Source organism: Stenotrophomonas sp. STEN147 (assembly GCF_056757995.1).
The window spans coordinates 55,558-99,864 of record NZ_JBRRCG010000015.1; the positions used below are offsets into that span (position 1 = coordinate 55,558).

Genomic DNA, 44,307 nt, shown 5'->3' on the forward strand with positions numbered 1-44,307 from the left:
TCGAGCACCTGTCCACTGTCGGCGGAGACGTAGACGGTGGTGTCCTGCGCATCGCCGAAGTCCACCCGCCACACCGCGTCGGGATGGCCGCGCGTCTCCAGACTGTGCGCCAGATGCACCGGCGCTGCGGGCACGCCCTGGCCACGGTAGGCGGCCTGCGCGACGCGCAGCGCGATCACTGGATCGATGGTGATGCGCCTGCCATCACGCGCATCGATCACCTCGGTGCCTTCCGCTGACTGCAGTCGATACACCGGCGTCTGCAGCAGCCAGCCGCTGTCCAGGGTCGCGGCCGGCCGCCGCGCAGCACGCAGTGCATCGGCCGGTGAGACGGCATCTGCCGGCCATGCCAGGGGCGCCGCGGGCGCAGCCCGCTGCGAAGTGCCAGCGATCCGGTCCGGGTCAAGCAGGCTCATGCCCAGTCCACTGCCGAGCCAGACCAGGAACTGCAGTCCCACCAGCACCCCGATCCACCTGTGCAGCCGGCGCAGCCACGGCGTCATGCGCGCCTCCTCTGGCCGAAGCTGTAGAACAGCAGCCACACGCCACTGAGGCCGAATGCCAGCCCGATCACCGATGCGACGCGCAGCAGGCCATTGTTGACGTCGGTGCGCTGCTCGTAGTCCATGATGTGGAACATCCACAGGAAATCGAACCAGCGCCACAGGCTGTGCCGGCGCGCCAGCAGTTCACCGCTGTCCGGTGACAGGTACAGCGTGGTGCTTCCGCGGTCAGCGAAATGGACGGCCCACATCGGCACCGGTCGCGTCTTCACTTCCGACGGCGCACGGGTCACCCATTCCACCCGCGCGACCTCGCCTGCGCCCTGGTACAGCGCTGTGGCCAGCGCGATGGCGCCCTCCCGGTCCAGCCGCGGCAGGCGCTCTCCACTGCGGGCATCGACCAGGAAGCGTTCCGGTCCGCGCTGCACGTCGTAGACCTCACGCTCCAGCAGCCGCTTGAGGCGGAACGACTGCAGGCCGGGATAACGCGCGGCCAGCACATCGACACCGACCCGATCATGCACCGGCGCCAGCGGTTCGCCACGGACATGCGCCAGGTGGTCGCCATGGATCACCTGCAGCGGCACCACGGTCATGTAGACCCCGCTGAGCATCCACAACAGCGCCTGCACACCGATCACCAGTCCGATCCATTTATGGGCGCGGCGCGCCCAGAATGCGGGTTTCATCTACCTTGTCTCCCTTGCGGAGCACCCCCGCCGCAGGCGACGGGGGCACGTGCGATCACCAGCGGTAGCCGATGCGTGCATACCAGCGACGACCGAGCAGGTCGTAGGTCATGGTGTCGGTGTTGGCGTCGGTATAGCTCTGGATGAACGGCGCCGAGCGATCAAAGACGTTGTCCACGCCCAGCGCCACATCCAGCGCCTTGCTGACCGCGTACCTCAGCTGGAGATTGTGATAGAACACCGAGGGCGCATGATCACCGATGTCGCCACGCGCGGCATTGATGTCGTCGGCCCGGCCGATGTACTGGGTGGTCCAGGTACCAGACCATGGCCCACGGGACGCGTTCATCGACATCAGTCCACGCCACTTGGCATAGCTGCCACGGCCGCCGGTGATCCTGCCGGCATACGTGATCACCTCTGCTCCGGCATACGGGCGCACGTCATAACGCTGAAGGTAGGAGATGTCGGCACTGATGCTGGCGTCCATGCCCCACGGCTTGAACTCGTAGAGTGCGCCCAGGTCGTAGCCACTGACCTGTTCATCGGCCGTGTTCACCGGCTGCGACGACAGGTAGTTCACTTCACCGGTGCGCGGGTCGCGGGTGAAGTTGCTGGCGTCGCAGAACGGATGCGCCAGCGAGGGAGTGTTGTAGCAGATGGCCAGCTTGGTGGAACCGGCGATGCGCTGGATCGCGTTCTCGATGCGGATGCGGTAGTAGTCCAGGGTGAGCGTCAGCCCGGGTGCGAACGTGGGTGTCCACACCACCCCGGCGGTGAAGGAGGTCGCATCTTCCGGCTCGAGATCCGCATTGCCGCCGGACGTGGTCAGGATGGTGTTGCCCGGCTGCACGTAGCCGGCCGGCACGCCATCGGCCTGGCAGTTCGCACGCACGATCGAGCTGGCCGGCAGTCCGCTCCAGCCACTGCAGGGGTCGGTGGTGGTGAGGTTGCCCTCGGATACGCCACCGAACAGTTCGGGAATGTTGGGAATGCGGAATGCCGTGGCATAGGTGCTGCGCAGCTTCAGCGAAGGGCTGACCTGCCAGTCCAGCCCGGCCTTGTAGTTGAAGTCGCGCCCGAACAGGTCGTAGTCGGACACGCGGCCGGCCAGGTTGAGGTACAGCGAATCTGCGATGACCGCGTCCTGCAGCAGCGGTACCGCCAGCTCCATGTACGCTTCCTTGGCCGTATATCGCCCGGCGATCGGGTCCTGCTGGTTGGTGTTGCCGATGCCGAGCACGGTCAACGGATCCGGATCACGCCAACCGCGCTCCCTGCGCACCTCCACGCCCGCGGCGAATCCCACCCAGCCTGCCGGCAACTCGAAGATCTGCCCGCTGAGATTGGCGGTGAAGCTCTTCTGCTCGTTGCCGCCGGTATCGCGCGAGGTGTACAGGATGTAATCCAGCACGTCGCGGCTCAGGTCCCCGTAGCCGAGATAGTCGCCGCAGGGAATCGCTGCGCCAGGCGCGGTACTGCACAGGGACCGGTCCAGCGTCTGGTCGACGCGATCGAGGTTGGCGACGTTGTCCGAACCATCCACGCCGGTGTTGCGCCCCCAGTTGAAGGCCACCGACCAGTCCCAGCTGGTGCCGAACTGGCCTTTCAGGCCTGCTACCACGCGGTAGGTGTCGGTCTCTTGGAAGAAGTGGCGGGGACCGGCCTCTTCCAGGCGCCGGCGCTGCAGCAGCAGATCCTGCCCGGTGGGATTGGTCGGATGATCGGCGGCGATGTTGATCGGCCGGTAGACGCCCAGTCCACCCGAGGTCGCCAGCTGCCTGGACTGGCGGTTGGTGTACATCGCTTCGATGAACGCGCGTGTGCTGTCATTCAACTGGCTGTCGCCGAACACGCTCAGGCTGAGCCGCTCGATCGGATTGACCGCGTTGAGCGTGGGATTGCCGTTGTAGTTGTGCTTGGCCGCCGAATAGGGCTCGTAGAAATCGCCGTCGCCCCCCGGCACCTGGTTGAAGTTGACCCGTCGGCCATCTGCCAGCAGCGCGCGGCCGCCGATGGTGGACGAACTGCCGGAGCAGACCAGCCGGCCATCGGATTCGATCAGGCCGCAGGGCGCGCGCGAGGCCATGTTGACCGCGCCGCTGTCGAAGTAGCTGACCGCAGCCATCAGCGAGCCGCGTTCGCTGCTGACGCCCCAGCTGACGTCGACCGAGGTTTCCTCGCCGTCGCCCTGGCTGGTCTGGCCATAGCGCACCACCGCTTCGGCACCCTCGAATCCCTGCTTGGTGATGATGTTGACCACGCCAGCCACCGCATCGGCGCCATAGATTGCCGAGGCACCGTCCTTGAGCACCTCCACGCGCTCGATCAGCGAGACCGGAATGACATTGAGGTCGACCGAACTGTTGGCGCCGGTGCCGCCATTCACGATGCGCCGACCGTTGAGCAGGACCAGGGTCCGGTTGATGCCGAGACCGCGCAGATTGACCTGGGTGGTGCCGTAGCCGTTCTCGGCCCAGTACGCATTGCTCTGGCTGCCCGCGAACCCTGCCGAGGCCGGCAGGCGCTGCAGCAGGGTTTCCACCGAGGTGGCGCCGGAACGTTCGATGGCCTCGGCATCGACCACGCTCACCGGGCCGACGCCTGACAGCTGCGCGCGCTTGATGTGGCTGCCGGTCACCTGCACGGTATCCAGCGTGCGTGCCTTCGCATCGGGCGACTGCGCGTCCTGCGCGGCGACGGAGTGGACAACGCAGACGCACAGCAGACTGCCGATGGCCGCAGCCATGGCATTGGACTTCAGATACATGTTCTCTCTCCCGCAGGAATACTGTCTCTGGGTGCCCCCGCCGCGATTCGGGCAAAGGGACACGACGGCGTCATGTCGACGCGGGGACAGCCGCTCAGGCGATGGGAGGTCGGAATACGCGGGAGAGTTTGCTGGCAGGCAGGATCAGTGCCGGCAGCGCAATGTCCAGCGCGATGCGCGGATGGGCGCTGGGCAGCAGCAGCGATGGCATCGGAGGGTAGAGACTCAACAGGCAGCGGCAGTCGCAGCCGGCCGCGTCGACACAGCTGCAGTGATCCTTGTGCACATCGCCGGCGGCCACCGGCGCCTGATCATGGCGGGTGTGGCCCGACGCCGGTGCCGCGCTGCGCGGTGTTGCCTGGCAGCCCGCAATCGCCCGGCCCGCGGAGCCTGCAGCGTCCCCGCCAGGCAGCGCCATGCGCGTCCCCGCCCACGCTCCGAAGACACCTTCGAAGAGGAGCACGGCCATCAGCAGCAGCGGCAGCCATCGGCGGTAAGGCATGGGACCCCTGAAGACCCTCGGTTATTTGTATATACATACCATCATTAGCGCGGCAGGCAACGGGCTGTCAACCGCCCGCGACGATGCGCGGGCGTCTCGCCATCCCTGCCGGATTCCCCTGCGTCCCACTGCCGCGCCGTACTGCTCTGGTTGCAGGCATTTCACCCGGCGTTGCGGAAGCGCTCATCCCATTGCGGACGCACACCGATTATCCTGCGCTGCAACATGACCCGACGATCCCAGATCGACAACGAGGATGCAAGCGAAGTGCGGGCTCCGGCAACTGCCGGTTTCAGATGCAACTTCCAGGCACTCTCCGCGGGTCGTTCCCCTCCATTGCTGACAGGACGCGAATCATGAGCCTTTCTTCCCTCCAACAGGTCCCCGGCGTCGCCGCCCAGACCCCGGCCGAAACCACCGGCTTCGTGTTCAACCACACCATGCTGCGGGTGAAGGACATCACCGCCTCGCTGGACTTCTACACCCGCGTGCTGGGCTACCGGCTGATCGACAAGCGTGACTTCGCCGAAGCGCAGTTCAGCCTGTATTTCCTGGCCTACGTGCCGTCCGGTGCCGTGGTGCCGGAAGACGATGCCGAGCGCCGGCTGTGGATGGCCGGCCTGCCAGGCGTGCTGGAGCTGACCCACAACCACGGTACTGAAGCCGAGGACGGTCCGGTCTACCACGACGGCAACAGCGATCCGCGCGGCTTCGGCCACATCTGCGTATCGGTGCCCGAGCTGGAAGCTGCCTGCCAGCGCTTCGAAGATCTGGGCGTGCCGTTCCAGAAGCGCCTGACCGACGGTCGCATGAAGAACATCGCCTTCATCAAGGACCCTGACGGCTACTGGGTGGAAATCATCGCCAACGCCTGATCCGGAAAGGGGCACAATTCCGGTAGCGCCGGGCCATGCCCGGCGGCCTTGAGCAGGCCGCGCTGCGCGCTCGCCGGGCATGGCCCGGCGCTACCGACTCCGTCCCCTTTTTTTGCGAGGTTCGTATGGAAACGATGGAACTGCACCGTGGTCGCCTGATCGACCACATCCAGCTGGTGGTGCGTGATCTGGCCGCCAGCCGCCGCTTCTACCAGGCGGTGTTCGACACCATCGGCATCCCGATCGCCGGCGAAGGCGATGACTTCTTCTGGGCCGACGAGCTGTTCATTTCCAGCGCCAGCAGCGAGGCTGCGGCCGGCCAGTTGACCGGTCGCCACCACCTGGCCTTCCAGGCCCGCGATGCCGCCACCGTGGATGCCTTCCACACCGCCGCGATCGCCGCCGGCGGCACCGACAACGGCGCGCCGGGCGAGCGTCCCTACCATCCGGGCTACTACGGGGCGTTCGTGCTGGACCCGGATGGCAACAACATCGAGGTGGTTTACCACGGCCCGGCGAACTACAGCGCGGAATCGGTCAAGGTGACGTTCTAGGCCCTGGTTGCGATCGGAGCTACCCGGTGCCGACGCGGTGTCCGCTTGGATGCGCGCGGCGCCCTCAGATCCCCAATGCGCGCATATGCACACGGCCGGCCACCAGCTCCATCGAACTGGTGACCGCCAATGGTGCCCACGCGGCCTGTCCGGCTCCCGCATAGATGCCGTGTTCGGACAGCAACGTCTGCACCACATCCATTGGATTGGCGACGCTCAGTGGTGAAGCAGCGCGCCGAAGGACCTCCGGCTCCCCAGGCCTTCTGACAGTGACGGCCGCGTCATCCAGTAGATTCCGCAGCGTGCGCCAGTCATAAAGCGCGATACCATCGTGGGTCACCTGCAGGTCAACATGCGCGATGTTGTGGACCAGCAGGAAACTGCTGTTGGCGGCGGTCACGCCCGACAACCCGCGTGACCCCCACAGGGGCTCCAGCCGGCCATCTTCCAGGCAGGCCTTGGCCCCTCGCAGCTGCCGCAGGCCATCGCTGAGATCCTTCTGCAGCGCCGCTACCACGCTGTCCAGATACCCCACCTCGCCCCTGGCGGCGTGCTTGGCCTGAATGAAGTAGTGATGCTGCAACAGCGAGTCGTGAAGGATGTATTCCACATCCAGATCGGCTGGCGGATCCTTCACTACATGGTGCTTCTGGATTCCCTCGTGGACGGAATAGCGCTGCGGCTGGATCAGCTGGCGTTCCAGGCGGCTTCGGATGTAGTTCCGTTCGAATCCATCACCGCCGATCAGCCTGCGCAGCAGCTCGGTCTCACCGGTCGACTGCGCGAACTGCACCAGCATACAGCGCAGCGCCTTGTCCCAGCCACCGGCCAGCATGTAGCCCGTCGGCCCCGGCACCACCATCCAATCGGTTCTCAATCCTTTTGACTGCCACGCCAGGATGGTCTGCAGGACATCATCCAGATCCGCTTCGCGCATCTGTGCTCGTTCAATGAACATCTCTCCTGCTCCATGGCGGGAAAGCATGAAAACGACCAGACGAGCAGCGTCATGGGCAAAGGCCATGCTTCTGTTCGAGGTGGCATCCGATTCCAGAAACGCCCAGGTGACGGTCAGTGCCCGGTCCAGTACCGCATGGGTCAGCAACTCATCCAGTTGCGTGGAACGACCTGCGGCCTGAGCGGAGCACTCGGCAATACGGACCATCAACGCCATCTCGCTGTTGCTGTCCAGCCACCGCGCGAACCAGACCTGCTTCAGCAGACCCAGGCTATGGTCATCGCCGGGTTCAAGCAGCAGCGATCCGTCACTCTGCCGGGAGGCGCACGCCAATCCGGAAAGCACCAGCGCAAGCGCCTCGCTCAGCAGCATGACCTGCAGGGTCTGGCATACAACGTCGTCCTGCGATGGATCGCCCGCTCCGCACTGGGCAAGCTCCAGCAGGTCGGAGAGGCGCTCCAGCTGGATCTGCGCCGATGCCTGCGCACATTGCGGGAACGGCTCGGCGCCGCCCTGCCCGTGCCGCACGCTGGTCGCGATGCGCTCTACACAGGCACCGGCAGGCAGGATGATGGAGAGCCGATCCTGCAACTTCGCATGCAGTGCCGGCAACAGCGGCAATACGGCAGCCCGCTGCGCGTCGTACCAGCGCGCAAGCTCACACAGGGCGTCGTAGTCCGGGCGTGTTTCAAGCAACCGGCGCAGATGCTTTTCAATGCTGTCCACCGCGCGGAACTCCAGCGGTCGCTTCAGCAGGCTGTGCAGCGGGCCCAGTAATTCCCTTCTCGCATTCTGGAACATTCCATTTCCTCTCGCTGTCTGCAACGTGCACGTTCACGCCTGATCAGACTAGCCGAATCAAAGCGCGCACAGGAGAACGGCCAGGTGCATCCGAACCCGGCCGTTGTTCTGCTACCAGCGAGGCTTCTGTTGCAGCGTCAATGCGCCGCCATGTAGATGTCCTGCAGCACGGCCTTTTCCAGTTCCAGCTCGCCCAGCAGGTTCTTCACGATGTCGCCCAGGCTGAGGATGCCGACCAGGCGCGTGCCGTCGGTAACCATCAGATGACGGCGCCGCGAGTACGTCATCAGCGACATCGCCTGCTTCAGCGTGGCCTCCGGCGCGATGCCTTCCAGACCGGTGGAGGGCACGCTGGAGATCACCCGGCGCCCGGCCTGCGGGCCGTCATCGGCCAGGGTACGCACGATGTCCTTCTCGGAGATGATGCCGACCGGGGCATCGTCCTTCATCACCACCAGGGCAGCGATTTTGTTCGCGCTCATCTTGTGGGCGGCGGCACCGATGGTGTCTTCCGCATCAATGGTGATGACAGCTTCTTTCTTGGATTGCAGGAGTTCGCGGACGTTCATTCTTGTTTCCTGGTGCAGGTCACTGAAGTCAAAAAAGTGTGCTCTTCCGATACGCCCCCTCCCCGGGAACAGACCTTTCAGCGCACGTCTGGCGCACAGGCTGCGCGCTCCTGGACCGGACCGGCAGACCACGTGCTGCAACGCCAACGAGGCGGGTCCGGCAGCGCAACCCGTATCTCGGTCGGATCGATTCTACGACTGCCGACCACGGCCACTACCGGCACCGATGGGACAGTTCGTCGTGGGAACCCACCGACGATCCAGAGAATGGCACCGCCGCTGAAACCGAGGCTGAACACCGGCGGCTCCGCGCACTCAAGATTGATCTTCCGCGGCCGGGCACGGACAGAACGGCCCTGCGCCGTCCCACTTCGGGTGGGCCGGCGAAAGGCGCAGCCTCCCGCCGGCCACCGGGGTTACTTCGAGCAACGCCCGTTCTGGGCCATCTTCAGCTGCATCACCTGGCTGCGGCCTTCCGCTTCCGGAACCACGGTCAGCTTCGCGCCGCCAACGAACACGCCCATCTTGATCGACTGCTGGATGAAGTAGTTGCGACCGGCTTCGGTAAACAGCTTGAGGTCGTTGGGCGAGAACTCCGACTCGGTGGAGATCACATGTTCCTGGTCGCCGGCAACCTGGGTATAGAAGAACACCTTGTCGGCGGTTTCGCCCAGGCACTGCCCATCGATCAGCACGTCCTTCTTCAGTGCCTTGCCGACGAAACTGTTGCGGAACACATATACCCCGGACTTGCCGTCCTGCGGTGCCGGGAAGGTCTTGGCCGTGTCCACCACGCTCTTCTCGGTCATCGGAACGCTCGCGCAACCGGACAGCGCACTGATTGCCACCGCCAACGCGACTCCATGCAGCTTTTTCATCTACAGCCCCTGTAATGCGCGCCATCGCGCGCGGAATGGACATGGCCAGGCACACCCGTTGCGGGTGTGCACTGCCAATAGTGAAATGAAGCTCCGGCATCACTGTGCAGGGCATGGATCGTCGCATGGCCGCCTGCACAGGCATCCTCCGTGATGCGCGGGTTCGGACGCAGAGAATGCCATGCCGGCATGAAAAAAGGGCGGCCCATCGGGCCGCCCTCGTCGGTACTGCCAGCAGATCGGCCAGGCCTTACTCCACCGTCACGCTCTTGGCCAGGTTGCGCGGCTTGTCCACGTCGGTGCCACGCGCCAGTGCGGTGTGGTAGGCCAGCAGCTGCACCGGAATGGTATGCACCACCGGACTGAGCACACCCGCGTGGCGCGGCGTACGGATCACATGCACGCCTTCGCTTTCGGAGAAGTTGCTGTCCTGGTCGGCGAACACGAACAGCTCGCCCCCCCGCGCGCGGACTTCCTGCATGTTCGACTTCACCTTCTCCAGCAGGCTGTCGTTGGGGGCGATCACCACCACCGGCATGTCCTCGTCCACCAGCGCCAGCGGACCGTGCTTGAGCTCGCCCGCCGGATACGCCTCGGCGTGGATATAGGAGATCTCCTTGAGCTTGAGCGAACCTTCCAGTGCGATCGGATAGTGCAGGCCACGGCCCAGGAACAGCGCGTTGGATTTGCGCGCGAAGCGCTCGGCCCAGGCCGCGATCTGCGGCTCCAGGTTCAACGCGTGCTGCACGCTGCCCGGCAGGAACCGCAGCTGCTCCAGATAGTCGGCTTCCTGTGCGGCATCGACGCGCCCATGCAGCTTGCCCAGCACCACGGTCAGCTGGAACAGCGCGGCCAGCTGGGTAGTGAACGCCTTGGTCGAAGCCACGCCGATCTCGGCACCGGCACGGGTATAGCAGACCAGTTCACTGGCACGCGGAATCGCGCTTTCCGGCACGTTGCAGATCGACAGCGTATGCCGGTGGCCGAGCGACTTGGCGTACTTCAGCGCCTCCATCGTGTCCAGCGTTTCGCCGGACTGGGAGATCGTCACCACCAGGTGCTTCGGGTTCGCATACGCCGCGCGGTAGCGGTATTCGCTGGCGATCTCCACGCTGCACGGCAGGCCGGCGATGGACTCGATCCAGTAGCGCGCAGTCAGGCCGGCGTAGTAGCTGGTGCCACACGCCAGGATCTGCACGCCTTCGATGCCCGCCAGCACCGCCTCGGCATTCCTGCCGAACAGCTCGGCCGGGAAGCCACCGGCGTCGATCGCCGCCTCGATGGTGTCACCCAGCGCGCGCGGCTGCTCGTGGATTTCCTTCTGCATGAAATGGCGGTAAGGGCCGAGTTCCAGCGAGGCCAGCGACACGTCGGACAGGTGCACCTCGCGCTGTACCGGCTGATCGTGCTCATCGAAGATGCGCACGCCCTCGCGGCGCACCTCGGCCGTGTCGCCCTCCTCCAGGAAGATCACCTTGCGGGTGGCCGAGATCACCGCCGAGACATCGGAGGCAACGAAATTCTCGCCCTCGCCCAGGCCGACCAGCAGCGGGCAGCCCATGCGTGCGCAGACGAAGCGTTCCGGCTCGGCGCGGCTGACCACGGCCAGCGCATAGGCGCCGGTCAGTTCCTTCACGGTGCGCTGCAGCGCCACCAGCAGATCGTCACCGCTCTGCAGATGATGATGGATCAGGTGGGCGATCACTTCGGTGTCGGTCTGCGACTCGAAGGTGTAGCCCAGCGCGCGCAGCCGCTCGCGCTGTTCTTCATGGTTCTCGATGATGCCGTTGTGGACCAGGGCCACGCCCTGGCTGATGTGCGGATGCGCGTTGGCCTCGGTGACGCCGCCATGGGTGGCCCAACGCGTATGGCCGATACCCAGCTGCGCATTGAACCCCTCGGCGGCGGCGGCAGCGGCCATCTCGGCGACCCGGCCGGTACGGCGGACGCGGTGCACGTCAGGTTGATCGGTCGCGTCGATCACCGCGATGCCTGAAGAATCGTAGCCGCGGTACTCCAGTCGCTTCAGACCTTCGATCAGCACCGGCACCACGTCGCGATCAGCGATCGCTCCCACGATTCCACACATGTCACGCATTTCCTTGAAGACGGTCGCGGCATTCTAGCGTGCGTGTCCGGTTTCCCCCTCCTGTCCGCTTAATGAATGTGTCCGCACAGGTGTCCGCGGACACCCGGACACCGCCACTCGAATTGCAACTCATTGACAGGAAAGGAAATAAAGTTGGCACGCAACGTGCTTGGTATGGATCACCACCGTCAGGCACGAACCCGATGATCCGCGACACTTCCGCCCAGGACCAGATCGTTTCCTCCACCCCGGCCCGCCCGACCGCCGCCGCCTGGCATCGCTACCGTTGGCCGGCACTGGGCAGCATCGCCCTGCTCGCCGGCATCGGCTGGGCCGTGTACGCCTGGGCAAACGCCAGCCGCTCGTTCGACAGCAGCCGGGTGCGCATCGCCGAAGTGCAACGTGGCGACCTGGTGCGTGACATCGCTGCCGACGGCCGTGTGATCGCTGCCAACAGCCCGGTGCTGTATGCGATCTCCGCCGGTACCGTGGACCTGAAGGTCGTGGCCGGCGACGTGGTCAAGAAGGGCCAGGAGCTGGCGATCATCGACAGCCCGGAACTGCGCAGCAAGCTGGCCCAGGAACAGGCCACCCTGGCTGGCCTGGAAGCCGAGGCCAGCCGCGCCGCCCTGGACGCAACGCTGGCCCGCGCCAAGTCGCGCAAGGAAACCGATCAGGCCACCATCGAGCGCCAGGCTGCCGATCGCGACCTGCAACGCTACCAGCGGGGCTTCGACGGCGGTGCCGTGCCGCAGATCGACCTGGCCAAGGCCCAGGACAGCCTGAAGAAGGCCGACATCAGCCTTGCCAACGCCACCACCGATGCCCGCCTGCAGAGCCAGGGCGCCGACCTGGATGCACGCAACAAGCGGCTGCTGGCCGATCGCCAGAAGGCGGTGGTGGCCGAAGTGCAGCGCCAGGTCGATGCGCTGACCCTGCGCGCGCCGTTTGATGGCCAGGTGGGCCAGGTACAGGCCACCCAGTCCACCAACCTGGCAGCCAACGCGCCGGTGCTCGGCGTAGTGGACCTGTCCAAGTTCGAAGTCGAGATCAAGGTTCCGGAAAGCTTCGCTCGTGATCTGGCCATCGGCATGCCCGCACAGCTCACCGGCGGCAACGGCCAGCCGTTCCCGGGCGAGATCAGCGCGGTGTCGCCGGAAGTGGTGAACGGCGAGGTCAATGCCCGCGTGCGCTTCGCCGACAAGCAGCCCGAAGGCCTGCGCCAGAGCCAGCGCATGTCGGTCCGGGTGTTGCTGGATACCCGCAAGAACGTGCTGAAGGTCGAGCGCGGCCCGTTCGTCGAACAGGGCAACGGTGTGGCCTACGTGATGGATGGCCGCACAGCGGTGCGCCGTCCGGTGGAACTGGGCGTCAGCAGCCTGGGCGAAGTGGAAATCAAGTCGGGTGTGCAGCCGGGCGACCGTATCGTCGTCTCCGGCAGCGACCTGTTCAAGGACGCCGAACGCGTCTCCGTCAACTGATACATCCTGGAGAGAGGACACCCCATGTACATGCTCGAAATGCGTTCGGTCGCCAAGGTCTTCCGCACTGAACAGGTGGAAACCCATGCACTGCGCTCGCTGGAACTGCAGGTCAAGGAGGGCGAGTTCGTCGCCGTCACCGGTCCCTCCGGCTCCGGCAAGACCACCTTCCTCAACATCGCCGGCCTGCTGGAAACCTTCACCAGCGGCACCTACCTGCTTGATGGCGAGGACGTCAGTCAGCTCGGTGATGATGCGCGCAGCCGCCTGCGCAACCAGAAGATCGGCTTCATCTTCCAGGGCTTCAACCTGATTCCGGACCTGAACCTGTTCGACAACGTCGACGTGCCGCTCCGCTACCGCAAGATGAGTGCCGGCGAACGCCGTGAGCGCATCGAGAAGGCGCTGACCCAGGTCGGCCTGGGCTCGCGCATGAAGCACTACCCGAACGAACTGTCCGGCGGCCAGCAGCAGCGCGCAGCGATTGCCCGTGCCCTCGCCGGCAGCCCGCGCCTGCTGCTGGCCGACGAACCGACCGGCAACCTGGACACGCAGATGGCACGTGGCGTGATGGAGCTGCTGGAGGAAATCAACGCGGCCGGCACCACCATCGTCATGGTCACCCATGATCCGGAACTGGCCGCGCGTGCGCAGCGCAACGTGCACATCGTCGATGGCCAGGTCACCGACCTGGTGCGCGAGCCGGTGCTGTCCACCCCGCGCCGCATCGCCGCCGTCAACGAGTGAGGGCATGCCCATGTTCGCCTACTACGCACGACTGGCGGTACGCAGCTTCCGCCGCAACAAGGTACTCACCGCGCTGATGGTGGTGGCCATCGCACTGGGCATCGGTGCCTCGATGACCACCCTGACCGTGTTCCATGTCCTGTCCGGCGATCCGATTCCGGAGAAGAGCGACCGCCTGTTCTACGCGCAGCTCGATCCGCGGCCGCGCTCCGGCTACCTGACGGACGAGGAGCCGGAAGGCCAGATGACACGGTTCGACGCCGAAGCCCTGCTGCGCGAGAAGCGCGCCGTGCATCAGGCGATGATGAGTGGTGGCAGTGCCATCGTCGAGCCGGAGGGCAGCACCCTCAAGCCGTTCTCGGTGGATACGCGCTGGACCTCGGCGGACTTCTTCCCGATGTTCAATGTGCCGATGCAGTACGGCCGCGCCTGGTCTGCCAGCGACGACGATGCGCACAGCCGCGTGGTGGTGCTGTCCAAGGCCATCAATGAAAAGCTGTTCCAGGGCGCCAACAGCGTGGGCCGGGAGATCCGCGTGAACAGCCAGTCGCTGCGCGTGATCGGCGTGATGAAGGAATGGAATCCCGAACCGCAGTTCTTCGACCTGACTACCGGTTCCTACGGCAAGGACGAGGACCTGCTGGTGCCGTTCTCCACCGCCATGGATCTGGATTTCGGCAACAACGGCAACATGAACTGCTTCCGCGACGGTGGCCCGGGCGGCGACAGCCATTCGCTCAGTGCGGCCTGCACCTGGATCCAGTACTGGGTCGAGCTGGAGCCGGGCAAGGTCGATGACTACCGCCGCTATCTGGTGAACTACTCCGACCAGCAGCGCGCTGCAGGCCGCTTCGAGCGTCCCGCCAACGTGCGCGTGCGCAGCGTCATGGAGTGGCTGGACTTCAACGGTGCGGTGCCCAGCGACGTGCGCCTGCAGATGTGGCTGGCGCTGGGCTTCCTGGGCGTGTGCCTGGTCAATACGGTCGGTCTGCTGCTGGCCAAGTTCCTGCGCCGCAGCGGTGAGATCGGCGTGCGGCGTGCGCTGGGTGCCAGCCGTGGGCAGATCTTCCTGCAGTGCCTGGTCGAAGCCGGTGCCATCGGCGTGGTCGGCGGTGTGCTCGGCATCGGCCTGGCCCTGATCGGTCTGGCCGCAGTGCGCAGGCAGCCGGTGGAGTACGCCCAGCTGGCCCATCTGGACGGCAGCATGCTGCTGCTCGCACTCGGCCTGACCCTGCTCGCCAGCCTGGCCGCCGGATTCCTTCCGGCCTGGCGTGCCATGCAGGTCACCCCCGCCATCCAGCTCAAGTCGCAGTAAGCACAAGGACACTGCCATGGATATCCGCCCCATCCTCAGCACGCTGCGCCGGCACAAGACCGCCGCTGCCCTGATCGTGCTGGAAATCGCGCTGACCTGCGCCATCGTCTGCAACGCGTTGTTCCTGGTCAGCCAGCGCGTGGAGAAGATCACCCAGCCCAGCGGCCTGGCCGAGAACGAACTGGTGATCGTCCGTACCAGCGGCATCGGCACCCAGACCAATGCCATGGCGCGTACCCAGGAAGACCTGGCCGCGCTGCGCGCCGTTCCCGGTGCGACCAGCGTGACCAAGGTCAACCAGCTGCCGTTCCGCCCCAGCTCGTCCAATACCAGCATCTCGCGCGAGCGCGACCAGGAACGGCCGACGACCTCGGCGACGCTGTACATGTTCAACGAAGGCGCGTTGTCCACCCTGGGCCTGCAGCTGGTGGCCGGCCGTGACTTCCTGCCGGGCGAGTACATCGACTTCGAGGACGCACGCAAGTCGGCCAGCACCACGCCGGACAAGGCATCGGCGGTGATCCTCAACCAGGCCGTGGCCGAGAAGATGTTCCCGGGCCAGAACCCGCTGGGCAAGACCTTCTACATGGGTCGGCAGGCGCTGCACGTGGTGGGCGTGGTTGCCCACCTCGCGCCGCCGACCGACTGGAACAACAACACCACCCTGTCGATGATCCTGCCGGTGCGCACCGACTTCGCCAGCGGCGGCCCGTACATGCTGCGCACCACGCCCGAACGCCGCGATGAAGTGCTGAAGGGTGCCCTGGCGGCTCTGGAACGCAACGATCCCAACCGCCTGGTGCGCGAGAAGCTCAGCTATGAAGACCAGCGCAACGACTACTTCAAGAACGACCGGGCGATGGTCGGGCTGCTGGTCACCGTATGCATCGCCCTGCTGGTGGTGACGGCGCTGGGCATCGTCGGCCTGGCCAGCTTCTGGGTGCAGCAGCGCAGCAAGCAGATCGGCATCCGCCGTGCGCTCGGCGCCACCCGCGGCCAGGTGCTGCGCTACTTCCAGACCGAGAACTTCCTGCTGGCCTCGCTGGGCATCGTGCTGGGCATGCTGGCGGCCTACGCCATCAATCTGTGGTTGATGAACATGTACGAGCTGCCTCGCATGCCGCTGCTGTACCTGCCGCTGGGTGCGGTGCTGCTGTGGGCGCTGGGCCAGATCGCCGTGTTCGGCCCTGCGCGCCGGGCGGCCGCCGTGCCTCCGGCCGTCGCCACGCGGGGGGCCTGACATGCGCGCACCTTTCCTGGCGATGATGCTGATGCTGCCGCTGCCGGCCCTTGCCGGCAGCAGCAACCAGCAGACCATGAGCTGGCAGGACGACGGCGCCCATGTGGCGCTGGCTTCCTCGGGTGGCCACGTGCGCGTCGATGCGGCGCATCCGGAGGCGCGCTTCGGCGTGCGCCGTGGCGACCGCATCCTGCGCGTGGACGATACCGCCGTGCAGCAGGTCGACCAGCTGACAGCCGCGATGCAGGCCACCGGCGCATCCAGCGTACGGCTGCTGCTGCAGCGCGATGGAAAGACCCTGACCGTGCCGGTGTCCCTGGCCGGCTGGCGGCCCCTGCTGTCACCGCCCACCGCACCACCACCGCCGCCGCCACGACGGTGATCCGGCACCGGTTTTAGCTATGCTTGATGGGTGGCGCCAGCTCCTGCCGGCGCCCTGGAACCTACGGCTCTCTCCGGCGCTGCCCATCCCTTTTCCAGAACCGTTCCATGCCCGCGATCCTCATCATCGACGACAACGCCAGCGTGGGCACCGCGCTGGATGTGCTGTTCTCCCTGCACGACATCGACACGCTGCAGGCACAGAGCCCGGCCGAAGGCCTGGCCCTGCTCGAATCGCAGCCGGTGGACCTGGTGATCCAGGACATGAACTTCAGCGAGGACACCACCTCCGGCGAGGAAGGCGAAGCCCTGTTCGCACAGATCCGCGCACGCCACCCCGACCTGCCGGTGATCCTGCTGACCGCCTGGACCCATCTGAGCAGCGCGGTGGACCTGGTCAAGGCCGGCGCGGCCGATTACCTGGCCAAGCCCTGGGACGACCGCAAGCTGCTGACCACGGTCAACAACCTGCTGGAACTGTCCGAAGCACGTCGCGAACTGGACCGTCGGCGCGAACGCGAGCAGCGTCAGCGCACTGCGCTGGAACAGAAGTACGACCTCAGTGGTGCCGTCTTCGCCGATCCTGCCAGTGAACGCGTGATCGCCCTGGCCTGCCAGGTCGCACGCTCCGAACTGCCGGTACTGATCACCGGACCCAATGGCGCCGGCAAGGAGAAGATCGCGCAGATCATTCAGGCCAATTCGCTGGTGGCAAAGGGACCGTTCGTCACGGTCAACTGTGGTGCGCTGCCGTCCGAGCTGATCGAAGCCGAGCTGTTCGGTGCCGAGGCAGGTGCCTACACCGGTGCCAACAAGGCGCGCGAAGGCAAGTTCGAAGCGGCCGATGGAGGCACCCTGTTCCTGGATGAGATCGGCAACCTGTCGCTGGGCGGGCAGATGAAGCTGCTGCGCGTGCTGGAGACCGGTCGCTTCGAGCGCCTGGGCTCCAACCGCGAACGCCAGGTCAAGGTACGCGTAGTCAGCGCCACCAATGCCGACCTGCCGGCGATGATCCGCGACGGCACGTTCCGCGAGGACCTGTACTACCGCCTCAACACCGTGGAGCTGGTGCTGCCGCCGCTGGCCGAGCGGCCCGGCGACATCCTGCCGCTGGCCGAACGCTTCCTGGCGGGCGGCAAGCCGTTGTCCAGCATCGCCGCGGCCGCGCTGCAACGGCACCCGTGGCCGGGCAACGTGCGCGAACTGCGCAACGTGATCCAGCGCGCCGAGCTGCTGGCCACCGGCAACCGCATTGAAGTGACCGATCTCAACCTGCCACGCGCTCCGGCTGCGCCACGCCCGGCGCCGAGCGCCGGCAACGATCCGGACCGCACGCGCATCGAGGAGGTACTGGCGCGCAATCATGGGGTGATCGCGCAGGCGGCCGCCGAACTCGGTCTCAGCCGCCAGGCACTGTACCGGCGCATGGACCGCCACGGCATTCCGCGCGAATGAAGCGACGCTCGTTCACCTTCCGCCTGTTCCTGCGCCTGCTGCCGGTGCTGGCGCTGGCTGCCGCGCTGCCCTGGCTGCTGGCCTACTGGCTCGACCACGGCTGGGCGGTGGCCATCGTATCCACGGTGATCCTGCTTGCCCTGATGTGGTGGGCGCTGCGCCGCGCCACCGCACCGGTCCGCTCGCTGATGCGTGCGTTGTCCGGCACCACCAGCAGCTACCGCGACGGCGAGTACAACTTCGGCGTTCACTGGGAAGGCAACGACGAACTGGGTGACCTGGTGCGGGCGCATCGCGAGCTGGGCGACGTGCTGCGCGAGCAGCGCCAGGGTCTGGTGCAACGCGAACTGCTGCTGGACACGATGGTGCAGAACACGCCCGTGGCGATGCTGCTGATCGCATCAGGCGGTGATGGCATCGCCCGTGTGGTGTTCTCCAACCTGGCTGCGCGCAAGCTGCTGCATGGTGGCTGGAAGCTGGAGGGCCAGCGCCTGGAGGAGGTGCTGGAGCAGGTGCCGGTGGAACTGCGCGACGCCATCGCCCGCGGCGGCGACAGCCTGTTCGCGGTGCAGGCCGAAGGCGAGGACGGCGACGAGGATGACGAGCAGGTCTACCACCTGTCGCGGCGCGCGTTCCATCTCAATGGACGGCCCCATGATCTGCTGCTGGTGCGTCTGCTCACCGCCGAGCTGCGCCGGCAGGAAGTCCAGACCTGGAAGAAGGTGATCCGGGTGATCAGCCACGAGCTGAACAATTCGCTGGCACCGATTGCCTCGCTTGCGCATTCCGGAGGAGAGCTGGTCAAGCGCGAGCGGTTCGACCGCCTGCCGGAGATCTTCACCACCATCGAAGATCGCGCCCGCCACCTGGAGGGGTTCATCCGTGGATATGCGCGCTTCGCCAAGCTGCCACAGCCCCAGTTGCAGACCGTGCACTGGGGCCCGTTCCTGTCCAGCCTGCGCCAGCAGATTCCGTTCGACATGGAGCAGGAGCCGGACGAGGAGATGAGCAGCCGCATCGATATCGCGCAGTTCGGGCAGGCGCTGCTGAACCTGCTGAAGAACGCGCACGAAGCCTGCGCGGAAGCCGATCCGCCCAACGATGACGTGCAGGTGCAGTTGACCCGCCTGCCCCAGTGGCTGCGTCTGGATGTGCTTGATCGCGGCAAAGGCATGAACGAGCAGGTACTGCAGAATGCGTTGATGCCGTTCTATTCGACCAAGCGCAACGGCACCGGGCTGGGACTGGCGCTGACCCGGGAGATCGTGGAGGCGCACGGTGGACGGGTGTCGCTGCAGAACCGCAGTGAGGGTGGGTTGTGTGTCTCGATCCTGCTGCCGGCGGGGTGAGGTGACGCACGGGTGATCGGAAGCAGGAGTGGCCGCTCCGCTCGCCGGGCATGGCCCGGCGCTACCCGACATCATTGAAGGCACCCCGGAACGACCTTCAGCCATCCATCGAAGACAGGACACGCCGCATCGCCACCCGTAGATGCATCGGAAACCCCAGTGCGGCTTCCTCCGCCATCACGGCCTGCAGCCCGTCGCCCCATTCCCCTTGGGCAAGCTCCACGAATCCCTCACCGGCATAGAACGGCGCATTCCACGGCACGTCTGCCAGCGTCGTCAGCACCGCAGAGCGATAGCCCTGGGTCCTGGCCATTGCCAACGCGTGCCGCAGCAATGCACGACCATGGCCACGACGCGCATGCGCCGGGTCCACATCCATCTGCAGCACATGGAATTCGCCGCACAGCCCGCCCGCCAGCAGGTAACCGGCGATGCCGCCGCCATCGGCGTCATCCACCACCCACAGCTGGCCACGCCGGAGTCCGTCCCGCAGCGCCTGCAGATCCAGGCCGTGGCCGGCGAACACCGGATAGGCTTCGTGGCCCTTCAGCAGTTCGCCGGCACGCTGTTCGATCGCCGGCAGCACGCCGAGCTCGTCGGCATGCGGAACCCGTGGCTCAGGATTTCTTGACCGGCCGCTTCCAGCCATCGATGGTTTCCTGCCGTGCGCGTGCCAGCGTCAGCTTGCCGTCCGGCGCGGTGCGGGTGATGACCGAACCGGCGGCGATGGTGGCGCCCTCGCCGATCAGCACCGGCGCCACCAGCGAGCTGTTGGAACCGATGAAGGCATTGTCGCCGATGGTCGTGGTCGACTTGTTGACGCCGTCGTAGTTGCAGGTGATGGTGCCGGCGCCGATGTTCACCTTGCTGCCGATCACCGCATCGCCCAGATAGGTCAAGTGGTTGGCCTTGCTGCCCACGCCGAGGGTCACTTTCTTGGTCTCCACGAAGTTGCCTACGTGGACGCCATCGGCGAGCACCGTGCCCGGACGCAGCCGGGCGAACGGACCGACCGATGCGGCACCTTCGGTGACCACCCCCTCCAGGTCGCAGTGCGCGCGCACTTCGGTGCCCGGGCCGAGCGTCACGTCCTTGAGCCGATTGAACGGGCCGATGGTCACGCCATCTCCCAGCACCACCTTGCCCTCGAGAATGACATCGACATCGATGAGCACATCGCTGCCGACCGTCACGCTGCCGCGGATATCCAGCCGTGACGGGTCCAGCACGCGCGCGCCCTGCGCGCACAGCGCACGTACTGCGCGGCGCTGCCACGCGCGCTCGAGCTGCGCCAGCTGCCAGGGATCGTTCGCCCCTTCTGCTTCCTGCACATCGGCCACCAGTGCCATCTCGGCCGGGGTGAATTCACGGGCTGCAAAGGCGAACACGTCGGTCAGGTAGTACTCGCCCTGCGCGTTGCTGTTGGACAGCTGCGAGAGCCACCGGCGCAGCGCGGTCGATTCGGCGGTGATGATGCCGGTATTGATCGTGCGGACGCGCAGCTGGTCATCGCTGGCGTCCTTCTGTTCGACGATGGCGCCGACCCGGCCCTCGGCGTCGCGCAGCACGCGGCCATAGCCGGTCGGGTCATCGACATCGGCCACAAGCACGGCCAGCCGGCCCGGCTGCGCCAGCAGGTCGCGCAGCGTCTGCGCGCGGATCAACGGCACATCGCCGTAAAGCACCAGCACCTGCGCGGCGTCGGGCACCTGCGGCATCGCCTGCGCGACTGCGTGGCCGGTCCCGAGCTGCTGTGCCTGCTCGGCCCATTGCAGGTCGGTCTGGTCGGCGAAGTGGCGCCGCACTGCCTCGCCACCATGGCCGTACACCACGTGGATCGCAGCGGGGTCCAGCTCGCGGGCGGCAGCGATGACATGCGCGAGCATCGGCTGCCCGGCGATCGGCTGCAGCACCTTCGGCAGCACCGACTTCATGCGCTTGCCGGCACCTGCGGCCAGGATGATCACGTGCAGGGGTTGGGTCATGGGGGGAATCCGTGGTTCGATGACACCGATTCTAGAGCGTGGCCCGTTAACATGGATGCCCCTCCTTCTTCAGCATGCCGATGAGCCTCATCCGCCAGGGAAGCACCTACCTCGTCATCGGGCTCGTGCAGCTGCTGGTCGACTGGGTGGTCTTCGTGGCGGCCACCGCACTGGGGTTGCCGGTTGCACCGGCCAACGTCACGGGCCGGCTGGCGGGGATGCTGCTGGGTTTCTGGCTCAACGGTCGCTACACGTTCGCCGAGCCGGGCACGCACAAGCTGGGCTGGAAGCGCTTTGCGCGCTTCTGCGCGCTGTGGCTGCTGCTGACGGCGGCCAGCACGCTGCTGGTCAGCCTGGTCGACCAGGCCCTGGGCCTGCGCTACGCGTGGCTGGCCAAGCCGCTGGTCGAGGGCGGACTGGCGGCGGTGTCGTTCCTGCTGATGCGCCACGTGGTCTACCGCTGACCGGCGCTGACCGCGCACAAACAAAAACGCCGGCACGAGGCCGGCGTTCCTGTGGGTGTGGCGAGCCTCAGTGCTTGAGGTTCTTGCGCAGGCGCTCCAGCGCCTGCAGCTGGACCACGGCTTCGGCCAGCTTCTGCTGGGCTTCGGCCACTTCCATGGCTTCACCACGGTTGGCCAGGATGCGCTCGGCTTCTTCCTTGGCCTTGCGGACCGAGGCTTCGTCGATGTCCTGCGCGCGGATCGCGGTGTCGGCCAGCACGGTCACCACCTGCGGCTGAACCTCCAGGATGCCGCCGGAAATGGCGAAATCCAGCTGCTCGCCGTTCGGCGTGGTCACCACCACCTTGCCCGGCTTCAGGCGGGTGATCAGCGGTGCGTGCTTGGGCGCGATGCCCAGTTCGCCCAGCTCACCGGTGGCCACGACCAGGGTCGCTTCGCCACGGAAGATTTCCTGCTCGGCGCTGACGATGTCGCAACGGATCGTGCTCATGCAAATCTCTTCGCTGTTCGCGGTGGCGCGATGCCACCGTGGAGGTCCACCGGCCCGGGCGGCTGCCCGGCGCCGGCGTCAGGTCGGGCAGGATCGCTCCCGCCCCTCCCGGATCAGGCCTTCTCGGCCATCTTCTTGGCCTTCTCGACCGCTTCTTCGATGCCGCCGACCATGTAGAACGCCTGCTCCGGCAGGTGGTCGTACTCGCCATCGACGATGGCCTTGAAGCCACGGATGGTGTCCTTCAGCGGCACGTACTTGCCCGGCGAACCGGTGAACACTTCGGCCACGTGGAACGGCTGGCTGAAGAAGCGCTCGATCTTGCGGGCGCGCGACACGGCCTGCTTGTCTTCTTCGGACAATTCGTCCATGCCCAGGATGGCGATGATGTCCTTCAGTTCCTTGTACTTCTGCAGGGTCTGCTGGACGCGCTGGGCGGTGTCGTAGTGCTCGTGGCCGATGACCAGCGGGTCCATCTGGCGGCTGGTGGAGTCCAGCGGATCGACGGCCGGGTAGATACCCAGCGAGGCGATCGAACGCGACAGGGTCACGGTCGAGTCCAGGTGGGCGAAGGTGGTCGCCGGCGACGGATCGGTCAGGTCGTCCGCGGGAACGTAGACGGCCTGGATCGAGGTGATCGAACCGTTCTTGGTCGAGGTGATGCGCTCCTGCAGGACGCCCATTTCCTCGGCCAGGGTCGGCTGGTAACCCACGGCGGACGGCATACGACCCAGCAGTGCCGACACTTCGGTACCGGCCAGGGTATAGCGGTAGATGTTGTCGACGAACAGCAGCACGTCCTTGCCCTTGCCGTTCTCGTCCTTCTCGTCGCGGAAGTACTCGGCCATGGTCAGGCCGGTCAGCGCGACGCGCAGGCGGTTGCCCGGCGGCTCGTTCATCTGGCCGTACACCATCGCCACCTTGTCGAGGACGTTGGAGTCCTTCATTTCGTGGTAGAAGTCGTTGCCCTCACGGGTACGCTCACCCACGCCGGCGAACACGGACAGACCGCTGTGTGCCTTGGCGATGTTGTTGATCAGTTCCATCATGTTGACGGTCTTGCCGACGCCGGCGCCGCCGAACAGGCCGACCTTGCCGCCCTTGGCGAACGGGCACATCAGGTCGATGACCTTGATGCCGGTTTCCAGCAGCTCGGTGGCCGGGGACTGGTCTTCGTACGACGGCGCCGCACGGTGGATTTCCCAGTTGTCGCTGGCAGCGACCGGGCCGGCTTCGTCGATCGGACGGCCCAGCACGTCCATGATGCGGCCCAGGGTGCCGGCGCCGACCGGCACCGAGATGCCACGACCGGTGTTGGTGGCGACCAGGTTGCGCTTCAGGCCATCGGTGGAACCGAGGGCGATGGTACGCACCACGCCGTCGCCCAGCTGCTGCTGGACTTCAAGGGTGATTTCGGTGTTGTCGACCTTCAGTGCGTCGTACACCTTCGGCACCGACTCACGCGGGAATTCGACGTCGACGACCGCGCCGATGATCTGAACGATCTTGCCCTGACTCATTGCTGCATCCTCTAAATGTGTGCTTTGAACGAACGCGGTCAGACTGCTGCCGCGCCGCCGACGATTTCGGAGATTTCCTGGGTGATCGCTGCCTGGCGCGCCTTGTTGTAGACGAGCTGCAGCGTACCGATCAGCTTGTTGGCGTTGTCGCTCGCCGCCTTCATCGCGACCATGCGTGCGGCATGTTCGGAGGCGACGTTTTCCAGCAGTGCCTGGTACACCAGCGACTCGATGTAACGCGTCATCACGTGCTCGAGCACGGTCGCGGCATCGGGTTCGTACAGGTAATCCCAGTCGTGGTGCGCGACCTGCTTCTCGGCCGCCGGCAGCGGCAGCAGCTGATCGAAGCTGGCCTTCTGCGTCATGGTGTTCACGAAGCGGTTGTAGACCAGGTACACGCGGTCGACCTTGCCTTCAGTGAAGGCGTCGAGCATGACCTTGATCACACCGATCAGCGATTCCAGCTTCGGCACGTCGCCGATGTGGGTCACGCTGCCGACCATGTTGACCTTGACGCGGCGGAAGAAGGTCGATGCCTTCTGGCCGATGGTCACCAGATCCACTTCCGCGCCCTTGTCCTGCCATGCCTTGGCTTCGCCCAGCATCCTGCGGAACAGGTTGTTGTTCAGGCCGCCGGCCAGGCCGCGATCGGAGGAGATCACGATGAAACCGACCCGCTTGACCTGCTCGCGCTCGACCAGGAACGGATGCTGGTAATCGGTGCTGGCCTGCGCCAGGTGGCCGATCACCTGCTTCATCGCCTGCGCGTACGGACGCGAGGTCTTCATCCGATCCTGCGCCTTGCGGATCTTGGAGGCCGAGACCATCTCCAGGGCGCGCGTCACCTTACGGGTGTTCTGCACGCTCTTGATCTTGGTTTTGATTTCGCGTCCGCTTGCCATCTCTTGTTTCCCGTGGCGCGGGGCTGATGCCCCGCGTTGTTCAACGGTGGAACGGGGCCAAGCCCCGTTCCCCATGCGCTGTTACCAGCTGCCGGTGGTCTTGAAGTCGGCGATGCCCTTCTTGAAGGCACCTTCGATATCGTTGTCCCAGCCGCCGGTGGCGTTGACCTTGTTGATCAGCTCGCCCTGGGTGTTGGCGAAGTGGGCGTGCAGGCCCTCTTCGAACGCCAGCAGCTTGTTGACCGGCACGTCGTCGAGGTAACCCTCGTTGACGGCGTAGATCGACAGCGCCTGGTTGGCGATCGACATCGGCGCGTACTGCTTCTGCTTCATCAGCTCGGTGACGCGCTGGCCACGTTCCAGCTGCTTGCGGGTGGCTTCGTCCAGATCCGAAGCGAACTGCGCGAACGCAGCCAGCTCACGGTACTGGGCCAGCGAGATGCGGATGCCGCCCGACAGCTTCTTGATGATCTTGGTCTGCGCCGAACCACCGACGCGCGACACCGAGATACCGGCGTTCACGGCCGGGCGGATGCCGGCGTTGAACAGGTCGGTTTCCAGGAAGATCTGGCCGTCGGTGATCGAGATCACGTTGGTCGGAACGAAGGCGGACACGTCGCCGGCCTGGGTTTCGATGATCGGCAGCGCGGTCAGCGAACCGGTCTTGCCGGTGACCTTGCCTTCGGTGAACTTCTCGACGTACTCCTCGGACACGCGGGCAGCGCGTTCCAGCAGGCGCGAGTGCAGGTAGAACACGTCGCCCGGATAGGCTTCACGGCCCGGCGGGCGCTTCAGCAGCAGCGAGATCTGGCGGTAGGCAACGGCCTGCTTGGACAGATCGTCGTACACGATCAGCGCGTCTTCGCCGCGGTCCATGAAGTACTCGCCCATGGTGCAGCCCGAGTAGGCGCTGATGTACTGCATCGCAGCCGATTCGGACGCGGTGGCGGCCACGACGATGGTGTGGGCCAGGGCGCCGTTCTCTTCCAGCTTGCGCACGATGTTGGCGATGGTCGATGCCTTCTGGCCGATCGCAACGTACACGCACTTGATGCCGGTGCCCTTCTGGTTGATCACCGCGTCGATCGCCATGGCGGTCTTGCCGGTCTGGCGGTCACCGATGATCAGCTCGCGCTGGCCACGGCCGATCGGGATCATCGAGTCGACCGACTTGTAACCGGTCTGCACCGGCTGGTCGACCGACTTGCGCCAGATCACGCCCGGAGCAACACGCTCCACCGGGGCGGTCACGTCGGTGCCCAGCGGGCCCTTGCCGTCGATCGGCTCGCCGAGCGCGTTGACGACGCGGCCCAGCAGTTCCGGACCGACCGGCACTTCAAGGATGCGGCCGGTGGTCTTGGCGACGTCGCCTTCGCGCAGGTGCTCGTAGTCACCCAGGACCACGGCGCCGACCGAGTCGCGCTCCAGGTTCAGGGCCAGGGCGAAGGTGTTGTTCGGCAGTTCGATCATTTCGCCCTGCATCACGTCGGCCAGACCGAAGATGCGCACGATGCCGTCGGACACGCTGGTCACGGTGCCTTCGTTGCGCGATTCCGCGGCCAGCTTGACCTTCTCGATGCGGTTCTTGATCAGTTCGCTGATTTCGGAGGGGTTGAGCGTGGTTGCCATCGTCAAGTCCTAGTGCCGGCAGCGGGGCCGGACGTTAAATGAATTCAGTTAGCGAGCGCGGTCTGCAGGCGGGCCAGCTTGCCCTTCAGCGAACCATCGATGACCACGTCGCCGGCGTCGATCACGGCGCCGCCGATCAGCGAGGCATCGACCGCAGTGGTCACATCGACCTCGCGGTTGAAGCGCTTGCGCAGCGCGACCTTGATCGCGTCCAGCTCGCCGGCCGACAGTTCGGCAGCCGAGGTCACGGTGGCCTTGACCACGTGCTCGGCTTCGGCGCGCAGGGCGTCGAACATGCCGGAGATCTCCGGCAGCAGCGGCAGACGATGCGATTCGGCCAGGATGGCCAGGAAGCGCGAGAAGCTTTCGCCGTGGGTCGCCGGCGCCAGCAGGGCGACAGCGTCATCACGACCGAGCTCCGGGTTGGCGAGCAGGGCCGCCACGCGCGGGTCGGCGGCGACGTGGGCGGAGAACGCCAGGGCGTCCGACCACGGCGCGAACGCGCCTTCGTCGCGCGCGGTCGCGAACGCGGCGCGGGCGTACGGGCGGGCAAGCGTGAGGGCCTGGCTCATCCTTAGATCTCCGAGGCCAGCTCGTCGAGCAGCGCCTTGTGGGCGTTGGCGTCGATTTCGCGCTTGAGCAGCTTTTCGGCACCGGTCACGGCCAGCGCGGACACCTGCTTGCGCAGATCTTCACGGGCACGGTTGGCGGCGGCGTCGATCTCAGCCTGGGCCAGTTCCTTCTGACGGGTGGCTTCGGTGATCGCTTCGGTACGGGCTGCGTCGACGATCTGGTTGGCGCGCGCGTGGGCCTGGTCGATGATCTCGTTGGCCTTGGTGCGGGCTTCCTTCAGCGCTTCGTTGACCTTCTCCTGCGCCTGGGCCAGATCTTTCTGGCTGCGGTCGGCAGCAGCGAGGCCTTCAGCAATCTTCTGCTGGCGCTCTTCGATCGCGTTCATCAGCGGCGGCCAGATCTTGGTCGCGATGATCCAGATCAGACCAGCGAAGGCGAGCGCCTGCGCAAGAAGGGTGAAATTGATATTCATGGTTAGCTCGATCGCTGGTTTCGGGGTGGACGCGCCGCCGGGGCGGCGCATCCGGCCTTCATCCGAAACCGGGTGCATCAGCACCCGGTCGTCTCAAACCGCTGTATCAGCCGGCCAGAGCCTTGGTGACGGCACCGGCGAAGGCGGCCGACAGCGGGTTGGCGAAGGCCAGCAGCAGGCCGACGGCGACCGAGATGATGAACGCGGCGTCGATCAGGCCAGCGGTGATGAACATGCGGACCTGCAGGACCGGGATCAGTTCCGGCTGGCGGGCGGCCGACTCCAGGAACTTACCAGCCATGATGGCCAGACCCAGACCGGCGCCCAGCGCGGCCAGGCCGATCATGATGCCGACGGCGAGGGCGGTGGAGCTCTGAATCTGCGCGAAGTTGGTCAGGACGGCGAAGTACATGGTTATCTCCAGGAACTTAAGTTGCTAAGGGTGATGAAACGGATGAAGGTTGAAACGCGTTGAAGCTTGAAACTCAGTGAGCGTCTTCCGACAGGCTCAGGTACACGATCGACAGCATCATGAAGATGAAGGCCTGCAGCGGGATCACCAGCAGGTGGAACAGCATCCAGCCGAGGCCGAACGCACCACCGGCAATGGCGCCGAAGAAACCGGCACCACCCAGCACCCAGATCAGCAGGAACACGATTTCGCCGCCGAACATGTTGCCGAACAGTCGCATCGCCAGGGAGATCGGCTTGCTCAGCCACTCGACGATGTTGAGGATCAGGTTGAACGGCATCATCCACTTGCCGAACGGAGCCGTCAGGAACTCCTTGATGAAGCCGCCCAGTCCCTTGGACTTCAGCGCGAAGAACAGCATCAGGAAGAACACGCTGATGGCCATGCCCAGGGTGGCATTGACGTCGGCGGTCGGCACCGGCTTCCAGTAATGGATGCCCGCCAGCTCCAGCGGCTTGGCGATGAAGTCGGCCGGGATCATCTTGATGAGGTTCATCATCAGGATCCAGAAGAAGATCGTGATGGCGATCGGCGTGACCAGCTTGCTCTTGCCGTGGTAGGTGTCCTTGGCCTGGCGGTCGACGAACTCCAGGCAGATCTCCACGAAGGCCTGCCACTTGCCCGGCACGCCAGCCGTGGCCTTGCGGGTGCCCAGCCAGAAGGCAACCACGATCACCAGGCCCATCAGGACCGCGGTGAAGAAGGTATCGACGTGGATATGCCAGAACATCCCGTCGCCGTTGCCGACCGGTGCGGTCAGGTTCTGCAGGTGATGCTGGATGTAGCTGGTAGGGGTTAGAGCCTCGCCCGCCATGTGTCCGGAACCTTAGTTAATTGAATTCTGTCAACGCCTGGCCATCGCCAGGACCTGGAACATCAAGCCGACGGCGATACCGGCCAACAGCGCCAATGCAGGCAGCTTGAAGACCAGGAACCCCACCAGCAGGACGCCGAAAACGACTACCCACTTCGCCACGATCGCAATGATCAGCCGTGCCATTGCCGACCCCGCAGCCAGGGCACCCCCGCCCAGCGCCATCCGTGCCGCGACCCAGCCACCGGCCGAGATCGCCACGCCGGATGCCAGGGCACCGAGCGCGTACTTCGGCCCTACCAGCAGGAAGGCCAGGGCCAGGACAGCCACTGCGGCCAGCGGGTAGACCGCGGCGCGCAGCATCAGTCGCCGACCCGCTTCAACGGAGTTCAGCACAGGACGTCCCGCGTGGTTGCAAGTGGAGGGCTGAGGCGGCTACAGCAGGGGGGCCTCATCGAGCCGCCAAATTATAGCAATGGGACAATTTGCGAGACAACCGCTGCCTGTTCATCCCGGAAGGGCGCAAGTTGCGGTAACGGTTACATTTTTGCGTGCCGCCCAAGGGACAATGACGTCCACATGATGCTGCGGTGCAACGTATTGAACTTTGGTCGCACGCCCGGGAACTTTCCGCGACCTGGCCGGTCCGACCTTCCGACCTGCCTGCAGCAACCTCGTCGACGCTTCGCCCCGCAGGTCCACGATGGCCCCGAAGCCCGGCTCCGGGGCCATCCTTTTTCACGACCGTGACGGCGCTGAACCGTGCACACGCCATCGACCATACGTTCACGCATGGTGGACGAGCGCGTCCTGCACAGTGGGCTTCATTCTGATGAACCACTGCAAGGACTCTTCGATGCGCTCCGTCCCCACCCTGCTCGCCCTCTCCCTGCTCGCCGCCGGCGCATCGTTCGCCAGCGCCGCCCATGCCGCCGAAGGCGATGACCGTTTCGCCCTGCGCCTGGGTGCGATGAACATCGATTCGGACAACACGCTGCGCGGCAACACCACTGTCGCCGGCCAGGACGTCGGTTTCTCGGAAGATTTCAAGCTCGGCGGCAAGGAATGGGAACCGCGGGTAGACGGCATGTTCCGCCTCAGCGACCGCCAGCGCTTCCTGTTCAACTACTTCAAGTACGACAAGGACCGCCGCGAGACGCTGGGCCAGGACATTTCCTTCGGCGGCGTCAACGTGCCGGCTGACAGCTTCGTCAAGGCGGAGCTGAAGTACCAGGTAGCCAGCCTGGTCTACGACTACTCCGTTGTCGACACCGACACCTTCGATCTGGGCCTGCAGCTGGGTGCGGAGTACGCGAAGGTCAGCACCAAGGGCTATGCGGACCTGGGCACCGTGTATGAAGGCCAGTTCCTGGACGAGAAGACCGACGGTGTGGCGCCGGTGGTCGGTGCGCGCCTGAGCTTCACCCCGTCCGAGAAGTGGATGATCACCCTGCAGGGTCAGTACCTCAACACCCGCTGGGGCAGCTTCGACGACTACAAGGGTGACCTGAGCCGGGCCAATGCCATCGTCGATTACCGCCTGACCAAGAACTTCGGCCTGTTCGCCGGCTACGACTGGTTCAAGCTGGATGCGGACAAGAAGGGCAGCGACGGCACCATCGGTCTGAAGCAGGAATTCAAGGGCCCGGTGGCCGGCGTCAGCTTCGTGTTCTGATTCCTGCCCCTTCCATCGCACTCTCTCCTGGCGCGGCCTCCGGAACATCGGGGGCCGCGTTTTTTTGTGCTGCTTTGTCCTGCCGGGGTAAAAGCGGCATGGTCGAGCGCTGGAGGGAGAGGGGGCTGCGTGCGAATGTCCCCCGGCGCCGGCCTGCGGCCGTCACCTCCTCCTTTACTTCGCACGCAGCCCCCTCTCCCTCCGCGTGTCAGGCCTCCACGCGCCTGTCGAAGTGCCTCTTGCGGCTGAACCCTCCGAAAGCCGAGCCGCTGCACGGGTGGCAGGCCTTTCGACACATTAAAGGGGGAGGCGACCGCCGCAGGCGGACGACGGAGGACATGTGTCGAAAGGCCTGCCGCCTGTGCAGCGGCCCGGACGCTCGCGATTACACAGGCCGCAATCGCGAGATCATGGTCGGCGCGCTGGAGGGAGAGGAGGCTGCATGCGAATGTCGCCCGGCGCCGGCCTGCGGCCGTCATCTCCTCCTTTACTTCGCACGCAGCCCCCTCCCCCTCCGCGTGTCAGGCCTTCGTGCGCCTGATGAAGTGGCGCTGTGGCTCGGCCGTCCGCAAGCCGAGCCGCTGCGTGAGCGGCTGGCGCTTGGACAAAGTAAGGTGGAGGCGACCGCCGCAGGCGGACGGCGGGGGACATTTGTCCAAGCGCCTGCCGCTCGCGCAGAGGCCCGGACGCTCGCGATCACACAGGCCGCAATCGCGGGATCATGGTCGGCGCGCTGGAGGGAGAGGAGGCTGCATGCGAATGTCCCCCGGCGCCGGCCTGCGGCCGTCACCTCCTCCTTTACTTCGCACGCAGCCCCCTCTCCCTCCGCGTGTCAGGCCTCCACGCGTCTGCTGAAGTGGCTCTGCGGCTGGACCGTCCGCACGCCGAGCCGCTGCGTGGGTGGCAGGCGTTTGGACACAGTAGAGGAGGAGGCGACCGCCGCAGGCGGGCGACGGGGGACATGTGTCCAAATGCCTGCCACCCGCGCAGCGGCCCGGAAGCTCGCGACCACAGTCACCGAAGCCACAGAAGCCACCAACAAAAAACCCGGCTTTCGCCGGGCTTTCCGTTTCACCGGGCATGGCCCGGCGCAAGCGCCTTACTTCTTCTTCGGCATGTACAGATCGGTGATCGTGCCGTCGTAGATTTCCGAAGCCATCGCCACCGATTCACTCAGCGTCGGATGGGCATGGATGGTGTGGCCGATGTCTTCGGCTTCCGCGCCCATCTCGATGGCCAGACCGATCTCGGCCAGCAGGTCACCGGCATGCACACCGACGATCGCGCCACCGATGATGCGGTGGGTCTCTTCGTCGAAGATCAGCTTGGTGAAGCCCTCGGTGCGACCGATGCCGATCGCGCGGCCACTGGCCGCCCACGGGAACTTGGCCACGCCGACCTTCAGGCCCTTGGCCTTGGCTTCGGTCTCGGTCACGCCCACCCAGGCGATCTCCGGATTGGTGTAGGCCACCGACGGGATCACGCGGGCCACCCACTCCTTCTTGTGGCCGGCCGCCACTTCAGCCGCCAGCTTGCCCTCGTGCGTGGCCTTGTGGGCCAGCATCGGGTTGCCGACGATGTCACCGATGGCGAAGATGTGCGGCACGTTGGTACGCATCTGCCGGTCAACCGGGATGAAGCCGCGCTCGGTAACCTGCACCCCAGCCTTCTCGGCATCGATCTTCTTGCCATTCGGCGAACGGCCCACGGCGACCAGCACGCGGTCGAAGGTTCCCTGCGCCAGCGCCGGCGACTGCCCTTCCTCGGCCGCCTCGAAGGTCACGGTGATGCCCTTGGCATCGGCGGTGACGCCCGACGCCTTGGTCTTCAGGTGAACGTCGATGCCCTGCTTCTTCAGGCGGTCGGCCAGCGGCTTGACCAGGTCCTTGTCGGCGCCCGGCATCAGCTGGTCCATGAATTCGACCACGGTGACCTTGCTGCCCAGCGCACCGTACACGGTCGCCATTTCCAGGCCGATGATGCCGCCACCGACAACCAGCAGCGAACCCGGCACTTCGGCCAGCTCCAGCGCGTCGGTGGAATCCATCACACGCTTGTCGTTCCACGGGAAGTTCGGCAGCTTCACCGCCTGCGAACCGGCGGCGATGATGCACTTCTGGAAGCGCAGCAGCTGCGTGCTGCCGTCAGCGGCGGTGATCTCCAGCTCGTTGGCCGACAGGAACCGGCCGACACCCTGCACGTTGCGCACCTTGCGCTGCTTGGCCATGCCAGCCAGACCCTTGGTCAGCTGGTTGACGACCTTTTCCTTGTACTGGCGCAGCTTGTCCAGCGTAATCGTCGGCTTGCCGAACTCCACGCCGAAATCGCCGGCATGGGCGACTTCATCGATGACCGCCGCCGCATGCAGCAGTGCCTTGGACGGAATGCAGCCGACGTTGAGGCACACGCCGCCGAGGCTGGCGTAGCGCTCGACCAGTACCGTATCCAGGCCGACATCGGCTGCGCGGAACGCGGCGGTGTAGCCGCCCGGGCCGGAGCCCAGCACGACCATCTCGCATTCGATGTCGGCCGGCTTGCCGCTGGCCAGTGCCGGCTTCGGTGCGGCCGGTTCGGCCGGGGCACGATGCGACGGGGTCACCGGCGGCTTGCTGGCCGGGGCGGCGGCCGCCGGCGCAGGTGCGGCTGCCTTGGCCGGGGCCTCGGCGGCTCCTTCGGTGTCCAGCAGGACCACCACGGCCCCCTCGGACAGCGTATCGCCGAGCTTGACCTTCAGTTCCTTGACCACACCGGCGGCCGAGGACGGCACTTCCAGCGTGGCCTTGTCCGATTCCAGGGTCACCAGGCCCTGGTCCTTCTTCACCGTATCGCCGACGGCGACCAACACTTCGATCACCGGCACATCGCTGTAATCGCCGATGTCGGGAACCTTGACTTCAATCGTGGCCATGGTGGTTTTCCTCATGCCCGGCCGGGGTGGCCGGCGGGCTGTCACTGCGTTTCGTCAGGCGGCCGCGCCAGGGGCGACGGCCACACGGTGGGGGCGAAGCGGGTGCCTTACAGCAGCACGCGACGCATGTCGGCCAGTACCTGCGACAGGTACGTGGTGAAGCGTGCGGCCAGGGCGCCATCGATGACGCGGTGGTCGTAGCTCAGCGACAGCGGCAGCAGCAGCTTCGGTGCGAATTCCTTGCCATTCCAGACCGGCTGGATGGAGGACTTGGACACGCCCAGGATGGCCACTTCCGGCGCATTGACGATCGGGGTGAACGCGGTGCCACCGATCCCGCCCAGCGAGCTGATCGAGAAGCAGCCGCCACTCATGTCGGCCGGGCCCAGCTTGCCGTCGCGCGCCTTCTTGGCCAGCTCGCCGGTTTCCTGCGCGATCTGCACCACGCCCTTCTTGTCGACGTCGCGGATCACCGGCACGACCAGGCCGTTCGGCGTATCGGCGGCGAACCCGATGTTGAAGTACTTCTTCAGGGTCAGGTTCTCGCCGCTGGCGTCCAGCGAGGCGTTGAACTCCGGGAACTTCTTCAGCGCGGCGGCGCTGGCCTTGATCAGGAAGGCGAGCATGGTCAGCTTGATGCCGGCCTTCTCGTTCTCCTTGTTCAGTGCCACGCGCAGTGCTTCCAGATCGGTGATGTCGGCCTGGTCGAACTGGGTGACGTGCGGAATCATCGCCCAGTTGCGGGCCAGGTTCGCGCCGGAGATCTTCTTGATGCGCGACAGCGGCTGCACTTCGGTCTCGCCGAACTTGCTGAAATCGACCTTCGGCCACGGCAGCAGGTTCAGCCCACCGCCCGCGGCGGCAGCGGCGCCGCCCGCGGCCGGAACGCCACCACTGAGCGCGGCCTTGACGAATTTCTGCACGTCACCCTTGGTGATGCGCCCGCCCTTCTCGGTACCGCTGATCTGCAGCAGGTCCACGCCCAGCTCGCGGGCGAACACGCGCACCGCCGGGGTGGCATACGGCACCTTGGCCGGCAGCACGCCATCGGCGTTGAACTGCACGGGCGGGCTGGACGGAGCGCCGGCCGACGCGATCTCACGAGCCGCCAGCTTGTCCGGCTGGGCGGGCACAGCGACCGGCTCGACCTTGGTGGCGGTCTCGGCAGCGGCCGGGGCCGCCGCAGCCGCTTCGCGGGTCGGCGCCGGCGCAGCAGCACCCTCGGCTTCGATGATGGCCACCACATTGCCCTGCGACAGGGTGTCCCCCACCTTGACCTTCAGTTCCTTGACCACACCGGCCACCGAGGACGGCACTTCCATGGTCGCCTTGTCGCTTTCCAGCGTGACCAGGCCCTGATCCTTCTTGACGGTGTCGCCCACGGCGACCAGCACTTCGATGACCGGGATGTCGGTGTAATCGCCGATGTCCGGCACCCGGGCTTCAACCGCACCGCCACCGCCACCGGCAGCCGGGGCGGCCGGCGCGACAGCCGCCGGGGCCGGGGCGCTCTGGGTGGCAGCCGCCGGGGCAGCGGCCTTGGCCGGGGCCGGGGCCGCAGCGGCCGGCGCTGCGGCCTCGTCTGCCGCCACTTCGATCAGCGCCACGACCTTGCCCTCGGACAGGGTGTCACCCACCTTGACCTTGATCTCCTTGACCACACCGGCCACCGAAGACGGCACTTCCATGGTCGCCTTGTCGCTTTCCAGCGTCACCAGGCCCTGGTCCTTCCTGACCGTATCGCCAACGGCGACAAGCACCTCGATTACCGGGATATCGCTGTAGTCACCGATATCGGGGACAAGTGCTTCCTTGATTTCGGCCATGGGGATAACTCCGGCAATCTGGTGTAGGGAAACGTCTATTGTGCGGCCAGCGGGGGCCAGCGCCAACCGTTACAGGTGTTTTCAGTACGCACGCAGCCGGGACACGCTGTTGCCCATGGGGCGCAGGCACCTCCAGTGGGTAGCGTATTGTCCGCACGATGTCCGCTTCATGTCGCCAGTGCATCGGCCACCGGCTGCCAGGCCTGACGCAGGCGCTGCAGCGACCAGGCCGCATTGGCCGGGCTGGTCGAGGGCAGCGCCAGCACACGCGGTGGCGCCCCCAGGACAGGCAGCACCCAGCGCTGGAATGCCTGCATCGACGCAGCACCATTGCAGCCGATCAGCTGCAGCTCAGGCAGCAGGGCGATCAGTTCCGGCAGCGCGTTGGCCACTTCCGTGCCACGCACGATGTCCGCATCCAGGCTGCCCCGGCGCTCGCATCGGCCGATCACATCCCACACCCCGACACCGGCGGCGTTCAGCGCGCGCATGCGTTGCGGATAGGGCAAACCGGCGTCAAAGCCGCAGATATCGGACATGAGCGGCCAGAAACGATTGCGTGGATGCGCGTAGTACTGGCCAGCGTGCAGCGACGCAGCACCCGGCATCGAACCAAGCAGCAACACGCGCGATCGCGTGTTCACCTGCGCGGGCAGGCCGGTGCAGAGCGTTGGCGCGCTCACGGTTTGTGCAACTGCATGAACATTCCTCCAGAGCAGAAACCCCATGAAAACAGGCTTTTCGAACTCATCGCTGAACAGAGCGAACTATTTTTTAACGCGCGTCGGATTCGATTCATGTTGAGGCGACTACGGTGTGCTCGCCCCGCAACCGGGGGCCCAAAAACAAGAAACATTAGGAGATACCCCCATGCGCTCCATCCGTATCCTGAGTCTCGCCCTGCTGACCTCCGCCGCCTTCGCGCCGGCCGCTTTCGCCCAGGACAGCAGCACCACCGACACCGCCTCGGGTAAGCATTTTGCCGTGGTTGGCGGCGTCACGCTGCTGCAGCCGAAGAATGATCCGATCACCGGCGTCAAGAAGCTCGATGGCGGCCCGGCGCCGACCGTCAGCTTCAGCTACTACGTCAACGACAACTGGGCCGTTGAGCTGTGGGGCGCTGCCGACAAGTTCGATCACCGCGTCAAGGGTCCGGGCAACACCCGCCTGGGCAGCGTCGAGCAGCAGCCGGTCGCGCTGAGCGGCCAGTACCACTTCGGCCAGGCCGACAACGTGTTCCGCCCGTTCGTGGGCGTGGGCTACTTCCAGTCGGCCTTCAGCAACGAATCGCTGGCTGACGGCAGCAGCTCCGACATCCGCCTGAAGGATGCCAAGGGCGTGATCGGCACCGTCGGCGTCGACATGAACATCAACTCCACCTGGTTCGCCCGTGCTGATGCCCGCTACATGCGCGCCCGCCCGGACGTGAAGGTGGGTGGCGAGAAGATCGGCGAAGCCAAGCTGGATCCGTGGACTGTCGGCGTGGGTATCGGCGCCCGCTTCTAAGCACCGCCTGCTTCACTGTCTGTACGCGACGGGCCCTTCGGGGCCCGTCGTCGTTTCCGTCACCCGCGTTCTGTGTAGAGTCGGGTCGTGCTCGACTGCTTTTTTCCGGACGTCGAGCAGGGCTTGACTCTGCAAAGGACGGAAGGCCGGTGATCGGGATGGACAAGGTCGACCTGCTGGTGATCGGAGGTGGCATCAACGGCGCCGGCATCGCACGCGACGCCGCAGGCCGCGGCCTGCGCGTGCTGCTCTGCGAGCAGCACGATCTTGCGTCACATACCTCCAGCGCCAGCAGCAAGCTGGTCCATGGCGGGCTGCGCTACCTGGAACAGGGCGAGTTCGGCCTGGTGCGCAAGGCGCTGGGCGAACGCGATGTACTCCGCAGGCAGGCGCCCTGCCTGGTCCGGCCGCTGCGCTTCGTGCTGCCCTGGGAACCCCACCTGCGGCCACGCTGGATGCTGCGGCTCGGCCTGTGGCTGTATGACCACCTCGGCCGCCGTGGCGCAGCGTTTCCGGCTTCGCGCACGCTACACCTGCCGCACGACCCGTTGGGCACGTGGCTGTCGCCATCGTTGCACCAGGCCTTCAGCTATGCCGACGCGCAGGTGGACGATGCACGCCTGGTATTGCTCAACGCGCTGGATGCCGCGCAACGCGGCGCGCGTGTACAGGTCCGCACCCGCTGCGTCGAACTGCGCGGCGAGCAGGGCCACTGGCGGGCGGTACTGGTCGATGCAGCGGGACAGCAGCAGACGGTGCACGCACATGCCGTGGCCAACGCGGCCGGTCCCTGGGCCGGAGGCCTGCTGCAACGCATGCAGGCGCGCAACGGTACACCGGCGGCGCTGCGCCTGGTGCAGGGCAGCCACATCGTGCTGCGCCGGCCCTGGCCCGATGACAGCGCCTGCCTGCTGCAGCAGCCCGATGGACGGGTCGTGTTCCTGCTGCCGTTCGCCCACGACCACCTGCTGGTGGGTACCACCGACACCGACTATCAGGGCGATCCGGCGCGCTGCCGCGTGCTGCCTTCGGAAGTGACATACCTGTGCGAGGCGGCCAACCGCTATCTGCGCCAGCCGATCACGGCGACGGAGGTGGTCTGGCAGTTTGCCGGCGTGCGCCCGCTGCTGGCCGACCCGGATCCGCGCGCGGCACGACTCAGCCGCGACTATCGCCTGCAGCTGCAGGCACAGGGCGCGCCCGCCGTGCACGTGCTGGGGGGCAAGCTGACCACTTACCGGGTTCTGGCCGAAGAAGCCCTGGATCTGCTGCGGCCCCACCTGCCGCAGATGGGGCCGGCATGGACGGCAGCCGGGACGCCGCTGCCGGGCAGCGACTGGGGCGACGCCGTGCAGGCACGCTCACGCCTGCGGAGACTGGCACCGTGGTTGCCTGAGGACACCACGCGGCGCTGGGCCGAGGCCTATGGCAGCCGCAGCGCCGAGCTGCTGCACGGGGTGCAGGGCATGGACGATCTCGGCGAACACTTCGGCGGTGGGCTGCACGCCCATGAGGTCGTGTTCCTGCGCGATCACGAATGGGCGCATACCGCCGAGGACATACTATGGCGGCGGAGCAAGCTGGGACTGCGGCTGGACACCGCACAGGTGGCACGCCTGCAGGACTGGATGGAGGAACAGCAGCGCCAGGCCATGCCCGGCCGATCGCGGTGACACCCGGCATGGCCCGGCGCTGCCGATGCAGTAGGATTTCCCCATCGCTACCGGAGACGCCGCATGACGCCCCGCTACGTGCTGGCCATCGATCAGGGCACCACCAGTTCGCGCGCGATCCTGTTCGATCACGCCGGCGACATCGTCGGCAGCGCGCAACGTGAGTTTGCCCAGATTTTCCCGCAGCCCGGCTGGGTGGAACATGACCCGCGCGAGATCCTCACCAGCGTCTACGCCACGCTGACCGAGCTGCTCAGCCGCGAACAGATCGACCCTCGCCACATCGCCGCACTGGGCATCACCAACCAGCGCGAGACCACCGTGGTCTGGGAACGCGCCACGGGCCAGCCGATCCACAACGCCATCGTCTGGCAGTCCCGGCAAAGCCAGGCCATCTGCGAGCGGCTGCGCTCGCAGGGGCACGAAGCGCTGATCCGTGAGCGCACCGGCCTGCTGATCGATGCCTACTTCTCGGCCACCAAGGTGCGCTGGATCCTCGATCACGTGGAAGGCGCACAACAGCGCGCGGAGCGTGGCGAACTGCTGTTCGGCACCATCGACAGCTGGCTGGTCTGGAATCTCAGTGGCGGCCAGGCACACGTGACGGACTACAGCAACGCCGCACGCACGCTGCTGTTCAACATCCACACCCTGGACTGGGACGACGAGCTGCTCGCGCTGCTGGACATTCCGCGCGCCATGCTGCCGCAGGTGCGTGACTCCAGCGCGGTGTACGCGCACACCCGGCCGCAGTTCTTCTTCGACCACCCGATTCCGATCGCCGGTATCGCTGGCGACCAGCAGGCCGCGCTGTTCGGCCAGGCCTGCTTCCAGCCGGGCATGGTGAAGAACACCTACGGCACCGGCTGCTTCATGCTGATGCACACCGGAACGCAGGCCGTGCGTTCGCACAATGGCCTGCTGACCACCATCGCCTGGGGCCTGGACGGGCGCGTTGAGTACGCACTGGAGGGGTCGATCTTCATCGCCGGCTCGGTGGTGCAGTGGCTGCGCGATGGCCTGCGCATGATCGATCGCGCCAGCGACAGCCAGGCGCTAGCCGCGAAGGTGGACGACAGCGCGGGCGTCTATCTGGTGCCGGCATTCGTGGGCCTGGGGGCGCCGTACTGGCGCAGCGACGTGCGTGGAGCGATGTTCGGCCTGACCCGGGGCACCAGCAGGTCGCACTTCGTGCGTGCAGCATTGGAAGCAATGGCTTACCAGACCCGCGATGTGCTCGATGCGATGCAGTCCGATGCAGGTATCGGCCTGAGCGAGCTGCGTGCCGACGGCGGCGCGATCGGCAACGACTTCCTTGCCAGCTTCCAGGCCGACATTCTCGGCGTTCCGCTGCTGCGGCCACGGCTGACCGAGACCACGGCGCTGGGCGCGGCCTACCTGGCCGGGCTGGCGGTGGGATTCTGGGAAAGCCGCGAACAGATCGCCGCGCAATGGGGACTGGACCGCCGTTTCGAGCCGCAGATGCCGGCAGCACGGCGCGAGGCGCTGTATGCCGGGTGGCAGCAGGCGGTCGCCGCCACCCTGGCCTTCCACGTCGATTGAGGGCGGTAGCGCCGGGCATGGCCCGGCGCCGCCCCAACATCAGAACGCCGGCAGCACGGCACCCTTGTACTTGGTCTCGATGAACGTCTTCACCTGTGCGCTGGTGAGCGCCTTGGCCAGCTTCTGCACGCGCGCGTCATCCTTGTTGTCGGGCCGGGCCACCAGGAAGTTCACGTACGGCGAGTCCTTGCTTTCGATCGCCAGCGCATCCCGGGTCGGGTTCAGACCCGCATCCAATGCATAGTTGGTGTTAATCAGGGCAAGGTCCACCTGGTCCAGTACGCGGGGCAGCATCGCCGAATCCAGCTCGCGGAACTTCAGCTGCTTCGGATTGGAGACGATGTCGCGCTGGGTGGCCAGCGCATTGGTCGGATCCTTCAGCTCGATCACGCCGGCCTTGTGCAGCAGGATCAGCGCCCGGCTGTTGTTGCTCGGATCGTTCGGGATGACCACATCCGCGCCTTCGCGCAGTTCGGCCAGCGACTTGATCTTGCGCGAGTATGCGCCGAACGGCTCGATGTGCACGCCGATCACCGTCACCAGATCGGTCTTGCGGTCGCGGTTGTAGGCGTCCAGGTACGGCTCGGTCTGGAAGTAGTTCACGTCCACCTGCTTCTGCACCAGCTGGTCGTTGGGCTGCACGTAGTCGTTGAACACGCGCACGTCCAGTTCCACGCCTTCCTGCTTGAGGATCGGCTTGACCACCTCGAGGATTTCGGCGTGCGGCACGGCCGTGGCAGCCACCACCAGCTTCTGCGAAGGCTCGCCGGACTTGCCGCAGGCGGTCAGGGCCAGCGCAGCGGCGAGCAGGGGCAGCAACAGGGTCTTCTTCATGGGCGGAATGATTCTCGGGGGGAGGTCAGGATCTATCGTAGTTGCTCAGGGCCAGCTCGAGCAGCGCCTTGGCCTGCTCGCGCAGCATCGTCGGTTCGACGATCTCGGCATCCGAGCCGTAATGCAGCACATCCATCAGCAGTTCGCGTGACACGCTGTAAGGCACTTTCAGTTCATAGCGGCCATCGGCCAGGAAACGGCCCTGCTGCTTGGAATGCCAGTGCTCATCGGCGACCCAGCGCGCAGCCTTGGCGCTGAACAGGATGGTGGCCCAGCCCTTCGGCGCACCGGAGAAAATGCCGTAGCTGGCACCCAGCTGCTCGTCCAGTTCGCTGTCGGCCACGTCACGGGCCGTGTGGTCGATCACCCGCGCCTTGTGGATCCGGTCCACCGCGAAGCTGCGGAGGGCCTCGCGGTCGTGGTCCCATGCATCGAGGTACCAGTTGTCGCGGTAGTGGGTCAGGCGCTGCGGCGAAACGGTGCGCTTGGTCGGTTCGTCGGTGGAACGGGCACGGTACTCGAAGCCCAGCTGGCGCCGCTCGAGCACGGCCGAAGCCACGCTGCGGAAGCTGCCTTCGTCGAATTTGCGGCCGCGATGCGGAATGACCCGCACCCGGTCCACCGGCCAGCTGGAGACCCCCGCCTGGGCGGCCAGCAGGCTTTCGATGCGCTGCTGCAGCGGTGCCAGCACCGAGGACAGCACGCCCCCGCCGGTACGGGCCAGCAGGTGCTGCGATGCCAGCAGGGCATGCAGTTCCTCCGAGCTGAGCCAGAGGCCGGGCAGTTCGAAGCGGTCGCTTTCGTCGGCGTGATAGCGGAAGCCGGCCTCGCCATCGCCCTCGATCGGCGCCATCAGCGCGTCGCGCAGGAACGCCAGGTCGCGGTAGACGGTGGCACGGGAGCAACCGAGCTTGTCCTGCAGGGTCGCCACCGTCACCGGATAGCGTGCGGACTTGAGCAGACGATGCAGGGCGGTGATGCGTTCGTATCGGTCCATGCCCCCGATTATGTCCGAGTCGCGGGTCTTGTGTGGGGGGTTTGGGCTATCGTGGGCGCCCCGCCCTCTGCAGAAGCCCTCCCATGCGCCGGTTGCCCGCCCTGCCCCTGCTGGCCTGCCTGCTGCTGGCCGCCTGTGGCCGCCCCCCGGCGCCGTCCGGCGGCGACGCGGTCGTTCCGCAGGCCGACCCGGCGCAGGCGGTACTGGCCGCCAGCCAACGGTTCGCCGCCCTGCGCAGCTTCCACGCGGAACTGGAAGTGCTGGGTACGCCACAGCCGGTCCGCAGTGCGATGGACTTCGTGGCCCCGGACCGGTTCCGGGTACAGACGGCGGCCGGTGCACAGACCATCATCGGAGACACGATGTTCCTGCAGGCCGACGGGGCCATCCGCCAGGTGCCGACGCCGCCCGGCCTGCTCGAGCAATGGCGGACGCCGCTGCCGGCCGATGTCGCGCCCGCGGCGCTGCAGGCCGAGGATCTGGGCAGCCAGACGCTGGACGGGGTCCAGACCCGCCGCTACCGGCTGCGTGGCGCCGGCCCCGGCGAGCGCCTGGAGTACTGGGTGGATGGGCAGGGCCTGCCACGCCAGATCCTGCGCAGCGGCAGCAGCAACGGCAAGGTGTTCCAGCTGCGCCTGCGCTATTCGCGCTTCAACGACCCCTCCCTCCGCATCGAGCTGCCCTGAATGGGGAGCGGTGACAACGCCTGCTGAAGCGGCCAGCGCCATGGGGCGGACGGCCATCACGCTTCCAGTATCATCACGGGTTGTTAACCGCTTCGGAGAAGCCTCGATGTCCCTGCGCGTGTCCCTGCTGATTCCCCTGCTGCTCTGCGCCCCGCTGGCGTACGCGCAGGATGCATCCGAACTGGCGGCGATGTCCTCGCCCTGGAGCGGCAGCGGCGGCGAGCTCGGCTTCGCCTCGGCACGCGGCAACAGCAGCACCGAGAGCTTCAACGGCCGCCTGCGCCTGCGCTACACCGACGGTGACTGGGTGCACAGCATGGACCTGTTCGGCCTGCGTTCCAGCTCCAAGGTCACCGAGACCAACGACGACGGCACCACCACCCGCCGCAACAACACCACTGCCAACCGCTACACCGGCAGCGCCGGCAGCGCGCTGCAGCTGGGCGAGCACCGCCAGTTGACCGCCACGGTGCGTACCGAGCGCGATGACTTCGCCACCTACGACCGCCAGAGCTCGTTCGGTCTGGGTTACGGCACCCGTCTGTGGAGTACCGAGCGCTTCTATTTCGATGCCCAGGTCGGCCCCGGTGTGCGCCGCACCCACAGCACCGAGGATGATCGCACCCGTACCGGGCTGATCGGTCGTGGCCTGTTCGACATGAAGTACTCGCTCACCGAGAACACCGATCTGGTCAACACGCTGCTGGTCGAATCGGGGTCGTACAACACCTTCGGCCAGAACGATTTCGGCCTGTCGGTGAGCATGAATGAGCACCTGGCCTTGAAGGCCGGCTGGCAGGCCCGCTACAACAGCGACGTCGCGGTGGACAAGCGCAAGACCGATACGCTGACCACCATGAACGTGGTCTACAAGTTCAAATAAGCGAAACGGGCGCCTGGCGCCCGTTTTCGTTTCTGTTCCGTAGCGCCTGGCCGAGGGAATCGGCCGGGTCAGGCGTTCAGCAGCTCACCCGCACCGCCATCGAGCAACCTCTGCGCCACGCGCTGGCCCAGCGCGTCCGGGTCACTGGCCGGGCCCACGCCTTCGGCGCGCACCGTACGGCCATCGCTGGCGCTGCCGACCAGCCCCTGCAGGTGCAGGTCCTGCCCCTGCCACTGCGCGATCGCCGCCACCGGCACATGGCAGCTGCCATGCAGCGCGCGGTTCATTGCCCGCTCCGCTTCCACGCAGGCGCGCGTCGCGGCGTCATCGAGCACAGCGAACAGGGCCATCAGCGGCGCATTGCTGCCATCGCACTCCACGGCCACCGCGCCCTGCGCCGGCGCCGGCAGCCAGTGCGGCGGCTGCAGGCGCAGCACGATCCGATCGCCCAGTCCCAGGCGCTCCAGCCCGGCGACGGCCAGCACGATGGCGTCGTAGCCCCCGTTGTCGAGCTTGGCCAGGCGCGTATTGACGTTGCCACGCAGGTCCAGCAGTTCCAGATCCGGGCGCAGCGCACGCAGCTGGGCCTGGCGGCGCAGCGAGGACGTGCCGACGCGCGCGCCGATGGGCAACGCATCAAGCGAGGCATAGAGGTTGGAGACGAAGCCGTCGGCCGGGTCATGACGGGGCAGCATGGCCGGCAGCACGAACGGCGCATCCAGTTCCATCGGCACATCCTTCAGCGAATGCACCGCGCAGTCGGCGTCGCCGCGCAGGATGGCCAGCTCCAGTTCCTTCAGGAACAGGCCCTTGCCACCGATGGCGGCCAGCGAGCGGTCGAGCACTTCATCGCCGCGCGTGCTCATCGGGACCAGCTCCACGTGCAGGCCGGGATGGGCCTGGCGGAGGCGGTCGGCGACGTGTTCGCTCTGCCAGAGGGCGAGCGGGCTCTTGCGGGTGGCGATGCGGACGGTTTCCATCCGGTCATTATCGCGCCTTCGGCGCGGATACGGCCAACGGCGGAGCCCCTCGTGGCTGGTGCGGACTACTGGATCATTGCGCTTGGCCGGGCGGGATGGGTTCGCGGGGGACGCCGTAAACCCGTCCCTGGGGGCTTGGCCGCGGCATCCATGCCGCGGACACCCCCGCGAACCCACCCCCCCCAGCCTCTGACAGTTTTCGTGTGCGCCAGCCACGGAAGATCAAAGAAAGAAGTAGAAGCAGAAGCAACAGCCGGCGGCTCCCGGGGTCAGATTCCTTTTCCAGCGGAAAAGGAATC

41 protein-coding genes (1 of these 41 only partly in view) are annotated in these 44,307 nt (G+C 66.2%); 16 read left to right on the forward strand and 25 right to left on the reverse strand.

What is annotated here, in order from left to right:
- The 4 genes from ACVOKU_RS14430 to ACVOKU_RS14445 form a co-directional block, all read right to left on the reverse strand.
- A protein-coding gene (locus ACVOKU_RS14430) for a 2Fe-2S iron-sulfur cluster-binding protein (RefSeq protein ID WP_481560257.1) crosses the window boundary here: on the reverse strand, nt 1–503 show its beginning. 1,309 nt of this gene lie to the left of the window's left edge; the window shows 503 of its 1,812 coding nt (coding positions 1–503); it begins with the start codon at nt 501–503; its stop codon lies beyond the left edge, outside the window.
- A complete protein-coding gene (locus ACVOKU_RS14435; protein ID WP_481560258.1) occupies nt 500–1,192 on the reverse strand; it encodes a hypothetical protein in 693 nt (230 codons plus the stop codon). The genes ACVOKU_RS14430 and ACVOKU_RS14435 overlap by 4 nt, the downstream gene beginning before the upstream one ends.
- Nucleotides 1,193–1,247: 55 nt before the next feature.
- Nucleotides 1,248–3,962: a TonB-dependent receptor gene (locus ACVOKU_RS14440; protein ID WP_481560259.1), complete on the reverse strand. Its 2,715-nt coding sequence runs from the start codon at nt 3,960–3,962 to the stop codon at nt 1,248–1,250.
- Between the two features lie 94 nt (nt 3,963–4,056).
- Nucleotides 4,057–4,464: a CopL family metal-binding regulatory protein gene (locus ACVOKU_RS14445; protein ID WP_053518715.1), complete on the reverse strand. Its 408-nt coding sequence runs from the start codon at nt 4,462–4,464 to the stop codon at nt 4,057–4,059.
- A gap of 356 nt (nt 4,465–4,820) precedes the next feature.
- Between ACVOKU_RS14445 and gloA the strand changes: the two genes are divergently transcribed.
- The gene (gene gloA, locus ACVOKU_RS14450; protein WP_481560260.1) at nt 4,821–5,339 is read left to right on the forward strand and encodes a lactoylglutathione lyase; all 519 of its coding nucleotides are present in this window, start codon (nt 4,821–4,823) and stop codon (nt 5,337–5,339) included.
- A gap of 125 nt (nt 5,340–5,464) precedes the next feature.
- Complete coding sequence (locus ACVOKU_RS14455) at nt 5,465–5,893, forward strand: VOC family protein (protein ID WP_481560261.1); 429 nt, start codon at nt 5,465–5,467, stop codon at nt 5,891–5,893.
- Nucleotides 5,894–5,957: 64 nt separating this feature from the next.
- On the opposite strand, the gene ACVOKU_RS14460 is transcribed toward ACVOKU_RS14455, so the two are convergent.
- The 4 genes from ACVOKU_RS14460 to glmS all read right to left on the reverse strand — a co-directional run bounded on the left by ACVOKU_RS14460 (nt 5,958) and on the right by glmS (nt 11,188).
- Nucleotides 5,958–7,652, reverse strand: coding sequence for a hypothetical protein (locus ACVOKU_RS14460; protein ID WP_481560262.1), 1,695 nt, complete (start codon nt 7,650–7,652; stop codon nt 5,958–5,960).
- Between the two features lie 137 nt (nt 7,653–7,789).
- Entirely contained in the window at nt 7,790–8,221 is a 432-nt protein-coding gene (locus ACVOKU_RS14465) for a CBS domain-containing protein (RefSeq protein WP_164137747.1), read from the reverse strand.
- Between the two features lie 416 nt (nt 8,222–8,637).
- The gene (locus ACVOKU_RS14470) at nt 8,638–9,099 is read right to left on the reverse strand and encodes a DUF2846 domain-containing protein (RefSeq protein WP_053518720.1); all 462 of its coding nucleotides are present in this window, start codon (nt 9,097–9,099) and stop codon (nt 8,638–8,640) included.
- 250 nt (nt 9,100–9,349) lie between these two features.
- Nucleotides 9,350–11,188, reverse strand: coding sequence for a glutamine--fructose-6-phosphate transaminase (isomerizing) (gene glmS / locus ACVOKU_RS14475; protein WP_481560263.1), 1,839 nt, complete (start codon nt 11,186–11,188; stop codon nt 9,350–9,352).
- Nucleotides 11,189–11,391: 203 nt separating this feature from the next.
- Between glmS and ACVOKU_RS14480 the strand changes: the two genes are divergently transcribed.
- From ACVOKU_RS14480 to ACVOKU_RS14510, 7 genes are all read left to right on the forward strand, one after another.
- Nucleotides 11,392–12,669: an efflux RND transporter periplasmic adaptor subunit gene (locus ACVOKU_RS14480; RefSeq protein WP_053518722.1), complete on the forward strand. Its 1,278-nt coding sequence runs from the start codon at nt 11,392–11,394 to the stop codon at nt 12,667–12,669.
- A 24-nt stretch (nt 12,670–12,693) separates the two neighbouring features.
- Nucleotides 12,694–13,416: an ABC transporter ATP-binding protein gene (locus tag ACVOKU_RS14485; protein WP_128988996.1), complete on the forward strand. Its 723-nt coding sequence runs from the start codon at nt 12,694–12,696 to the stop codon at nt 13,414–13,416.
- A 10-nt stretch (nt 13,417–13,426) separates the two neighbouring features.
- Complete coding sequence (locus ACVOKU_RS14490) at nt 13,427–14,731, forward strand: ABC transporter permease (RefSeq protein WP_053518747.1); 1,305 nt, start codon at nt 13,427–13,429, stop codon at nt 14,729–14,731.
- Between the two features lie 16 nt (nt 14,732–14,747).
- Nucleotides 14,748–15,971 carry an ABC transporter permease gene (locus tag ACVOKU_RS14495; protein WP_053518725.1) on the forward strand — a complete coding sequence of 408 codons (1,224 nt, stop codon included), beginning with the start codon at nt 14,748–14,750 and terminating at the stop codon, nt 15,969–15,971.
- Between the two features lies 1 nt (nt 15,972).
- Nucleotides 15,973–16,353 carry a PDZ domain-containing protein gene (locus ACVOKU_RS14500; protein WP_481560264.1) on the forward strand — a complete coding sequence of 127 codons (381 nt, stop codon included), beginning with the start codon at nt 15,973–15,975 and terminating at the stop codon, nt 16,351–16,353.
- 107 nt (nt 16,354–16,460) lie between these two features.
- A complete protein-coding gene (locus tag ACVOKU_RS14505) occupies nt 16,461–17,807 on the forward strand; it encodes a sigma-54-dependent transcriptional regulator (protein ID WP_481560265.1) in 1,347 nt (448 codons plus the stop codon).
- A complete protein-coding gene (locus ACVOKU_RS14510; protein WP_481560266.1) occupies nt 17,804–19,156 on the forward strand; it encodes a sensor histidine kinase in 1,353 nt (450 codons plus the stop codon). The genes ACVOKU_RS14505 and ACVOKU_RS14510 overlap by 4 nt, the downstream gene beginning before the upstream one ends.
- Nucleotides 19,157–19,253: 97 nt before the next feature.
- Here ACVOKU_RS14510 and ACVOKU_RS14515 read toward each other — a convergent pair whose 3' ends face one another.
- Together ACVOKU_RS14515 and glmU are read right to left on the reverse strand one after the other, a co-directional pair.
- Entirely contained in the window at nt 19,254–19,805 is a 552-nt protein-coding gene (locus ACVOKU_RS14515; RefSeq protein ID WP_481560267.1) for a GNAT family N-acetyltransferase, read from the reverse strand.
- Entirely contained in the window at nt 19,774–21,141 is a 1,368-nt protein-coding gene (gene glmU / locus ACVOKU_RS14520; protein ID WP_065175197.1) for a bifunctional UDP-N-acetylglucosamine diphosphorylase/glucosamine-1-phosphate N-acetyltransferase GlmU, read from the reverse strand. Before glmU ends, ACVOKU_RS14515 begins: the two co-directional genes overlap by 32 nt.
- Before the next feature lie 80 nt (nt 21,142–21,221).
- On the opposite strand from glmU, the gene ACVOKU_RS14525 reads away from it, so the two are divergent.
- Nucleotides 21,222–21,605: a GtrA family protein gene (locus tag ACVOKU_RS14525; RefSeq protein WP_053518733.1), complete on the forward strand. Its 384-nt coding sequence runs from the start codon at nt 21,222–21,224 to the stop codon at nt 21,603–21,605.
- A 67-nt stretch (nt 21,606–21,672) separates the two neighbouring features.
- Here the strand turns inward: ACVOKU_RS14525 and ACVOKU_RS14530 are convergent, their stop codons facing one another.
- The 9 genes from ACVOKU_RS14530 to ACVOKU_RS14570 all read right to left on the reverse strand — a co-directional run bounded on the left by ACVOKU_RS14530 (nt 21,673) and on the right by ACVOKU_RS14570 (nt 28,873).
- Complete coding sequence (locus ACVOKU_RS14530) at nt 21,673–22,095, reverse strand: F0F1 ATP synthase subunit epsilon (protein WP_005419509.1); 423 nt, start codon at nt 22,093–22,095, stop codon at nt 21,673–21,675.
- 113 nt (nt 22,096–22,208) lie between these two features.
- Entirely contained in the window at nt 22,209–23,615 is a 1,407-nt protein-coding gene (gene atpD / locus ACVOKU_RS14535; RefSeq protein WP_049429233.1) for a F0F1 ATP synthase subunit beta, read from the reverse strand.
- Between the two features lie 38 nt (nt 23,616–23,653).
- Nucleotides 23,654–24,517: a F0F1 ATP synthase subunit gamma gene (gene atpG / locus ACVOKU_RS14540; RefSeq protein ID WP_128989005.1), complete on the reverse strand. Its 864-nt coding sequence runs from the start codon at nt 24,515–24,517 to the stop codon at nt 23,654–23,656.
- Nucleotides 24,518–24,598: 81 nt separating this feature from the next.
- Nucleotides 24,599–26,146 carry a F0F1 ATP synthase subunit alpha gene (gene atpA / locus ACVOKU_RS14545; RefSeq protein ID WP_053518735.1) on the reverse strand — a complete coding sequence of 516 codons (1,548 nt, stop codon included), beginning with the start codon at nt 26,144–26,146 and terminating at the stop codon, nt 24,599–24,601.
- 44 nt (nt 26,147–26,190) lie between these two features.
- Nucleotides 26,191–26,718: a F0F1 ATP synthase subunit delta gene (locus tag ACVOKU_RS14550; protein WP_053518737.1), complete on the reverse strand. Its 528-nt coding sequence runs from the start codon at nt 26,716–26,718 to the stop codon at nt 26,191–26,193.
- A 2-nt stretch (nt 26,719–26,720) separates the two neighbouring features.
- On the reverse strand, nt 26,721–27,191 hold the full coding sequence (locus tag ACVOKU_RS14555; RefSeq protein ID WP_053518738.1) for a F0F1 ATP synthase subunit B: 471 nt from the start codon (nt 27,189–27,191) through the stop codon (nt 26,721–26,723).
- Between the two features lie 106 nt (nt 27,192–27,297).
- Nucleotides 27,298–27,603 carry a F0F1 ATP synthase subunit C gene (atpE, locus tag ACVOKU_RS14560; protein WP_005411133.1) on the reverse strand — a complete coding sequence of 102 codons (306 nt, stop codon included), beginning with the start codon at nt 27,601–27,603 and terminating at the stop codon, nt 27,298–27,300.
- Between the two features lie 73 nt (nt 27,604–27,676).
- On the reverse strand, nt 27,677–28,477 hold the full coding sequence (gene atpB / locus ACVOKU_RS14565; protein ID WP_481560268.1) for a F0F1 ATP synthase subunit A: 801 nt from the start codon (nt 28,475–28,477) through the stop codon (nt 27,677–27,679).
- 30 nt (nt 28,478–28,507) lie between these two features.
- Nucleotides 28,508–28,873 carry a hypothetical protein gene (locus ACVOKU_RS14570; protein WP_180876808.1) on the reverse strand — a complete coding sequence of 122 codons (366 nt, stop codon included), beginning with the start codon at nt 28,871–28,873 and terminating at the stop codon, nt 28,508–28,510.
- 460 nt (nt 28,874–29,333) lie between these two features.
- Here ACVOKU_RS14570 and ACVOKU_RS14575 point away from each other — a divergent pair, with 460 nt between their 5' ends.
- A complete protein-coding gene (locus tag ACVOKU_RS14575; protein WP_053518741.1) occupies nt 29,334–30,152 on the forward strand; it encodes a hypothetical protein in 819 nt (272 codons plus the stop codon).
- A 1,099-nt stretch (nt 30,153–31,251) separates the two neighbouring features.
- Here ACVOKU_RS14575 and lpdA read toward each other — a convergent pair.
- From lpdA to ACVOKU_RS14590, 3 genes are all read right to left on the reverse strand, one after another.
- On the reverse strand, nt 31,252–33,060 hold the full coding sequence (gene lpdA, locus ACVOKU_RS14580) for a dihydrolipoyl dehydrogenase (protein WP_481560269.1): 1,809 nt from the start codon (nt 33,058–33,060) through the stop codon (nt 31,252–31,254).
- 107 nt (nt 33,061–33,167) lie between these two features.
- Complete coding sequence (gene aceF, locus ACVOKU_RS14585) at nt 33,168–34,886, reverse strand: dihydrolipoyllysine-residue acetyltransferase (protein ID WP_481560270.1); 1,719 nt, start codon at nt 34,884–34,886, stop codon at nt 33,168–33,170.
- Nucleotides 34,887–35,053: 167 nt separating this feature from the next.
- Nucleotides 35,054–35,569 carry a DNA-deoxyinosine glycosylase gene (locus ACVOKU_RS14590; protein ID WP_053518745.1) on the reverse strand — a complete coding sequence of 172 codons (516 nt, stop codon included), beginning with the start codon at nt 35,567–35,569 and terminating at the stop codon, nt 35,054–35,056.
- Between the two features lie 187 nt (nt 35,570–35,756).
- Here ACVOKU_RS14590 and ACVOKU_RS14595 point away from each other — a divergent pair, with 187 nt between their 5' ends.
- From ACVOKU_RS14595 to glpK, 3 genes are all read left to right on the forward strand, one after another.
- Nucleotides 35,757–36,392 carry an OmpW/AlkL family protein gene (locus ACVOKU_RS14595; RefSeq protein ID WP_053520322.1) on the forward strand — a complete coding sequence of 212 codons (636 nt, stop codon included), beginning with the start codon at nt 35,757–35,759 and terminating at the stop codon, nt 36,390–36,392.
- 158 nt (nt 36,393–36,550) lie between these two features.
- Nucleotides 36,551–38,065, forward strand: a complete 1,515-nt coding sequence (gene glpD / locus ACVOKU_RS14600) for a glycerol-3-phosphate dehydrogenase (protein WP_481560271.1) — start codon at nt 36,551–36,553, stop codon at nt 38,063–38,065.
- A gap of 63 nt (nt 38,066–38,128) precedes the next feature.
- Nucleotides 38,129–39,628 carry a glycerol kinase GlpK gene (gene glpK, locus ACVOKU_RS14605; RefSeq protein WP_481560272.1) on the forward strand — a complete coding sequence of 500 codons (1,500 nt, stop codon included), beginning with the start codon at nt 38,129–38,131 and terminating at the stop codon, nt 39,626–39,628.
- A 39-nt stretch (nt 39,629–39,667) separates the two neighbouring features.
- On the opposite strand, the gene ACVOKU_RS14610 is transcribed toward glpK, so the two are convergent.
- Nucleotides 39,668–40,462: a MetQ/NlpA family ABC transporter substrate-binding protein gene (locus ACVOKU_RS14610; protein ID WP_053520324.1), complete on the reverse strand. Its 795-nt coding sequence runs from the start codon at nt 40,460–40,462 to the stop codon at nt 39,668–39,670.
- Between the two features lie 25 nt (nt 40,463–40,487).
- A complete protein-coding gene (locus ACVOKU_RS14615; protein WP_053520325.1) occupies nt 40,488–41,459 on the reverse strand; it encodes a helix-turn-helix transcriptional regulator in 972 nt (323 codons plus the stop codon).
- An 83-nt stretch (nt 41,460–41,542) separates the two neighbouring features.
- Between ACVOKU_RS14615 and ACVOKU_RS14620 the strand changes: the two genes are divergently transcribed.
- Nucleotides 41,543–42,145: a LolA family protein gene (locus ACVOKU_RS14620; RefSeq protein WP_481560273.1), complete on the forward strand. Its 603-nt coding sequence runs from the start codon at nt 41,543–41,545 to the stop codon at nt 42,143–42,145.
- Nucleotides 42,146–42,251: 106 nt separating this feature from the next.
- On the forward strand, nt 42,252–43,028 hold the full coding sequence (locus tag ACVOKU_RS14625) for a DUF481 domain-containing protein (protein WP_065175204.1): 777 nt from the start codon (nt 42,252–42,254) through the stop codon (nt 43,026–43,028).
- 68 nt (nt 43,029–43,096) lie between these two features.
- Here the strand turns inward: ACVOKU_RS14625 and hemC are convergent, their stop codons facing one another.
- Nucleotides 43,097–44,008: a hydroxymethylbilane synthase gene (hemC, locus tag ACVOKU_RS14630; protein WP_481560274.1), complete on the reverse strand. Its 912-nt coding sequence runs from the start codon at nt 44,006–44,008 to the stop codon at nt 43,097–43,099.
- Nucleotides 44,009–44,307: the final 299 nt, after the last annotated feature.

Excerpts from the sequence above, each read along its gene's own strand:
- ACVOKU_RS14550 (WP_053518737.1), bottom strand. The coding sequence starts at position 26,718 with ATGAGCCAGGCCCTCACGCTTGCCCGCCCGTACGCCCGCGCCGCGTTC.
- ACVOKU_RS14470 (WP_053518720.1), bottom strand. The coding sequence starts at position 9,099 with ATGAAAAAGCTGCATGGAGTCGCGTTGGCGGTGGCAATCAGTGCGCTG.
- ACVOKU_RS14495 (WP_053518725.1), top strand. The coding sequence starts at position 14,748 with ATGGATATCCGCCCCATCCTCAGCACGCTGCGCCGGCACAAGACCGCC.
- ACVOKU_RS14455 (WP_481560261.1), top strand. The coding sequence starts at position 5,465 with ATGGAAACGATGGAACTGCACCGTGGTCGCCTGATCGACCACATCCAG.
- ACVOKU_RS14530 (WP_005419509.1), bottom strand. The coding sequence starts at position 22,095 with ATGAGCACGATCCGTTGCGACATCGTCAGCGCCGAGCAGGAAATCTTC.
- ACVOKU_RS14620 (WP_481560273.1), top strand. The coding sequence starts at position 41,543 with ATGCGCCGGTTGCCCGCCCTGCCCCTGCTGGCCTGCCTGCTGCTGGCC.
- ACVOKU_RS14465 (WP_164137747.1), bottom strand. The coding sequence starts at position 8,221 with ATGAACGTCCGCGAACTCCTGCAATCCAAGAAAGAAGCTGTCATCACC.
- atpD (WP_049429233.1), bottom strand. The coding sequence starts at position 23,615 with ATGAGTCAGGGCAAGATCGTTCAGATCATCGGCGCGGTCGTCGACGTC.
- ACVOKU_RS14505 (WP_481560265.1), top strand. The coding sequence starts at position 16,461 with ATGCCCGCGATCCTCATCATCGACGACAACGCCAGCGTGGGCACCGCG.
- glpK (WP_481560272.1), top strand. The coding sequence starts at position 38,129 with ATGACGCCCCGCTACGTGCTGGCCATCGATCAGGGCACCACCAGTTCG.
- atpE (WP_005411133.1), bottom strand. The coding sequence starts at position 27,603 with ATGTACTTCGCCGTCCTGACCAACTTCGCGCAGATTCAGAGCTCCACC.
- ACVOKU_RS14440 (WP_481560259.1), bottom strand. The coding sequence starts at position 3,962 with ATGTATCTGAAGTCCAATGCCATGGCTGCGGCCATCGGCAGTCTGCTG.
- ACVOKU_RS14525 (WP_053518733.1), top strand. The coding sequence starts at position 21,222 with ATGAGCCTCATCCGCCAGGGAAGCACCTACCTCGTCATCGGGCTCGTG.
- lpdA (WP_481560269.1), bottom strand. The coding sequence starts at position 33,060 with ATGGCCACGATTGAAGTCAAGGTTCCCGACATCGGCGATTACAGCGAT.
- hemC (WP_481560274.1), bottom strand. The coding sequence starts at position 44,008 with ATGGAAACCGTCCGCATCGCCACCCGCAAGAGCCCGCTCGCCCTCTGG.
- gloA (WP_481560260.1), top strand. The coding sequence starts at position 4,821 with ATGAGCCTTTCTTCCCTCCAACAGGTCCCCGGCGTCGCCGCCCAGACC.
- ACVOKU_RS14510 (WP_481560266.1), top strand. The coding sequence starts at position 17,804 with ATGAAGCGACGCTCGTTCACCTTCCGCCTGTTCCTGCGCCTGCTGCCG.
- ACVOKU_RS14460 (WP_481560262.1), bottom strand. The coding sequence starts at position 7,652 with ATGTTCCAGAATGCGAGAAGGGAATTACTGGGCCCGCTGCACAGCCTG.
- ACVOKU_RS14515 (WP_481560267.1), bottom strand. The coding sequence starts at position 19,805 with ATGGCTGGAAGCGGCCGGTCAAGAAATCCTGAGCCACGGGTTCCGCAT.
- ACVOKU_RS14485 (WP_128988996.1), top strand. The coding sequence starts at position 12,694 with ATGTACATGCTCGAAATGCGTTCGGTCGCCAAGGTCTTCCGCACTGAA.
- atpB (WP_481560268.1), bottom strand. The coding sequence starts at position 28,477 with ATGGCGGGCGAGGCTCTAACCCCTACCAGCTACATCCAGCATCACCTG.
- glpD (WP_481560271.1), top strand. The coding sequence starts at position 36,551 with ATGGACAAGGTCGACCTGCTGGTGATCGGAGGTGGCATCAACGGCGCC.
- ACVOKU_RS14480 (WP_053518722.1), top strand. The coding sequence starts at position 11,392 with ATGATCCGCGACACTTCCGCCCAGGACCAGATCGTTTCCTCCACCCCG.
- ACVOKU_RS14445 (WP_053518715.1), bottom strand. The coding sequence starts at position 4,464 with ATGCCTTACCGCCGATGGCTGCCGCTGCTGCTGATGGCCGTGCTCCTC.
- glmU (WP_065175197.1), bottom strand. The coding sequence starts at position 21,141 with ATGACCCAACCCCTGCACGTGATCATCCTGGCCGCAGGTGCCGGCAAG.
- ACVOKU_RS14490 (WP_053518747.1), top strand. The coding sequence starts at position 13,427 with ATGTTCGCCTACTACGCACGACTGGCGGTACGCAGCTTCCGCCGCAAC.
- ACVOKU_RS14625 (WP_065175204.1), top strand. The coding sequence starts at position 42,252 with ATGTCCCTGCGCGTGTCCCTGCTGATTCCCCTGCTGCTCTGCGCCCCG.
- ACVOKU_RS14500 (WP_481560264.1), top strand. The coding sequence starts at position 15,973 with ATGCGCGCACCTTTCCTGGCGATGATGCTGATGCTGCCGCTGCCGGCC.
- atpG (WP_128989005.1), bottom strand. The coding sequence starts at position 24,517 with ATGGCAAGCGGACGCGAAATCAAAACCAAGATCAAGAGCGTGCAGAAC.
- ACVOKU_RS14610 (WP_053520324.1), bottom strand. The coding sequence starts at position 40,462 with ATGAAGAAGACCCTGTTGCTGCCCCTGCTCGCCGCTGCGCTGGCCCTG.
- ACVOKU_RS14435 (WP_481560258.1), bottom strand. The coding sequence starts at position 1,192 with ATGAAACCCGCATTCTGGGCGCGCCGCGCCCATAAATGGATCGGACTG.
- aceF (WP_481560270.1), bottom strand. The coding sequence starts at position 34,886 with ATGGCCGAAATCAAGGAAGCACTTGTCCCCGATATCGGTGACTACAGC.
- ACVOKU_RS14615 (WP_053520325.1), bottom strand. The coding sequence starts at position 41,459 with ATGGACCGATACGAACGCATCACCGCCCTGCATCGTCTGCTCAAGTCC.
- ACVOKU_RS14555 (WP_053518738.1), bottom strand. The coding sequence starts at position 27,191 with ATGAATATCAATTTCACCCTTCTTGCGCAGGCGCTCGCCTTCGCTGGT.
- atpA (WP_053518735.1), bottom strand. The coding sequence starts at position 26,146 with ATGGCAACCACGCTCAACCCCTCCGAAATCAGCGAACTGATCAAGAAC.
- glmS (WP_481560263.1), bottom strand. The coding sequence starts at position 11,188 with ATGTGTGGAATCGTGGGAGCGATCGCTGATCGCGACGTGGTGCCGGTG.
- ACVOKU_RS14595 (WP_053520322.1), top strand. The coding sequence starts at position 35,757 with ATGCGCTCCATCCGTATCCTGAGTCTCGCCCTGCTGACCTCCGCCGCC.
- ACVOKU_RS14575 (WP_053518741.1), top strand. The coding sequence starts at position 29,334 with ATGCGCTCCGTCCCCACCCTGCTCGCCCTCTCCCTGCTCGCCGCCGGC.